The sequence below is a fragment of the Neobacillus niacini genome, assembly GCF_031456445.1.
Lineage (GTDB): Bacteria > Bacillota > Bacilli > Bacillales > Cytobacillaceae > Neobacillus > Neobacillus niacini_I.
In genome coordinates, this window is sequence record NZ_JAVDUQ010000012.1 from 1 (window position 1) to 57,671 (window position 57,671).

At 39.2% G+C, this 57,671-nt stretch carries 51 protein-coding genes, 4 tRNA genes, 1 rRNA gene and 1 riboswitch (1 of these 57 running past the window's edge); of the genes, 41 read left to right on the forward strand and 15 right to left on the reverse strand.

Features of this window, described 5'->3' with window-relative positions; genetic code table 11:
• From J2Y67_RS11940 to dnaA, 8 genes are all read right to left on the reverse strand, one after another.
• Positions 1-187: ribosomal RNA gene (locus J2Y67_RS11940) — 16S ribosomal RNA — on the reverse strand; the annotation flags it as partial.
• Between the two features lie 299 nt (positions 188-486).
• Positions 487-3,024 (reverse strand): DNA gyrase subunit A, encoded by a 2,538-nt coding sequence (gene gyrA, locus J2Y67_RS11945; protein ID WP_310174254.1) that lies wholly within the window; start codon positions 3,022-3,024, stop codon positions 487-489.
• Between the two features lie 136 nt (positions 3,025-3,160).
• Complete coding sequence (gene gyrB, locus J2Y67_RS11950) at positions 3,161-5,083, reverse strand: DNA topoisomerase (ATP-hydrolyzing) subunit B (RefSeq protein ID WP_310174256.1); 1,923 nt, start codon at positions 5,081-5,083, stop codon at positions 3,161-3,163.
• A gap of 73 nt (positions 5,084-5,156) precedes the next feature.
• On the reverse strand, positions 5,157-5,405 hold the full coding sequence (remB, locus tag J2Y67_RS11955) for an extracellular matrix regulator RemB (protein WP_310174258.1): 249 nt from the start codon (positions 5,403-5,405) through the stop codon (positions 5,157-5,159).
• A 35-nt stretch (positions 5,406-5,440) separates the two neighbouring features.
• Positions 5,441-6,556, reverse strand: coding sequence for a DNA replication/repair protein RecF (gene recF / locus J2Y67_RS11960; protein ID WP_310174260.1), 1,116 nt, complete (start codon positions 6,554-6,556; stop codon positions 5,441-5,443).
• A 14-nt stretch (positions 6,557-6,570) separates the two neighbouring features.
• Positions 6,571-6,789, reverse strand: coding sequence for a S4 domain-containing protein YaaA (gene yaaA, locus J2Y67_RS11965; protein ID WP_310174262.1), 219 nt, complete (start codon positions 6,787-6,789; stop codon positions 6,571-6,573).
• 115 nt (positions 6,790-6,904) lie between these two features.
• On the reverse strand, positions 6,905-8,041 hold the full coding sequence (gene dnaN / locus J2Y67_RS11970; protein WP_310174264.1) for a DNA polymerase III subunit beta: 1,137 nt from the start codon (positions 8,039-8,041) through the stop codon (positions 6,905-6,907).
• A gap of 195 nt (positions 8,042-8,236) precedes the next feature.
• Complete coding sequence (dnaA, locus tag J2Y67_RS11975; protein ID WP_310174266.1) at positions 8,237-9,583, reverse strand: chromosomal replication initiator protein DnaA; 1,347 nt, start codon at positions 9,581-9,583, stop codon at positions 8,237-8,239.
• A 649-nt stretch (positions 9,584-10,232) separates the two neighbouring features.
• Between dnaA and rpmH the strand changes: the two genes are divergently transcribed.
• The 11 genes from rpmH (at position 10,233) to J2Y67_RS12030 (ending at position 20,597) form a co-directional block, all read left to right on the forward strand.
• Entirely contained in the window at positions 10,233-10,367 is a 135-nt protein-coding gene (gene rpmH / locus J2Y67_RS11980) for a 50S ribosomal protein L34 (protein WP_007084526.1), read from the forward strand.
• An 81-nt stretch (positions 10,368-10,448) separates the two neighbouring features.
• Entirely contained in the window at positions 10,449-10,793 is a 345-nt protein-coding gene (gene rnpA, locus J2Y67_RS11985) for a ribonuclease P protein component (protein ID WP_310174272.1), read from the forward strand.
• Between the two features lie 148 nt (positions 10,794-10,941).
• Positions 10,942-11,718, forward strand: coding sequence for a YidC family membrane integrase SpoIIIJ (gene spoIIIJ, locus J2Y67_RS11990; RefSeq protein WP_396954071.1), 777 nt, complete (start codon positions 10,942-10,944; stop codon positions 11,716-11,718).
• Entirely contained in the window at positions 11,715-12,335 is a 621-nt protein-coding gene (gene jag, locus J2Y67_RS11995) for an RNA-binding cell elongation regulator Jag/EloR (protein WP_310174273.1), read from the forward strand. The genes spoIIIJ and jag overlap by 4 nt, the downstream gene beginning before the upstream one ends.
• A gap of 298 nt (positions 12,336-12,633) precedes the next feature.
• Positions 12,634-14,019, forward strand: a complete 1,386-nt coding sequence (mnmE, locus tag J2Y67_RS12000; RefSeq protein WP_310174446.1) for a tRNA uridine-5-carboxymethylaminomethyl(34) synthesis GTPase MnmE — start codon at positions 12,634-12,636, stop codon at positions 14,017-14,019.
• 55 nt (positions 14,020-14,074) lie between these two features.
• Positions 14,075-15,961, forward strand: a complete 1,887-nt coding sequence (gene mnmG / locus J2Y67_RS12005; RefSeq protein ID WP_310174275.1) for a tRNA uridine-5-carboxymethylaminomethyl(34) synthesis enzyme MnmG — start codon at positions 14,075-14,077, stop codon at positions 15,959-15,961.
• A 136-nt stretch (positions 15,962-16,097) separates the two neighbouring features.
• Positions 16,098-16,814, forward strand: coding sequence for a 16S rRNA (guanine(527)-N(7))-methyltransferase RsmG (gene rsmG, locus J2Y67_RS12010; protein WP_310174276.1), 717 nt, complete (start codon positions 16,098-16,100; stop codon positions 16,812-16,814).
• 107 nt (positions 16,815-16,921) lie between these two features.
• Positions 16,922-17,797 carry a nucleoid occlusion protein gene (noc, locus tag J2Y67_RS12015; RefSeq protein ID WP_310174278.1) on the forward strand — a complete coding sequence of 292 codons (876 nt, stop codon included), beginning with the start codon at positions 16,922-16,924 and terminating at the stop codon, positions 17,795-17,797.
• Between the two features lie 303 nt (positions 17,798-18,100).
• Entirely contained in the window at positions 18,101-18,862 is a 762-nt protein-coding gene (locus J2Y67_RS12020) for a ParA family protein (protein WP_310174280.1), read from the forward strand.
• On the forward strand, positions 18,855-19,709 hold the full coding sequence (locus J2Y67_RS12025; protein WP_310174282.1) for a ParB/RepB/Spo0J family partition protein: 855 nt from the start codon (positions 18,855-18,857) through the stop codon (positions 19,707-19,709). Before J2Y67_RS12020 ends, J2Y67_RS12025 begins: the two co-directional genes overlap by 8 nt.
• A gap of 174 nt (positions 19,710-19,883) precedes the next feature.
• A complete protein-coding gene (locus J2Y67_RS12030) occupies positions 19,884-20,597 on the forward strand; it encodes a DUF554 domain-containing protein (protein WP_310174285.1) in 714 nt (237 codons plus the stop codon).
• A 21-nt stretch (positions 20,598-20,618) separates the two neighbouring features.
• On the opposite strand, the gene yyaC is transcribed toward J2Y67_RS12030, so the two are convergent.
• Positions 20,619-21,248: a spore protease YyaC gene (gene yyaC, locus J2Y67_RS12035; protein ID WP_310174286.1), complete on the reverse strand. Its 630-nt coding sequence runs from the start codon at positions 21,246-21,248 to the stop codon at positions 20,619-20,621.
• Between the two features lie 168 nt (positions 21,249-21,416).
• On the opposite strand from yyaC, the gene J2Y67_RS12040 reads away from it, so the two are divergent.
• The 17 genes from J2Y67_RS12040 to J2Y67_RS12120 all read left to right on the forward strand — a co-directional run bounded on the left by J2Y67_RS12040 (position 21,417) and on the right by J2Y67_RS12120 (position 38,856).
• Entirely contained in the window at positions 21,417-22,289 is an 873-nt protein-coding gene (locus tag J2Y67_RS12040) for a mechanosensitive ion channel family protein (protein WP_310174288.1), read from the forward strand.
• Between the two features lie 18 nt (positions 22,290-22,307).
• Positions 22,308-22,505 carry a DUF951 domain-containing protein gene (locus J2Y67_RS12045; protein WP_310174290.1) on the forward strand — a complete coding sequence of 66 codons (198 nt, stop codon included), beginning with the start codon at positions 22,308-22,310 and terminating at the stop codon, positions 22,503-22,505.
• Between the two features lie 65 nt (positions 22,506-22,570).
• Complete coding sequence (locus tag J2Y67_RS12050) at positions 22,571-24,589, forward strand: molybdopterin-dependent oxidoreductase (protein WP_310174292.1); 2,019 nt, start codon at positions 22,571-22,573, stop codon at positions 24,587-24,589.
• 123 nt (positions 24,590-24,712) lie between these two features.
• Complete coding sequence (gene ychF / locus J2Y67_RS12055; protein WP_310174294.1) at positions 24,713-25,813, forward strand: redox-regulated ATPase YchF; 1,101 nt, start codon at positions 24,713-24,715, stop codon at positions 25,811-25,813.
• A gap of 165 nt (positions 25,814-25,978) precedes the next feature.
• A complete protein-coding gene (gene rpsF, locus J2Y67_RS12060) occupies positions 25,979-26,266 on the forward strand; it encodes a 30S ribosomal protein S6 (RefSeq protein WP_310174296.1) in 288 nt (95 codons plus the stop codon).
• A gap of 71 nt (positions 26,267-26,337) precedes the next feature.
• Positions 26,338-26,850, forward strand: a complete 513-nt coding sequence (gene ssb, locus J2Y67_RS12065) for a single-stranded DNA-binding protein (RefSeq protein ID WP_310174298.1) — start codon at positions 26,338-26,340, stop codon at positions 26,848-26,850.
• A gap of 50 nt (positions 26,851-26,900) precedes the next feature.
• Positions 26,901-27,140 carry a 30S ribosomal protein S18 gene (gene rpsR, locus J2Y67_RS12070; RefSeq protein ID WP_223595362.1) on the forward strand — a complete coding sequence of 80 codons (240 nt, stop codon included), beginning with the start codon at positions 26,901-26,903 and terminating at the stop codon, positions 27,138-27,140.
• 164 nt (positions 27,141-27,304) lie between these two features.
• A complete protein-coding gene (galU, locus tag J2Y67_RS12075) occupies positions 27,305-28,192 on the forward strand; it encodes a UTP--glucose-1-phosphate uridylyltransferase GalU (RefSeq protein WP_310174300.1) in 888 nt (295 codons plus the stop codon).
• A gap of 120 nt (positions 28,193-28,312) precedes the next feature.
• Positions 28,313-29,254, forward strand: coding sequence for a YybS family protein (locus J2Y67_RS12080; protein ID WP_310174302.1), 942 nt, complete (start codon positions 28,313-28,315; stop codon positions 29,252-29,254).
• 24 nt (positions 29,255-29,278) lie between these two features.
• Positions 29,279-31,252 (forward strand): DHH family phosphoesterase, encoded by a 1,974-nt coding sequence (locus J2Y67_RS12085; RefSeq protein ID WP_310174303.1) that lies wholly within the window; start codon positions 29,279-29,281, stop codon positions 31,250-31,252.
• The gene (rplI, locus tag J2Y67_RS12090) at positions 31,249-31,698 is read left to right on the forward strand and encodes a 50S ribosomal protein L9 (RefSeq protein ID WP_310174305.1); all 450 of its coding nucleotides are present in this window, start codon (positions 31,249-31,251) and stop codon (positions 31,696-31,698) included. Before J2Y67_RS12085 ends, rplI begins: the two co-directional genes overlap by 4 nt.
• A gap of 144 nt (positions 31,699-31,842) precedes the next feature.
• Positions 31,843-33,198 carry a replicative DNA helicase gene (dnaB, locus tag J2Y67_RS12095; protein ID WP_310174307.1) on the forward strand — a complete coding sequence of 452 codons (1,356 nt, stop codon included), beginning with the start codon at positions 31,843-31,845 and terminating at the stop codon, positions 33,196-33,198.
• A 201-nt stretch (positions 33,199-33,399) separates the two neighbouring features.
• Positions 33,400-34,548 (forward strand): iron-containing alcohol dehydrogenase, encoded by a 1,149-nt coding sequence (locus J2Y67_RS12100; RefSeq protein WP_310174308.1) that lies wholly within the window; start codon positions 33,400-33,402, stop codon positions 34,546-34,548.
• Between the two features lie 35 nt (positions 34,549-34,583).
• A complete protein-coding gene (locus tag J2Y67_RS12105; protein WP_310174448.1) occupies positions 34,584-36,203 on the forward strand; it encodes an ATP-binding protein in 1,620 nt (539 codons plus the stop codon).
• Positions 36,204-36,207: 4 nt separating this feature from the next.
• Complete coding sequence (locus J2Y67_RS12110) at positions 36,208-37,671, forward strand: sigma-54-dependent transcriptional regulator (RefSeq protein ID WP_310174310.1); 1,464 nt, start codon at positions 36,208-36,210, stop codon at positions 37,669-37,671.
• A gap of 281 nt (positions 37,672-37,952) precedes the next feature.
• The gene (locus tag J2Y67_RS12115; protein WP_310174312.1) at positions 37,953-38,471 is read left to right on the forward strand and encodes a hypothetical protein; all 519 of its coding nucleotides are present in this window, start codon (positions 37,953-37,955) and stop codon (positions 38,469-38,471) included.
• Between the two features lie 25 nt (positions 38,472-38,496).
• Complete coding sequence (locus tag J2Y67_RS12120; protein WP_310174314.1) at positions 38,497-38,856, forward strand: hypothetical protein; 360 nt, start codon at positions 38,497-38,499, stop codon at positions 38,854-38,856.
• A gap of 673 nt (positions 38,857-39,529) precedes the next feature.
• Here J2Y67_RS12120 and sda read toward each other — a convergent pair.
• The 3 genes from sda to adhP all read right to left on the reverse strand — a co-directional run bounded on the left by sda (position 39,530) and on the right by adhP (position 42,356).
• Positions 39,530-39,664: a sporulation histidine kinase inhibitor Sda gene (gene sda, locus J2Y67_RS27985; RefSeq protein ID WP_396954072.1), complete on the reverse strand. Its 135-nt coding sequence runs from the start codon at positions 39,662-39,664 to the stop codon at positions 39,530-39,532.
• Positions 39,665-39,722: 58 nt separating this feature from the next.
• The gene (locus tag J2Y67_RS12125) at positions 39,723-41,216 is read right to left on the reverse strand and encodes an aldehyde dehydrogenase family protein (protein WP_310174316.1); all 1,494 of its coding nucleotides are present in this window, start codon (positions 41,214-41,216) and stop codon (positions 39,723-39,725) included.
• A gap of 126 nt (positions 41,217-41,342) precedes the next feature.
• On the reverse strand, positions 41,343-42,356 hold the full coding sequence (gene adhP / locus J2Y67_RS12130) for an alcohol dehydrogenase AdhP (protein ID WP_310174450.1): 1,014 nt from the start codon (positions 42,354-42,356) through the stop codon (positions 41,343-41,345).
• A gap of 479 nt (positions 42,357-42,835) precedes the next feature.
• Here adhP and J2Y67_RS12135 point away from each other — a divergent pair, with 479 nt between their 5' ends.
• From J2Y67_RS12135 to rlmH, 13 genes are all read left to right on the forward strand, one after another.
• A complete protein-coding gene (locus J2Y67_RS12135) occupies positions 42,836-44,128 on the forward strand; it encodes an adenylosuccinate synthase (RefSeq protein WP_310174317.1) in 1,293 nt (430 codons plus the stop codon).
• A gap of 837 nt (positions 44,129-44,965) precedes the next feature.
• A tRNA-Lys gene (locus J2Y67_RS12140) sits at positions 44,966-45,041 on the forward strand.
• A 36-nt stretch (positions 45,042-45,077) separates the two neighbouring features.
• Positions 45,078-45,149, forward strand: a tRNA-Glu gene (locus J2Y67_RS12145).
• A 67-nt stretch (positions 45,150-45,216) separates the two neighbouring features.
• Positions 45,217-45,293 (forward strand) — tRNA-Asp (locus tag J2Y67_RS12150).
• 33 nt (positions 45,294-45,326) lie between these two features.
• Positions 45,327-45,399, forward strand: a tRNA-Phe gene (locus tag J2Y67_RS12155).
• Between the two features lie 211 nt (positions 45,400-45,610).
• The gene (gene yycF, locus J2Y67_RS12160; RefSeq protein ID WP_310174319.1) at positions 45,611-46,321 is read left to right on the forward strand and encodes a response regulator YycF; all 711 of its coding nucleotides are present in this window, start codon (positions 45,611-45,613) and stop codon (positions 46,319-46,321) included.
• 8 nt (positions 46,322-46,329) lie between these two features.
• Positions 46,330-48,156, forward strand: coding sequence for a cell wall metabolism sensor histidine kinase WalK (walK, locus tag J2Y67_RS12165; protein WP_310174322.1), 1,827 nt, complete (start codon positions 46,330-46,332; stop codon positions 48,154-48,156).
• Entirely contained in the window at positions 48,153-49,472 is a 1,320-nt protein-coding gene (locus J2Y67_RS12170) for a YycH family regulatory protein (RefSeq protein WP_310174324.1), read from the forward strand. The genes walK and J2Y67_RS12170 overlap by 4 nt, the downstream gene beginning before the upstream one ends.
• Positions 49,459-50,253: a two-component system regulatory protein YycI gene (locus J2Y67_RS12175; RefSeq protein WP_310174326.1), complete on the forward strand. Its 795-nt coding sequence runs from the start codon at positions 49,459-49,461 to the stop codon at positions 50,251-50,253. Before J2Y67_RS12170 ends, J2Y67_RS12175 begins: the two co-directional genes overlap by 14 nt.
• 6 nt (positions 50,254-50,259) lie before the next feature.
• The gene (locus tag J2Y67_RS12180; RefSeq protein ID WP_310174327.1) at positions 50,260-51,054 is read left to right on the forward strand and encodes an MBL fold metallo-hydrolase; all 795 of its coding nucleotides are present in this window, start codon (positions 50,260-50,262) and stop codon (positions 51,052-51,054) included.
• A gap of 195 nt (positions 51,055-51,249) precedes the next feature.
• Entirely contained in the window at positions 51,250-52,482 is a 1,233-nt protein-coding gene (locus tag J2Y67_RS12185) for a S1C family serine protease (protein WP_310174329.1), read from the forward strand.
• Between the two features lie 133 nt (positions 52,483-52,615).
• Positions 52,616-52,774: a CxxH/CxxC protein gene (locus J2Y67_RS12190; protein WP_310174331.1), complete on the forward strand. Its 159-nt coding sequence runs from the start codon at positions 52,616-52,618 to the stop codon at positions 52,772-52,774.
• Positions 52,775-52,875: 101 nt separating this feature from the next.
• The gene (rlmH, locus tag J2Y67_RS12195) at positions 52,876-53,355 is read left to right on the forward strand and encodes a 23S rRNA (pseudouridine(1915)-N(3))-methyltransferase RlmH (RefSeq protein WP_310174333.1); all 480 of its coding nucleotides are present in this window, start codon (positions 52,876-52,878) and stop codon (positions 53,353-53,355) included.
• A gap of 270 nt (positions 53,356-53,625) precedes the next feature.
• Here rlmH and nrdG read toward each other — a convergent pair whose 3' ends face one another.
• The 3 genes from nrdG to thiH all read right to left on the reverse strand — a co-directional run.
• Complete coding sequence (gene nrdG / locus J2Y67_RS12200; RefSeq protein ID WP_310174335.1) at positions 53,626-54,120, reverse strand: anaerobic ribonucleoside-triphosphate reductase activating protein; 495 nt, start codon at positions 54,118-54,120, stop codon at positions 53,626-53,628.
• Positions 54,117-55,964 carry an anaerobic ribonucleoside triphosphate reductase gene (locus J2Y67_RS12205; protein WP_310174337.1) on the reverse strand — a complete coding sequence of 616 codons (1,848 nt, stop codon included), beginning with the start codon at positions 55,962-55,964 and terminating at the stop codon, positions 54,117-54,119. Before J2Y67_RS12205 ends, nrdG begins: the two co-directional genes overlap by 4 nt.
• A gap of 224 nt (positions 55,965-56,188) precedes the next feature.
• A riboswitch (cobalamin riboswitch) is annotated at positions 56,189-56,366 on the reverse strand.
• Between the two features lie 314 nt (positions 56,367-56,680).
• Positions 56,681-57,671: the 3' portion of a 2-iminoacetate synthase ThiH gene (gene thiH, locus J2Y67_RS12210; RefSeq protein WP_310174338.1), read on the reverse strand. 92 nt of this gene lie beyond the right edge of the window; 991 of the gene's 1,083 nt are visible here — the last part of the coding sequence; its start codon lies off the right edge, out of view; its stop codon occupies positions 56,681-56,683.

Consider the following 57,671-nt stretch of genomic DNA (forward strand, 5'->3'; position numbering starts at 1 on the left):
GAAAAGGATTATCCGGTATTAGCTCCGGTTTCCCGAAGTTATCCCAGTCTTACAGGCAGGTTGCCCACGTGTTACTCACCCGTCCGCCGCTAACCAACAGGAGCAAGCTCCTATTGATTCGCTCGACTTGCATGTATTAGGCACGCCGCCAGCGTTCGTCCTGAGCCAGGATCAAACTCTCCAAGAAAGTTGATGTAGCTCGAATGTTACGTTGGCTTCATTTCGAAAGAAATGAATATTATTGTTTGTTGACGTTCTTGTTTGTTTAGTTTTCAAAGATCAAGTTCTCTTAATCGCCCAAAAGCGACTTTATTAATATACCACTTTATAGATATACCGTCAACATCTTTTTTTCTTTTTCTTTTTTAGAAAGATAAAGTATTTATGTCGACCTAAATGATTATATCAGGAGTTGCCCAAAGAATCAAGGTTAATTTTTAAAAAAATGAAGAGGAACAACTTAAGTGTCCCTCTTCACCTCTTTTATTATTCTTCATCATCTGTCATAGGTTGAACCTCTTTAGATGCATTCTCATTCATTTCATTGTTTTCTTCAGTTGCAAATTCATTTTCGTCTTCCTGAGATTCCTCTTCTTTTTCTACCTTCGCCACGGTTGCAACGAATTCATTTTCATTTTCTTTTATGCTGATTAGTTTTACACCAATTGTATTTCGCCCCATCGTAGAAATGCCGCCAACGTCAATACGGATTAAGACACCGCCAGTCGTAATGAGCATTAAATCTTCCTCACCCGTTACTGCTCTCATCGAGACAAGGTCTCCATTTTTATCGGTAATATGGCATGTCTTTATTCCTTTTCCGCCTCTGCCTTGAATACGATATTCAGCTGCTGGCGTACGTTTTCCATAACCATTTTTAGTTACAATAAGGATATCGTTATTTTCTTCTAATACTTCCATGCCTACAACTTCATCATCGCTGTCTAAGTTTATCCCTTTTACACCTGTGGCTGTTCGGCCCATTGACCTAACATCTGTTTCTGGGAAACGGATCAGCATTCCTTTTTGGGTTCCGATAATAATGTGCTTATTACCATCCGTTAAACGAGCTGAAATCAGCTCATCGCCCTCTCGTAAATTTAAGGCAATTAGGCCATTGTTCCGGATATGAGCAAAAGAGGTTAATGGTGATCGTTTTGAGATTCCTTCTTTTGTTGTAAAGAACAAGAACCAATCATCCACAAATTCCTCAACTGGGATGATCGCATTTACCCATTCACCTTTTTCTACACCAAGCAGATTAATAATCGGGATTCCTTTAGCCGTACGGCTATATTCTGGAATTTCATATCCCTTTGATCGATATACCTTCCCCTTATTTGTGAAGAAGAGAATGGTATCATGTGTGGATGTAGTAATGAGATGTTCAACAAAATCATCTTCATTTGTTCCCATTCCCTGAATTCCACGGCCGCCACGTTTTTGAGCACGATAAGTGGAGACAGGGAGGCGTTTGACATAACCATTATGTGTTAAGGTAATGACAATATTTTCACGCGGGATTAAATCCTCATCCTCAATATTTTCAATGCCGCCAGCGGCAATCTCCGTACGGCGTGTATCGTTGAAACGTTCTTTAATTTCTAATAGTTCCTCACGGATAATTTCTAGAACCTTTTCTTCATCTGCCAAAATTGCTTTTAACTCCGCAATGAGTTTAACTAGGCCTTGATATTCTTCCTCAATCTTTTCTCTTTCCAAACCTGTTAAACGTTGCAGACGCATATCGAGAATGGCTTGAGCCTGCTTTTCGGAAAGGTTAAATTGGGTCATTAAGCCTTCTCGGGCAATATCCGTTGTTTGTGAGCTGCGGATTAAGTTAATTACTGCATCTAAATTATCTAAGGCAATACGCAATCCCTCTAAAATATGGGCACGCGCTTCTGCCTTGCGTAATTCGAATTCAGTTCTGCGGCGAATAACTACCTTTTGGTGATCCAGGTAATAAACTAAACATTGTTTAAGATTCAATACCTTCGGATGGCCATCAACTAGTGCTAATGTATTGATACCAAAGCTAGTTTGCAGCGCCGTTTGTTTATATAAGTTATTTAAGAGGACGTTAGCATTCGCATCCTTACGAACCTCAATAACAATACGCATCCCTCTGCGGTCGGATTCATCCCTTAGGTCTGTTATCCCTTCAATTTTTTTATCACGGGCTAATTCAGCAATTTTTTCAATCAGCCTTGCCTTATTTACTTGGTATGGTAACTCATTTACAATGATTACTTCTTTACCATTTGATTTTTGTTCAATTTCTACTTTTGCACGAAGAGTGATAGAACCTCTGCCGGTTTCGTATGCTTTGCGGATTCCGCTTCGTCCAAGAATAATACCTCCGGTTGGAAAATCCGGACCAGGAATAATTTCCATTAATTCTTGGGTCGTTATTTCTGGATCATGACTAACAGCTAATACCCCATCAATAACTTCACCAAGCTGGTGAGGGGGGATATTGGTAGCCATCCCAACAGCAATCCCCGTTGTTCCATTCACTAATAAATTAGGAAATCTGGCCGGCAAAACGACTGGTTCTTTTTCTTCTCCATCATAGTTAGGCTGGAAATCAATAGTATCTTTGTTGATATCTCGTAACAATTCCATTGAGATTTTAGACATTCTCGATTCTGTATAACGCATCGCTGCGGCCGCATCGCCGTCTACTGAACCAAAGTTTCCGTGGCCGTCAACAAGCATATAGCGATAGTTAAAATTCTGCGCCATCCGAACCATTGTTTCATAAACAGCCGAGTCACCGTGGGGGTGATATTTACCAATTACATCCCCAACGATACGAGCGGATTTCTTATATGGTTTGTCCGCATGGATCCCAAGGTCATGCATCGCATAAAGAATACGGCGATGTACTGGTTTCAGCCCATCACGAACATCTGGAAGGGCACGGGAAACGATAACACTCATCGCATAGTCTAGGAAGGATGACCTCATCTCCTGACTGATATTAATTTCTTTAATTTGAGGATTTGATGTTTCAGACATTTTTTGTACCTCCTATTCGGGGTGAGTTTTGCCTTGAAGCGTTCACGCTGATAATCAGGTAAACGAAAAAAGGAGGATAGTGGTCACCCCTCTACCCTTGTAATCGAACTAGCATGTTGCTTTCGCTTTCTTTTCTTTAGATATCTAAATTCTTTACGTATTTTGCATTTTCTTCGATAAAGTTACGGCGTGGTTCAACTTTTTCACCCATTAACATTTCAAAGGTTTCATCTGCTTCTATCGCATCCTCAAGATTTACTTGAAGCATGCTTCGATTAGTAGGATCCATTGTGGTTTCCCATAATTGTTCCGGATTCATTTCTCCTAAACCTTTGTAACGTTGGACATTCGGCTTCGGTGCACTTGGAAGCTCCGCAAAAACCTTTTCCAATTCCTTATCATTATAAGCATACTCAACCCGTTTACCTTGTTGCACCTTATATAACGGCGGCTGGGCAATAAAGACATAACCTGCTTCTAAAATTTGTCTCATATACCGGTAAAAGAACGTTAAGATCAGTGTTCGAATATGCGCACCATCGACATCTGCATCAGTCATAATGACTACCTTATGGTAACGTGCTTTTGAAATGTCAAAGTCTTCACCAATTCCTGTCCCAATGGCGGTAATCATGGCTCGCACCTCATTGTTGGAAAGAATCTTATCAAGGCGCGCCTTCTCAACATTAAGGATTTTCCCTTTTAACGGTAAAATCGCTTGGAAATGGCGATCACGGCCTTGCTTCGCTGAACCACCCGCTGAGTCACCCTCAACGATATACAATTCACTTTCAGACGGGTCTTTTGAAGAGCAGTCAGCTAATTTCCCAGGTAAACTTGATACTTCTAATGCACTTTTTCGTCTTGTTAATTCCCGGGCTTTCTTTGCTGCAAGTCTTGCTCTGGCTGCCATTAAACCTTTTTCAACAATTTTCTTTGCTACTATTGGATTTTCCAAAAGAAACTTATCAAAAGTATTTGCAAATAACGCATCTGTAATGGTTCTCACTTCAGAGTTTCCAAGTTTGGTTTTGGTTTGTCCTTCAAATTGCGGATCAGGGTGCTTAATCGAAACGATAGCTGTTAGACCTTCACGAACATCTTCACCTGAAAGATTGGCATCCGCTTCTTTAATTAATCCATTTTTCCGTGCGTAATCATTGATAACTCTCGTTAAAGCTGTTTTAAAGCCAGACTCATGCGTTCCGCCTTCGTAAGTATGGATGTTGTTTGCAAAGGAGTAAATACTCTCTGTATATCCCTCGTTATATTGAAGAGCTACTTCTATACTAATCCCGTCGCGTTCACCCTCAATATAAATTGGATCTTCAAAAACGACTTCCTTTGTGCGGTTTAAATGTTCAACATACGATTTAATACCACCTTCATAATGGTATTCACTCTTTTTATTTTCAACACGTTTATCTTCAATGGTTATTCTTAAACCCCTGTTAAGGAAAGCAAGCTCACGAATCCGTGTTGCAAGGGTATCGTAATCGTATTCCAATGTTTCGGTGAAAATTTCTCCATCTGGTTTAAAACGTGTAATTGTACCGGTTTTATCAGTTTCCCCGATGATTTTTAAATCGGCAACCGGAACTCCGCGTTCGTATTTTTGATAGTGTATTTGACCATCCCGATGAACAAAAACCTCAAGCTCTGTCGACAGAGCATTTACAACGGAGGCACCTACACCATGAAGTCCTCCTGATACCTTGTACCCACCGCCGCCGAATTTCCCCCCAGCGTGAAGGACCGTCATAATAACCTCAACAGCAGGTCTTCCCATTTTTTCCTGGATTCCTACAGGGATTCCCCGGCCATTATCCTTTACGGTAATACTGTTATCTTTTTCAATGATGACATTAATTTCAGTGCAATATCCTGCCAAAGCCTCATCAATACTATTATCAACTATTTCCCAAACGAGATGATGAAGACCTTTTCCGCTTGTCGATCCAATATACATCCCCGGTCTTTTTCGAACGGCCTCAAGCCCTTCTAATACTTGTATCTGGTCGGCACCATATGCTGGTTCTTGAACTATTTTTTGTTCCATTGTCAAAGCTTTTCACCTGCACTTTCTTACAAAGTCAATCTATATTTCAAAGTAGAAAATTATTTACTCGTATTTATAAATCCGATAGATTCTTTTTACTTGAACGTTTCTTTAAGGTCCCGGAAGCAATAGGGGATAAATAAACTTTGTCGGAGGTAATCACGACCGACTTAAAGGGGTTTTTTGAAAGGTTAATGACTTTATCTTCATGTTGGTGTAAAAATTCCTCCACCATCACAGAAGATTTTGCACTCTCTTTGTCTAATATGGAAATAATATCCTTTACCCTGATATTTAAATCCTCCCCGATATGAATATACACACTCCCACCTCAATCCACTTTCTTTCTACGGACGCTTACGCTTTTCTCATTACACCGGATTCTACTTCATATGTTGAAGCATCTTTTAATGTTTGATGGTGAATTCCATCAACACTAGTCGTTGTTACAAATGTCTGAACCCTTCCTTGAATGGTATTGAGCAGATGTGACTGGCGATAGTCATCTAATTCTGATAACACATCATCCAGGAGTAAGATGGGAAACTCACCAATCTGTGAATGAATTAATTCAATTTCGGCAAGCTTAACAGAAAGGGCGGTTGTCCGCTGCTGCCCCTGTGATCCGAATGTTTGCACATCCCGATTATTGACGAAAAACACTAGATCGTCGCGATGGGGGCCAAACAGAGTTGTCCCTCGTTCGATCTCTCTTGATTTAACCTTGTTGAACTTTTCCTCAAAGGATGCTACCATTTTCGACAAATCTTGGCCTTCTAATACATCCACAGATGGTTTGTACTCAATTTTAAGTGATTCTAAGCCTCTAGAGATGCCACTATGGATGGGTTCTGCCCATTTTTGAAGCAGTTGAAGGAACTCAAATCGCTTATTAATAATCTTTACCGCTGTTTCGATAAACTGCTCCGTTAATATTTCCAGCATCGTTTGGTCAGACTGCTTTTTTATTTGCATCATTTTTAAAAAATGATTTCGTTGTTGAAGTATTTTTTGATATTGGCTCATATCATGTAAATAAACCGGCGATACCTGGCCAATTTCCATATCAATAAAGCGCCTTCTAACCTGTGGGCTGCCCTTTACCAAGTTTAGATCCTCCGGCGCAAACATAACGACATTAAGGTTCCCAACATATTGGCTTAACTTTTGTTGTTCAATGTGATTGCACTTTGCTTTTTTTCCCTTTTTAGAGATAACTAGCTGCAAAGGCAAAGAACTATATTGTTTTTGGATTCTACCTTCTATTTTAGCATACTCTTGGTCCCAACGAATAAGATCTTTGTCATTCGACGTCCGGTGGGATTTAGCCATGGCTAAAACATAGATGGACTCCATCACATTGGTTTTTCCCTGGGCATTTTCCCCTAGGATCACATTTACTTTATTTTCAAATTGGACAGATAATGTTTCGTAATTCCGATAATCTTTTAAGGCTAATTGTTCAATATACATGAACGTAACATCCTCTATTTTTCCATAATAAAGAAATCTCCGTAACCAGGTATCTTCACCTTGTCGCCTGCACGAAGCTTTCTTCCTCTTCTTTGATCTTGTTCACCATTGATAATAATTTGATGTTCACTTAAAAACCATTTTGCCATTCCACCTGTCTGAATCACATCAGCAAGTTTAAGAAATTGCCCTAATGTAATAAATTCTGTGTTTATTTCTATTTTGGCAGACATAATCAATCACTCATTTCAAAAAATGGTCTCAATACTTTATTTTACTAAAAAAATGGATTGGATACAAAGAAATCTAAAAAAAAGCTGCCATTTGTTTTGGCAGCTCTATTTTTTGTTAATAAGTTCTCACCGGTAAAATTAATTGCAAGGTTGTTTCGTCATGAAGCGGACGAATAAGGAATGGGCGCATCGCTCCGGTAAAGCTGATACGAATCTCCGTACCCTCCAATGCCTTTAATGCATCCATCATATATTTTGCACTAAAAGAAATTTTTAAATCTTCCCCTTCAATCGATTGGCTTTGAATTTCTTCGACAACTTTACCGACTTCCGGTGTATTAGAAGAAACCTCGATGATTCCTCCCTCATTCGTTGCAAATTTAACGACATTATTTCTTCCTTCACGTGCAAGAAGAGACGCACGATCAATCGCTTGCAGGAATGCTTTCGTATTGACGGTCACATCTGTTTTGCTTTCATTCGGAATCAAGCGAGATGTATCAGGATAATTTCCTTCTAGCAGTCTTGAGAAAAACAATAAATGTTTTGCTTTAAATAAAATTTGATTTTCCGTAATGACAATATCAATTAATTCATTGGAATCATCAATTATTTTACTTAACTCATTCAAGCTTTTCCCTGGAATCACCACATTATAATTTTCAGTCGTTTCATTTTCTATTCTTGCTTTCCTTAATGCCAAGCGATGGCTATCTGTTGCAATACAGGTTAACTCCCCGTTTTCGATCTTCCAGTTTACACCTGTCAAGATGGGGCGTGTTTCTGAGGTGGACACTGCGAAAACGGTTTGCCGAATCATTGCTTTTAAAAGGTCTGTAGCAATATGGAATTTATTATTTTCCTCAATTTGCGGGAGATGTGGATATTCCTCTGCATCCAGTCCATTTAGGTTAAATTCTGATTTGCCAGAGCGAATAACCGTTTGCAGGGATCCCAGAACTTCTATTTCAACTGTATCGGTTGGGAGCTTTTTTACTATCTCACTAAAGAATTTTGCTTGCAGGACAATAGCTCCGGTTTGTTTGATTTCAACGATTTCATCTCCTGATTCCTCTTTTGGAATAAAGGATTCAATTGATATATCAGAGTCACTTCCTGTTAGGGTAACTCCTACCTCTTCGGCAGTAATTTTAATTCCCGTTAAAATTGGAATGGTTGTCCTGGAAGTGACAGCTTTCATCACATCTTGAACACTTTGAACGAGGCGGTCCCGTTGAATGATAAATCTCATTTTAGAAATTCCTCCGATTAAGCATATTTTTAATGGCAATTACATATAATATTTTTTTAAAAAAATAGTAGAAGTACTAGTAGGGCCTGTTAGTATGTGGATAACTCTATTTTATCAAAGGAAATACAGCCTATCCACATGTGGACAGACTGTGCATGAATGAGTAAAAGTTATTCACATTATCAACCTAGTCAATTAAACCTTTAAAAGTTCATTTAATTCTTTTATTTGCTTTTGAAGCTGTGAATCGCTTTGCAGCATTTTAGATATTTTTTCATGGGCATGGATGACGGTAGTATGATCTCTGCCGCCAAACTCTTCTCCGATTTTTGGGAGAGAGTGATCCGTTAATTCCCGAGATAAATACATCGCAATTTGCCTTGGAAAAGCAACCGACTTTGTCCGTTTTTTTGCTTTAAAATCTTCCAGTTTTACACCAAACTGTTCCCCAACAATCCTTTGAATATCAAGAATCGTAACCACCTTTGGCTTAGAGCTTGGAATGATGTCTTTCAATGCTTCAGCTGCTAAATCCGCATTGATATCCTTATTAATTAAGGATGAATAAGCGACAACGCGAATAAGCGCGCCCTCAAGTTCACGTATGTTTGAATCAATTTGATTTGCAATATACAGCATGACTTCATTCGGAATATCCAGTCCTTCCGCTTTTGCTTTCTTGCGGAGAATGGCAATCCTTGTTTCTAAATCGGGTGGTGTAATATCCGTGATTAACCCCCACTCAAATCGCGAACGGAGCCGGTCCTCCAAAGTAGGAATTTCCCTTGGCGGGCGGTCACTTGAAATAATAATTTGTTTGCTTTCTTCGTGAAGAGCATTGAAAGTATGGAAAAATTCCTCCTGGGTTGATTCTTTTCCCGCTAAAAATTGAATATCATCAATTAGCAGGACATCTACATTTCGATATTTATTGCGAAAGCTTTCAGCTTTATTGTCACGAATCGAGTTAATAAATTCATTTGTAAATTTTTCTGATGATAAATAAACGACTTTTGCTGAAGGATTATGATCTAGCACATAATGGCCAATCGCATGCATTAAGTGGGTTTTCCCTAAACCTACTCCTCCATATATAAATAAAGGATTATAAGCCTTTGCCGGTGCCTCAGCTACGGCGAGCGATGCAGCATGGGCAAAACGGTTTCCTGAACCAATTACGAACGAATCAAAAAGGTACTTAGGATTTAAGATGTTTTGCGGAAAATCATTTTGATCTTCTTCCTTTTTTGCCTTTTTTGGAGGCGCAGGTACATCCATTTCTTCCTCATTTTGGTTATGCGGAATAATAAATTTCACAGATAGCTCTTCTCCCGTAATTTCATAGAGAATACCTGAGATTAACTGGGAATAACGTTCCTCCAGCCAATCACGCGCAAATTCATTCGGTGCTGTGATCACAAGGAGATTTCCTTGAAGGGAATGAGCCTTTGTCGACTTAAGCCAGGTATCAAAGCTTGGCTTGCTTATCTTTTTCTCTATATTGGCCAGCGCTGCATTCCAAAGATCCGCAATATTTTCCAACGAGTTTCCCCTCCTTTTCAAAATGATAAATAGTGTAACTTCACTTTAAATAAAAGCTGTAAAGCCCCGAAAGTTCCGTGAAAAAACAAGTTATACAAGCTGTACAATCTATTAATTTATAAATATACGAAACAGTGGTTGTGGAAAAATATATAATAAGGAAATAAAGTGGAGTTTCGACAATATCCACTTCTTGTGGACAAGTTTCTGCAGTACACTTGAATAACCTATCCACACGTTATCCACAATTTGTGGATAACAATAAATTAGCGCAAAGTTATTCAGAGTGAAAACACAAATATAATATCAAATAATAGCAAGAGGTGCAATGCTTTTTCGCAGTTTATCCACAACAAGGTCATGTTGTGGGTAAAAATTGTCCACAAGGATTGGCTTTGTGAAAAAACTGTCGATAACTTGTGAAATGTGCAAAAAAAATGTCGATTATTTATCCACAGGTGAGAAAGGGAACAGGATCTTCCCAAATTAGGATTTCAAAAAAGCGAAAAAATCATGTACGCTAAAAAATTTTGGAAATAGGGAACAATAGCAGAAGAGTAGTTGACAATCTTATATAGACCTCTTTATAATAATTAAGACTGTCAAAAGCATTAAACTTGATAGCTATTCCTCAGGGAGGTGTCATATAATGAAAAGAACATATCAACCAAATAAACGTAAGCACAGTAAAGTTCACGGTTTCCGCAGTCGAATGAGCTCAGCAAACGGACGTAAAGTTCTTGCTCGCCGTCGTCTAAAAGGAAGAAAAGTTTTATCAGCTTAGACCACTGAAACGTCTCAGTGGTCTTTTTTTCAATTAAGAGGGAAAAATATTACTGAGACTATTCAGACTGAAGGTGTTTTGATGAAGAAAGAATTAAGGGTTAAAAAGAATAAAGAGTTTCAAGAAGCCTTTCAAAAGGGATATTCCTTTGCAAATCGGCAATTTGTTGTCTACTCATTAAAAAAAGAGGGGCAGGAAAATTTTCGAATTGGATTGTCAGTTAGCAAAAAAATAGGGAATGCCGTTACCAGAAACCAAATAAAACGCAATATTCGACAAGCACTTTTTGAACTAAAGGATCAGCTGCAAGCAGGAAATGATTACATCATTATTGCGAGAAAGCCTGCGGCGGAAATGGACTTTTTCGAAGTGAAAAAGAGCTTAACGCATGTTTTAAAGGTAGGAAAGGTTTTAAAGAAACGTTAAAAGGACATAAAGGTGAGTATTTCCCTTGTTTACTTTGGAATAAAGACATTTTATACAAGAAAATGGTAAAATACTTTATAAGTAAAAACATACATATAAAAATTTTTAAACTTAAATATTTATATTTTGGACAAGGAGGAAAATTTGGTTGAAAAAAAGAATATTACTTTTGTCGGGGATGCTTTCTTTATTCCTGTTCTTAACGGGATGCAGTCAAATTAAGCAGCCAATTACATCAGAAAGTACAGGAGTTTGGAATCAATATATTGTATATCCTTTATCTTGGCTGATTAAAGAAGTAGCTCATTTGCTTGGCGGAAGCTTTGGATTATCGATTATTGTCGTTACCATCCTCGTTCGCCTGGTTATTTTGCCGCTTATGATTAAGCAAACTAGAAGCTCAAAGGCGATGCAGTCACTTCAACCACAGTTAGCGGAACTTAAAAAGAAATACAGCTCTAAGGACCAGAAAACTCAGCAAAAATTGCAGCAGGAAACAATGGCTCTTTTCCAAAAAAATGGTGTGAATCCAATGGCAGGATGTTTTCCGTTAATCATTCAAATGCCGATTTTAATTGGTTTTTACCATGCAATCTCTAGAACAAGGGAAATCGCTCAGGATAATTTCTTATGGTTTGACTTAGGAGATAAGGATCCTTATTATATTTTACCGATCATTGCAGGGGTTACGACGTTTATTCAGCAAAAAATGATGATGGCCGGCACGGAAAGCCAAAATCCGCAAATGGCGATGATGGTTTGGATGATGCCGATTATGATTGTCATTTTTGCATTTAATTTCCCAGCTGCACTTTCTTTGTATTGGGTAGTCGGAAATATTTTTATGATTGTTCAAACCTATTTTATTAAAGGGCCGGAACTGAAGGCACAAGCTACCGGCAATGCGGGGGGAGCAAAGAAGTGAAACAGGTAACTGCTACAGGACAAACTGTCGAAGAAGCAGTAGAATCAGCTTTAGCTCAATTACAAACAACGAAGAACCGCGCAGAAATTGACATCCTTGATGAAGGAAAAAGAGGAATTTTTGGAATTTTCGGTTCACGCCCGGCTGTGGTAAAGGTAACCTTAGTCATTGATCCAATTGAGGAAGCTAAAAATTTCCTAAAGAATGTCAGCGAACAAATGGGAGCACCGGTTGATATTGAAGTAAAACGCGAAGGAAAACAAGTTAATTTTGTTTTAACAGGGGAGAAAATTGCTCTATTGATTGGAAAAAGAGGACAAACCTTAAATTCCTTGCAATATTTGGCCCAGCTTGTCATTAATCGCTCGTCCAATCAATATTTAACCGTCATTTTGGATGCTGAAGATTACCGGAATCGCAGGAATGAGACCTTGATTCAATTAGCTCATCGTCTTGCTCAAAAGGCAGTTAAGACAGGGAAAGAAGTGACCTTGGAGCCGATGCCATCCTATGAGCGCAAAGTCATTCATACTGCATTATCTGAAAATAAACGGGTTAAAACATTTTCTGATGGTTCAGAACCACATCGCTATATTGTAATCACACCAGCGAAATAAAAATTAACAGACACTCTATCAATTGATAGGGTGTTTTTTTGTCTTTTTCTTGCGGAAAGTGAGTGGAAATCAAATAGGGCATTTTTTTTAAAAAGCATGTGAATAACTTTTTGTGGAGGTGAAAATGTATGTTTTATTGTTATTCACATGTGGATAAGTTAAAATAAAAGATAAATACTTTTTGTTGTGGATAATTTCGATTGCTTTTTTAACTGAAACTGATGTGATATTCTAGTAATTTGGAGCAAAATATCATTTCTACTATAGATTATTTTTACAGGTAAGAGTGGTGAAGATCATGGAGTTTGACACGATTGCGGCGATTTCGACGCCGATGGGCGAAGGTGCAATAGCGATTGTAAGATTAAGTGGTGATGATGCCTTTAAAATTGCTGATAAAGTTTTTAAAAGTATCAGCGGAAAAAGGCTGATTGATATGGCATCCCATACGATTCATTACGGCCATCTAATGGATCCAAAAAACGGACAAGTGGTGGAGGAAGTAATGGTTTCGCTGATGAAGGGACCAAAAACCTTTACAAAAGAGGATGTAGTTGAAATTAATTGCCACGGTGGAATTGTTTCCGTTAACCGTGTGTTGCAGTTAATATTAAATAATGGGGCACGGCTTGCTGAACCGGGTGAATTTACGAAACGGGCTTTTTTAAATGGGCGGATCGATTTATCGCAGGCAGAGGCAGTTATGGATTTAATCCGGGCAAAAACGGACCGGGCGATGAATGTTGCATTGGGGCAAATGGAAGGACGATTATCGCGATTGATTCGCGGTTTGCGTCAGGAAATTTTAGAAATCCTTGCCCATGTGGAAGTGAATATTGATTATCCTGAATACGATGATGTCGAGGAAATGACTCATAAAATGCTGAAGGAAAAAGCGGCTTATGTACGAGAAGAAATTAAGAAGCTTTTGCAAACCTCGCAGCAGGGGAAAATTTTACGTGAAGGATTGTCGACAGTTATTGTTGGTCGCCCGAATGTAGGAAAATCTTCGTTATTAAATAGTTTAGTTCATGAAAATAAGGCAATTGTCACCGACATTCCCGGGACAACCCGTGATGTCATTGAAGAATATGTTAATGTTCGTGGTGTGCCGCTAAGACTTTTGGATACAGCGGGAATACGGGAAACAGAAGATATTGTGGAACGGATTGGCGTTGAACGTTCCCGCCAGGTTTTACGTGAGGCAGATTTAATTCTGCTCGTTTTAAATTATTCCGATGAGTTAACAATGGAAGATGAAAATCTTTTTAAGGCTGTTGAAGGAATGGATGTCATTGTGATTGTCAACAAAACCGACCTTCCGCAGAAAATTGATTTAAATCGGGTGAAGGATCTGGCTGCCGGACATAAGCTGGTGACGACGTCGCTTCTTGAGGACCGTGGGGTTGATGAATTGGAGGAGGCCATTTCTTCGTTATTTTTTGCCGGAACGATAGAGGCCGGGGATATGACCTATGTTTCAAACAGCCGCCATATTGCATTATTGAATCAAGCGGTAAATTCAATTGAAGAAGCCATTACCGGAGTCGAAATGGGGACTCCGATCGATATCGTTCAGATTGATTTAACGCGGGTCTGGGAACTGTTGGGGGAAGTCATTGGCGACAGTGTCCATGAAAGCTTAATCGACCAGCTGTTTTCCCAGTTCTGTTTAGGGAAATAAGTATTAGAAATTAATTTTTTACATTCCGAGATATTCGGAAATTGGAGGAACAACCATGCAATACGAAGCAGGAAATTACGACGTCATTGTCGTAGGTGCGGGTCATGCGGGCTGTGAAGCCGGCCTTGCAGCCGCACGGCTTGGCGCAAAAACATTAATGATTACCATTAACCTTGATATGGTGGCATTCATGCCGTGTAATCCTTCTGTTGGCGGGCCGGCAAAAGGAATCGTTGTGCGTGAAATCGATGCACTTGGCGGGGAAATGGGCAAAAATATTGATAAAACCTATATTCAAATGAGGATGTTGAATACAGGGAAAGGTCCTGCCGTAAGGGCACTGCGGGCACAGGCCGATAAATTTGCCTATCAGCATGAGATGAAAAACACACTGGAAAATGAACCGAATTTGACCCTATTGCAGGGAATGGTTGAGCAGTTAGTTGTCGAAGACGGTGTAGTTGTTGGGGCTGTTACCAAAACAGGTGCAACGTATCGTGCCAAAACAGTGGTTATTACGACTGGTACCTACCTGCGTGGCGAAATCATTCTTGGTGAATTAAAATATTCAAGCGGTCCAAATAACCAGCAGCCGGCTGTTAAGTTATCGGAGCATCTTGAAGAGCTAGGCTTCGACCTCGTTCGTTTTAAAACAGGGACACCACCAAGGGTTAACAGCCATACCATCGATTACAGCAAAACAGAAATTCAGCCGGGTGACGAACAGCCGCGGGCTTTTTCATATGAAACAACGAAATACATTACCGATCAGCTTCCATGCTGGCTAACCTATACGAATGAACAAACCCATCTGTTAATCGATCAGAACCTCCATCGTTCACCGATGTATTCAGGGATGATTAAAGGAACGGGACCACGTTATTGCCCATCCATTGAGGATAAGGTCGTGCGCTTTAATGACAAACCGCGCCATCAGATTTTTCTTGAGCCTGAAGGAAGAAATACACAGGAAGTATATGTCCAAGGCTTATCAACCAGCCTGCCGGAAGATGTCCAGCAGCAAATCCTAAAAAGCATACCGGGTCTTGAAAATGTTCAAATGATGCGCTCTGGTTATGCCATCGAATACGATGCCATCGTGCCAACACAGCTTTGGCCGACACTTGAAACAAAGATTGTCAAAAATCTCTACACTGCCGGCCAAATTAATGGAACTTCCGGATATGAGGAAGCAGCTGGTCAAGGTCTAATGGCGGGAATTAATGCCGGCCTCAATGCCTTAGGCCGGGAGCAATTAGTGTTAAGCCGTTCAGATGCGTATATTGGTGTTTTGATTGATGACCTCATTACTAAGGGGACAAATGAACCTTATCGCCTGCTAACATCGCGGGCAGAATATCGTCTTCTTTTACGTCATGATAATGCTGACTTAAGGCTAACGGAAATAGGTCAAGAAATTGGGTTGATCCGTGAGGAACGCTATACGCAATTTTTAGCCAAAAAAGAAGCGATTGAGGTTGAAAAGAAACGGTTATGGTCGACGATCATCAAACCATCAAAAGAGGTTCAGGATTTAATTAAAAGTCTTGGCGGCAGTGAATTAAAAGACGGAATACGCGCATCCGACCTGTTAAAGAGACCGGAAATGTCCTATGAACATATTGAGCAACTTGTCCCAAGTGATGTTTCTTTGGATACTGAAATTAAAGAACAAGTTGAAATCCAAATTAAGTATGAAGGATATATTGAAAAATCACTTCAGCAGGTTGACCGCTTAAAGAAAATGGAGAATAAGAAAATCCCTGAAAACATTGATTATGATGCCATAAACGGATTAGCAACAGAGGCAAGACAGAAGTTGAAAAAAATTAAACCGTTATCGATTGCCCAGGCATCCAGAATTTCCGGGGTAAACCCAGCCGATATTTCCATTCTGCTTGTTTATTTAGAACAGGGCAGAATTGCCAGGGTTTCAAATTAGAAAGGCGGAAGTGCCTTGGTCAGGGGTGACAAGTACAAGACGAGCCGCTGAGAAGGTTGCTCTTTAACCTTCTTGGCGGATTGGCTTGTGACCTCGAGCCCCTAGGCACTGGAGCTAGACAGTGAGGAATATCTACATGAATTTTGAACAATTTGAAGCCATGCTGCGGGAAAAGGGAATTACCCTTTCCTCAAGGCAGTTGGAGCAATTTGAAATATATTACGAAACCCTTGTGGAATGGAACGAAAAAATGAATCTGACGGCAATCACAGATAAAGCCGATGTATATTTAAAGCATTTTTATGACTCCATAACCGCGGGCTTTTATTACGACTTTACAAAACCCTTTCATCTTTGTGATGTCGGGGCAGGTGCCGGATTTCCGAGCATTCCTTTAAAAATTGCTTTTCCACAAATAGAGGTGACCATTGTTGACTCGCTCAACAAACGAATCTCATTTTTAAACCATTTGGCAAGTGTACTAAAGCTCGAAAATGTCCAATTTATCCATGACCGTGCCGAAACATTTGGAGTAAATCCAAATTACCGGGAATCGTTTGATGTTGTAACAGCAAGAGCAGTGGCCAGAATGTCCGTTTTAAGTGAGCTATGTTTGCCACTTGTAAAAGTGGGCGGGCATTTTATCGCCATGAAGGCTGCTCATGCCAAGGATGAGTTAGATTCAGGCCAAAAGGCGATTTCGACTCTTGGCGGGAAATTGGAAAATGTGTTCACTTTTACATTACCAATTGAAGAAAGTGAACGAAATATTTTGGTCATTAAGAAAGAGAAACAAACACCAAAGAAATATCCGCGAAAGCCAGGCACGCCTGGGAAAATGCCGATTGAGTAATTTGGAATGGAAACAGATCAATTTTTGAAAAATACCCTTGACTGGCAGGAAGAAATTATTTGAATAGAGAATAAGTAATAGGGAGTTTCGTAAAGGTGGTGTTGGGGATGAGGCATTCGTTTACACGCTTTTTTGGTCTTGGCGAAAAGGGAGAACAAGACCTAGAACTTGAGAAAGAACTTGAGAAAGAACTCGAAATTGAAAGAAATGAAGAAATTAAGAAGATTCCAATTGACAATATCTTTCCAAATCGTTTCCAGCCCCGGACGGTTTTTGATGATGAAAAAATTGAGGAATTGTCACGAACCATTCATATTCATGGAATTATCCAGCCGATTGTTGTAAGACAATTTGACACAGATCGGTACGAAATCATCGCCGGTGAGCGGCGATGGCGAGCCATGAAAAAGCTGGGATGGGATGAGGCACCGGCGATTGTAAAGAATATGTCGGATACTGAAACCGCTTCTGTTGCCTTAATCGAGAATCTGCAGCGGGAAGAATTGTCACCAATTGAAGAAGCAATTGCATATGGAAAGCTGCTTGAGCTTCATAATTTAACCCAGGAGGCACTAGCCCAGCGTCTTGGAAAAGGACAATCGACAGTAGCGAACAAGCTTCGTCTGCTTAAATTGCCGCAGGAGATTCAGGAGGCCTTATTAAATAAGGTTATAACGGAGCGCCATGCCCGTGCACTGATTCCTTTGAAGGATCCTGAGAAACAGATAATGCTTTTACAGGAAATAATGGAGAAGAATTTAAATGTAAAGCAGACCGAGGACCGGGTTGTCAAACTGCTTGAAGAAAAAAATCCAAAACCTAAGCCAAAAAGGAAAGCTTTCAGTAAGGATATGCGAATTGCTGTGAATACAATCAGGCAGTCCTTATCGATGGTTTCAGATAGTGGAATTGACCTTAATGCGGAAGAAGAAGAGTTTGATGAATTTTACCAATTCACGATTCGAATTCCGAAAAAGAAATAACAATCATTGCGAACCAAACAACAAACTGTTTGGTTCTTTTTTATGGCTTCCCTTTATTGTTCAAACAAGAATGACCTCATCCTTTTGGATTATATTGGTTATTATTGAAATAATCCCTTGCTTGAATATTTTTTGAAAAAAAACAAAAACGAATCTATTTCGTGATAAAATAGTTACCAAGGTCATTTTGCTTTTAAAATGACAAATGGTCATTTTGTTTTTGTAAATGACAAATTTGCAGTTTCGTAATTAATATTTTGATAGAATATAAGTAAGAATTTAGGAAAAAGGGTAGGTGACATTGTGGGCAAAGTTATTGCAATCGCGAATCAAAAAGGCGGAGTCGGCAAAACGACTACCTCTGTCAACCTAGGAGCCTGCTTAGCATACATAGGGAAAAGGGTATTGTTAGTAGATATTGACCCGCAAGGAAATGCAACAAGCGGTATCGGAATTGAAAAGGCAGAAGTAGAGCAGTGTATATATGATGTTTTAGTCGATGACGTGGAAGTAAAAAACGTCATAAAAGCATCATCTGTTGAAAATTTATATGCTGTACCAGCGACCATTCAGCTTGCAGGGGCGGAAATTGAGCTGGTGCCGACCATTTCACGGGAAGTACGGCTAAATCGTGCGCTTGGTGAAGTAAAGGATCAATTTGATTATATTATTATTGACTGCCCGCCATCCCTTGGATTATTGACTATAAATGCATTGACAGCATCTGACGCGGTGTTAATTCCTGTGCAGTGTGAGTATTATGCATTGGAAGGGCTAAGCCAACTTTTGAATACAGTTAGGCTGGTTCAAAAGCACTTAAATCAGGATTTAAAAATTGAAGGTGTTTTGTTAACGATGTTGGATGCCCGCACGAATCTGGGAATTCAAGTGATAGAAGAAGTCAAAAAGTATTTTCAGGACAAGGTATATAAAACGATTATTCCAAGAAATGTACGTCTAAGTGAAGCTCCAAGCCACGGAGAACCCATCATCACTTATGATGCTAAATCCCGTGGTGCCGAAGTATATTTAGATTTGGCAAAGGAAGTGGTCTCACATGGCTAAAGGATTAGGAAAAGGACTTGATGCATTTTTTCCTAATATGGAGGTTAATAAAGGCGAAACGGTTCAAGAGATAAAATTGAAGGAATTGCGTCCCAATCCGTATCAACCAAGGAAAATCTTCCAACAAGAGGCCATAGATGAATTAAAGGCATCCATTTTAGAGCATGGCATCCTCCAGCCTCTTGTCGTCAGGAAAAGCATTAAAGGCTATGAAATTGTTGTGGGCGAAAGACGGTTCCGGGCTGCAAAGGAAGCAAAGCTTCAAGTGGTTCCTGCCGTTGTCCGCGAATTTTCGGAACAGCAAATGATGGAACTGGCTGTAATTGAAAACCTTCAAAGGGAGGATTTAAGTCCCATTGAAGAGGCAATCGCCTATCAAACCTTAATGGGAAAATTAAAGCTGACACAGGAAGAAGTAGCCAAACGATTAGGAAAAAGCCGTCCGCATGTGGCGAACCATGTCCGCCTCCTCTCCCTCCCGGCTAAAATTCAAGAGTTAATTTCAAATGGGAAAATCTCCATGGGGCATGGCCGTGCCTTACTTGGTCTACGTCAAAAGGAGAAGCTTCCGATTTTAGTTGAAAAGGTCATCAACGAAGGCTTAAACGTTCGTCAGCTTGAAAAGCTTATTCAGCAGTTGAATGAAAATGTTTCACGTGAAACAAAGAAAACTGAAAATAAAAAGGATGTTTTTTTACAGGAACGCGAGCATGTTCTCCGTGAGCGGTTTGGTACCACGGTTAATATTAAGCATTCGAAAAATAAAGGAAAAATTGAAATTGAATTCTTCTCTCAAGAGGATTTGGAACGAATCCTTGAAATTCTTGACGAAGAATCTTCTATCTAAACCATCAATGGATGGTTTATTTTTTTATCCACACAATATATCGTGTGCCATTCGTTATTAGATTCAATATATTGTATTCAGCAATTATTTTAAAAATCTTTCATTTCAAAATTAAATATGATAGGTTAATACTATTAAATACTTCGAGAAACGAATAATAATAGGGGAGTCAGTATGTTTTTATTAGGAACACTTGTAAATGGAGCATTAATTATTGTCGGAAGTCTTCTTGGAAAATTATTGAACCGGATTCCGGAGAGTATGAAGACTACCGTTATGTATGCGATTGGATTGTCTGTCATGGTGCTGGGGCTGCAGATGGGATTAAAAAGTGATAACTTCTTAATTGTGATATTAAGTCTGGTGATCGGTGCCGTAATTGGAGAGCTTTTAAAATTAGAAGAGAAGCTGAATGATTTGGGGCACTGGTTAGAAAGTAAGGTGGGCCCTAATGGAAAAGGAAGTATTTCTGAAGGGTTTGTAACGGCGACATTAATCTTTGTGATTGGGGCAATGGCGATTATCGGTGCACTTGACAGCGGAATCCGCTGCGATCACGATGTGCTGTACACCAAATCGATTATCGATGGTTTTACGGCTTTGATTTTAACAACTACACTTGGAATTGGTGTTTTATTTTCGGCGGTTCCGGTCCTGCTTTATGAAGGGCTTATTGCCTTATTTGCCACTCAAATTGACCGCTTTGTGCCACATGCCTTAATGAATCAATTTATTGTTGAAATGACCGCAACCGGAGGGGTAATGATTTTTGCCATTGGCTTAAATCTTACAGGTATGATAAAAATCAAAGTTGCAAACCTCCTCCCTGGTATTGTCGTAACAGGGATTATCGTCACGGTACTATACAATTACCACCATTTTTATTAATATTAAAAAAGCAATCGGCGGCTAGTCTCCGATTGCTTTTGTTTGTTCTTCTTCCCAATTCCAATTGATCTCTGTCCAGCTTTCCTTTGGATTAGGCAAACTGGCTTGATAGATTCCTCCCGCAATCGTCTTTGCCATTTTCATAACAAGATTTAAGCGTGTATTTTGCAATACAAAAAACTCCATAAATCCACTGACATTGACAATGCCAGTAATATGCAAATCTCCTACTTCCGGAAGCTCTTTGTTCACACCTGCCCCCGGTTTCACAGGTCCATCTCCGAGTTGGATAACACCCACATTTTTAACGCGGCCAAGGCAGGCATCAATTCCAATAATAAAGGGATTTTCATGCTTATTTTGAATTTCAGTTAATTTTTCTTTAAGATTGACCGCATGAATCGGTTCATCTAATGTTCCGTAAACGTAAAAGGATTGAAGGTTCTTCTCCTCTAACAGACTTCCAACAAGCGGTCCTAATGAATCTCCAGTGGAACGGTCCGTCCCAATGCAAACAAATACAATCGGACGATCAGATGGCTCGGGGATTTTTGAACGTAATTCCTCAGCAAGGTTTTCCACTGCTTGGAAATCATCATAGCTTATACGTGTTTTAGCTTTTCGATCAAAAAAGCCTGCTTTGAGATTCATTCGTTCCCCTCCAAAATTAAAAACACAATATTTTTATTAGTATACGGATTTTTTGGAAATTCTATACATGGAAGAATACAAATCTCTTTTAAAGCAGGAAAAAACTCAGTACTATAATAAAAAATGAAAACTTGTTAAAATAGGTTTTGGATAAAGGAAGGTGTGTATATGAGTTTTACCGAAAAGGGTATGCAAAAAATTGTAGATAAATTTCAAAATGAAGATACGTGGCTTACGCTTGGTGAAGGGGTACTAAAAATTATTTTGATTATCATCATATCAAATGTTTTAATCCGAATTGGTAAAGTGATGATTCATAATATCTTTAAAATTCGTAACCGCTCTCCATTCCGTACTGTTGAACGAAGAGAAGAAACGCTCTCAAAATTGCTGGATAGTGTTCTGACTTATGTTGTTTATTTTATTTCCTTTTTAATGATTCTTTCTGTATTTAATATTGATGTAAAAGCGCTGCTTGCTGGAGCGGGGATTGTTGGCTTAGCGGTTGGTTTTGGAGCACAAAGTCTTGTTAAAGATATACTTTCGGGCTTTTTTATCATTTTTGAAGACCAATTTGCCGTTGGTGACCATATCCGGGTAGGAGAATTCGAAGGGAATGTCGAAACGATAGGATTAAGAACGACGAAAATTAAAAGCTGGACAGGTGAAATCCATATACTTCCAAACGGCAGTATTACCCAGGTAACGAATTTTTCCATTAATAATAGTGTGGCTGTTGTCGATGTGGCGATTGCTTATGGAGAAGATGTTGAAAAAGCGGAGAAGGTTATTGGTGACCTATTGGAGACATTACCGGACCATTATGAAGATTTAATTAAATCACCAGAGTTGCTCGGAATTCAAAATATGAGTTCAACTGAGGTGATTTTAAGGATTGTGGCGGAAACCCTGCCAATGAAGCAAGTCTATATATCCAGAATGATTCGTAAAGAAATCAAACTTCTCTTGGATCAGCATGGAATCGAAATTCCTCTTCCGAAGCTTGTTGCGTATTCAAATAGTACTGATCCTAAAAAATAAGGAAAGGAGTAATGGACCATGGAACAAAAGGAATTTACCCTCAATGATGTGGTGGAGATGAAAAAGCAGCATCCATGCGGAACCAATCGCTGGAAAATTATCCGAATGGGCATGGATGTAAGAATTAAATGTGAGGGCTGCGGCCACAGCGTTTTAATCCCAAGAAAAGAGTTTTCCCGGAAAATGAAGAAAATATTGGTGAAGCATGAAGAATAGTTCGTGCTTCTTTTTTTGTTATATTAAACTATAAGAAGATAGAGATAGACTCGGGGGTGGATGGTTTGGCAAAGGTTTATCAATCGGCTTGTCCGTTAAATTGCTGGGATAGCTGCGGCTTCCATGTGACAATCGAAGAAAATAAAGTAATCAAGGTGGATGGGGATCCGGCTCATCCGATTACAAAGGGGAAAATTTGCGGGCGCGGAAGAATGCTGGAAACAAGGACAAACTCCCCGCAGCGTTTATTATATCCGTTGAAAAAAGTAAATGGTGAGTTCCAACAGATTTCATGGGAGCAGGCTCTTGATGAAATCTCAAATAGGTTAAAGGATATTAAAGATACACACGGCTCTACGGCTGTATTACACAGCCATGATTACGCCAATAACGGGATTCTCAAGAACCTGGATCAACGCTTTTTTAATTGCTATGGCGGAGTTACGGAAGTCGTAGGTTCTCTCTGCTGGGGGGCAGGAATTGAAGCCCAGAGCTGGGATTTTGGAGAAGCCTGGAGCCATGGACCAAATGATGTATTAAACAGTAAAAATATTTTTATTTGGGGAAGAAACGTTACACGGACGAACATGCATTTTTTTGAAAAATTGCAGGAAGTAAAAAAACACGGTGCAAATCTCTTTGTGATTGATCCGATTTTTAATGCAACTGCCAAAATTGCGGATGAGTATATTACGATAAAGCCTGGAATGGATGGTCTCCTCGCTGCTGGTATTATGAAGGAAATGCTTCGGTTAGGGTTAGAGGATCGTCATTTTATTGAAAACTTCACACATGGATTTCAAGATTTGCTCGTGCTTCTTAATAGCATCACTTTAGAAAAACTAAGCGAAATGACCGAGGTACCCGTCCGGGTGATGACCAGGTTAGCAAAAGTATTTGCGGAAAAACCAACAGCCGTGTTTATGGGGCTTGGAATGCAAAGGTATGAAAATGGCGGTAATACGATTCGCTTAATTGATGCACTTGTCGCGATTAGCGGGAATATTGGGATTCCCGGAGGCGGTGCCAACTATGCTAATCGTCAAGTGGGTCAAAGCTTTGCATTCAATGAATTGACCCTTATTGAGCGAAAACAACAGCACCGACAGTTTCCAATTATGAAACAGGCGGAGGAAATTCTAACGGCAAAAGACCCCGAAGTTCAAATGATTGTAGTTACCTGCGGAAATCCACTGACACAGGTTCCGGATTCCAATATCGTTGCCCAAGCCTTCACTTCTGTCCCAACGCTTGTCGTGATTGAACAGTTTATGACAGATACGGCTAAACTGGCGGATTATGTGTTACCGACAACGACCGTTTTTGAGGAGGAGGATTTTTACTACTCCTCTATGTACCATCATTATGTGAACTATGGTCCCAAGCTTGTCGATGCCCCTGGGGAAGCAAAATCAGATTTGTGGATTTGGACCCAATTAGCTCAAAGACTTGGCTTCGGTGAGGCGTTCAACTATACAAGGGATCAATTTTTTTCCATGGCGCTAAACCTTTTAAAGGAAAATGGAATTTCTCTAGAAAAACTTAAGGAGCAACATGCAGTAGAACTGCCGGTAAAGAGGATTCCTTGGCAGGATCGAAAATTTAAAACGCCATCGGGTAAATTTGAATTTACCTCAACCTTAGAGAGGTTAAAGGACAAGGAAGGGATATTAAAATTGTCTTTACCGGATGAGTCTAAATGGAACAATCCAGATTTAGCTGAGCGGTACCCCTATCAATTATTGACTATTCACCCACTGCGATCAAATCATTCGCAAAACTATCAGGTGTGGAAGCAAACACCAAAAGTGAAAGTAGAAGTGGCTAAAAATATTGCGGAGAGCTTGCAGCTTGAGGACGGCGATTATGTCCGGGTTTGGAATGACCGTGGTGAAGTGAAAGGATATGTATCGATATTACAAATATCCCATCATAATCTGATTAATATTGATGAAGGAATTTGGAAAGAATTTGGCGGTTCGGTTAATAATCTGACTTCCAGCAGACCATCAGATAATGGACTTGGAAGTACGCTTTATGATTGCCTTGTTACTATTGAAAAAATAAAGGAGCTGCCGCGATGAGTTGCGGCAGTTTTTCTGTCCTTGTATTTTTAACGGTTGTTGCCTATAATTGTTAGAGGCTTTTTAATTAATTTTCAACTAATTTTTTATCATAGATAACTATCTATTTGAGGAGTGACATGAATGGCTTTAACAGCTGGTATTGTTGGGTTGCCGAACGTTGGTAAATCCACTTTATTTAATGCAATAACACAGGCAGGAGCGGAATCCGCAAACTACCCGTTTTGTACGATTGACCCCAATGTAGGAATTGTAGAGGTTCCGGACGATCGTTTAACAAAATTAACAGAACTCGTTCTGCCCAAAAAGACCGTTCCAACGGCATTTGAATTTACTGATATTGCTGGAATTGTAAAAGGCGCGAGCAAAGGTGAAGGCTTAGGTAACAAATTCCTATCTCACATCCGTGAAGTGGATGCCATCTGCCAGGTTGTACGCTGCTTTGCTGATGAGAATATTACCCACGTATCTGGAAAAGTTGACCCAATTTCCGATATTGAAACCATTAATTTAGAGTTAATTTTAGCTGATATGGAATCTGTTGAAAAACGAATTAGCCGGGTAGAAAAATTGGCTAAGCAAAAGGACAAGGATGCGGCAGCTGAATTTGAAGCTCTTTCTTTACTGCGAGAGGCTTTCGAAGCGGAGAAGCCTGCACGTACGGTGGAATTTACTGAAGAACAAATGAAATATGTTAAGCAATTGCACCTTTTAACGATTAAGCCTGTTTTATATGTGGCAAACGTTGGTGAAGAGGATGTTGCTGATCCATCTGGTAATGAATATGTTCAAAAGGTCCGCGAATTTGCTTCTGCGGATAACGCAGAAGTCATTGTAATTTGCGCGAAAATTGAAGAAGAAATTGCTGAACTTGAAGGGGAAGAAAAGCAAATGTTCCTTGAAGAGCTTGGGATTGAAGAATCTGGATTAGATCAGTTAATTCGTGCAGCCTATAGCTTACTTGGTTTAGCCACTTATTTCACTGCAGGTGTGCAAGAGGTTCGCGCCTGGACATTTAGAAACGGTATGAAGGCGCCGCAATGTGCTGGAATTATCCACTCCGATTTTGAACGCGGCTTTATCCGTGCTGAAATAGTTGCTTACGAGGATCTTTTAGCAGCTGGCAGCCATACCGCAGCGAAAGAAGCAGGAAAAGTCCGTTTAGAGGGAAAAGATTATGTAGTAAAAGATGGAGATGTTATTCACTTCCGTTTTAATGTTTAAAATAAAACCCCGCAGTGGCTGCGGGGTTTTATTATTCCTAAAATTGTACAAACTGTGAAGGTCGTTGCTTTTAATGGACACCTATGCTATAATCTTAACTTGTGAGTAATGAATAATTGCTCCTTGCCCAGTATGGGCCGTTTAGACCAAAAGGAGGTGACTGTGATGAATAAGTACGAAGTTATGTACATCATCCGCCCAAATATCGAAGATGAGGCTAAAAAAGCTCTTGTTGAGCGTTTTAACACAATTCTTCTTGAAAATGGCGCGGAAACTGCTGAAACAAAAGATTGGGGTAAGCGTCGTCTTGCCTACGAAGTTAATGATTTCCGCGATGGATACTACGAAATCGTTAAAACAACATCTTCAGCTGCTGCAGTTCAAGAATTTTCTCGTCTTGCAAAAATCAGCGAAGATATCATTCGCCATATCGTAATTAAAGAAGAAGCTTAAGATTTATATATATATTTCTGGTAAAAAATGTTTCACATGAAACATTACCGGGAGAAAAGGAGTTGATTCTGATGATGAATCGTGTCGTTCTTGTGGGCCGTTTAACAAAGGATCCTGAATTGCGTTATACGCCAAGTGGAGTTGCTGTTGCTACATTTACCTTAGCTGTAAATCGTCAATTTTCAAATCAGCAAGGTGAACGTGAAGCGGACTTTATTAATTGTGTGGTTTGGCGTAAACCTGCTGAAAATGTGGCGAACTTTTTGAAAAAGGGCAGCCTCGCAGGTGTGGATGGTCGAGTTCAAACTCGCAACTATGAAGGACAAGACGGAAAACGTGTTTACGTTACTGAAGTTGTAGCTGAAAGTGTTCAATTCCTTGAGCCTAGAAATGCATCAGGCGGCGGCAGCAGAAACGACAACGATTTATATGGAGCTCCTCCACGGGAACCGCAAGGCAACCCTTATGGCGGCGGCAATCAGAATCAACGTCAGAACAATAACCAAGGCTTTACACGTGTGGACGATGATCCATTCGCAGGTAATGGGCAGATTGACATTTCTGATGACGATCTTCCATTCTAGGTAAGCCTTAATAAACGTTACTATAAAAAAACATGAAGGAGGGAATTTTCATGGCAGGAGGACGCAAAGGCGGTCGTGCAAAACGCCGTAAAGTGTGTTATTTCACTTCTAATGCTATCACAAAGATTGATTATAAAGATGTAGATTTACTTAAAAAATTTATCTCTGAGCGTGGAAAAATTTTACCACGTCGTGTAACTGGTACTAGCGCTAAATATCAACGTAAACTAACAGTTGCAATCAAACGTGCACGTCAAATGGCATTACTACCATTCGTGGCTGGAGAATAAAGAGAAAAGCGGAAGTGCCTTGGCACTGAAGCTGGACAATAGTTGAAGGCAGCAGGATTTGTTCCTGCTGCTTTTTTATGTTTAATTTTTGTTAAGAAAATATTAATGAAACAATGCTATGGTAGAATATAATCAGGTAAAGAACAGCTAAGGAGGAGAAAAGGTTGAAAGTACGTAAAGCGATTATTCCAGCGGCCGGTTTAGGGACAAGATTTCTGCCGGCAACAAAAGCGCAGCCAAAGGAAATGCTGCCCATTGTCGATAAGCCGACGCTTCAATATATTATTGAGGAAGCTGTAGAATCCGGAATTGAAGAGATTTTAATTATTACCGGAAGAAATAAAAAATCGATTGAGGATCATTTCGATAAATCTGTCGAACTCGAGCTAGAACTCGAAGCAAGAGGTAAACGTGAGTTGCTAGCAGAGGTTCGCCAAATCTCTGAAATGGTTAATATTCATTATATTCGTCAAAAAGAACCTAAAGGGCTTGGACATGCGATTCATTGCGCAAAAAGTTTTATTGGCAACGAGCCTTTTGCTGTCCTCCTCGGGGATGATATTGTCTACTCTGAAAAACCGTGTTTAAAGCAAATGATTGAAAAATACGAGGAATATAAAACGACCATTCTTGGTGTCCAAGAAGTAGCCAATGAAGATACTGATAAATATGGAATCATTGAAGGAAAAGAAATTGAAGACCGAATTTACAAGGTTAAGGGTTTAGTAGAAAAACCTGCTTCAGGTTCTGCTCCCTCCAATATTGCTATTTTAGGTAGATATATAATTAATCCGGCAATATTTGATCTTTTAGAAAAGACAAAACCGGGAAAAGGTGGAGAAATCCAGTTAACCGATGCCCTAAAGGAACTTGCGCAAAAAGAAGCGATGTATGCCTATATTTTTGAAGGAAAAAGGTATGATGTGGGTGACAAGCAGGGATTCCTTCAGGCTACGGTTGAGTTCGCCTTACGAAGAGAAGACCTTAGGGAAGAGTTTCTGAATTACTTACTTAAGGAGCTAAAGTACAATGAGCTGCTAACCATCAAATAATGTTCGATGCCGAAAAGCCGAGAGATCCGGCTTTTCTTTTATTTAGCTGTTTTATTGAATTGAACCGATGAACTAGCTACAATAAAAAGTACAGGTTTGAGAAATATTAGGGGTGAAGAAGTGAAAAATGCTCGAATTTTAACAGAGGGTGCAATCCTTTTAGCAGCCTTTACTGTTCTTTTGTTATTAACGATTTATGTTCCACTCTTGGCGGTCATCATCAATTTTGTTTTACCGCTGCCTTTTATCATGTTTACTTCAAAGAATCATATTAAGTATACGGTAGCATTCTTTGTTGCGGCCCTTTTTATTTCCTTAATTGCTGGTTCTTTAATGGGCCTCTCGATTATGATGATTTATGGGACAACAGGCGCTGTTATGGGCTATTTGATTCAAAAAAATAAAGGACGGACAAGTATCTTAATTTCAGGTACCCTTACCTTTATGATTGGTTCTGTCATCCTTTATGTAATCAGCGTTGCCTTTTTCCAGTTTGATCTGTTTCATGAGCTTTTGAAAGCATATGAGCAGTATACCCTGCAATCGCAGGAATTGTTGAAATCGAGGATGACCGGGGAGCAATATGAAAAAATCGTAACCCAAAATGCGAACATGATGGACATGCTCCAAGTTTCAGCTCCCAGTGTGTTAGTTATGGGTTCAATTTTTTCTGTGTTTGCCATTCAATTGATTTGCTTTCCGATCGCGAAAAGGTTTGGGATATCGACGCCGACATGGGGGAAATTCAGAGAGCTTTCCATGCCAAGAAGTCTCCTCTGGTACTATTTAATTGTGCTGGCGGCAAATTTACTGTCTCATCCTCAGAAGGGTACTTATTATTATGCAGCCTTAATAAATTTAACCTATATATTAGAATTATTTATGGTGTTGCAGGGATTTGCCTTTCTTTATTTTCTTTTTCATCAAAGGAACATTTCAAAGGGGATCCGGGTGGTTATTACCCTACTGGCGTTTATACCAATTTTTCTTTCTATTATAAGAATTTTAGGTATAATTGACTTAGGTTTGGATTTAAGAAAGCGATTTGAGAAAAAAGAGTGATGACTACTGTTAGGAGCTGAAAAAATGCCTGCATTTTTGGAAAAACGTTCCATCCGTTATCCCTTTTACGGGTTAATAGCCGTTACAGTGGTGCTGCTCATAATCCTGTTTTTATATAATTGGATTCTAAGTTTGGCCGGGCTGTTATTAATGCTTTTTCCGTTGTACTATATGTTTGTCATTGATCATCGTCAAAGAAAGGAAATGGAAGAGTATATTTCTACACTATCCTATCGAGTGAAAAAAGTCGGCGAAGAGGCTTTAATGGAAATGCCGATTGGAATTATGCTCATTAATGAAGACTATTATATTGAGTGGGCCAATCCCTTCCTATCATCTTGTTTTGATGAAGATACACTAAATGGACGCTCCCTGTACGATATTGCCGATGCACTGGTTCCATTGGTGAAGCAGGAAGTAGAAACAGAAATTATAACCCTTCATGACCGGAAATTCAGAGTCATCCATCGGCATGAAGAACGTCTTCTCTATTTCTTTGATGTGACAGAGCAAACAGAAATTGAAAAAAAATACCATGATGAGCGAACCGTGATTGCTGTTATCTTTTTAGATAATTATGATGATCTTACCCAAGGAATGGATGATCAGACACGTGGAAGTATCAATAATCTGGTTACTTCCATCCTAAATAAATGGGCCCAAGATAATGGCATTTTCCTGAAAAGGATTTCTTCCGAACGGTTTATGGCTGTTTTTAATGAAAGTATTTTACATATCCTTGAAAAAGGAAAGTTTTCCATTCTCGATGAAGTAAGAGAAATGACCTCGAAGCATAATGTATCCTTTACTTTAAGTATTGGCGTTGGCGCCGGAGTCTCCTCCCTTCCAGAACTGGGGACATTGGCGCAATCCAGCCTTGACCTGGCACTTGGAAGAGGCGGTGACCAAACGGCGATCAAGCAGCCAAATGGAAAGGTAAAATTCTTTGGAGGAAAGACGAATCCGATTGAAAAACGAACGAGGGTTAGGGCTCGGGTGATTTCTCATGCGCTGAAGGATTTGATTTTAGCCAGTGATAAAGTCATTATTATGGGGCATAAAAATCCTGATATGGACTCAATTGGTGCTTCGATTGGAATTTATAAAGTGGCACAAATGAATCAGAAAGATGCTTATATTGTCATTAACTCGAATTCGTTAGAAACAGGTGTAGGGCGCCTGATGGAGGAAATTCGCAACCACGAACAACTTTATTCCCGTTTTATCGGACCTGAGGAGTCGTTGGAAATTGCGACGGATAAAACGCTTCTTGTGGTGGTTGATACCCATAAGCCTTCTCTTGTGATGGAAGAACGGCTGTTAAATAGAATCGATAATGTGGTGGTCATTGATCACCATCGCCGCGGAGAAGATTTTGTCCATAATCCAATTCTTGTCTATATGGAGCCTTATGCCTCTTCTACTTCCGAGCTTGTGACAGAGTTTCTTGAATACCAGCCGAAGCAGGTTAAAATTGAGATGCTCGAAGCTACCGCATTGTTGGCGGGAATCATTGTCGACACGAAGAGTTTTACTTTGAGAACAGGATCCCGAACCTTTGATGCTGCCTCCTACCTGCGGGCACATGGAGCAGACACTGTGCTCGTCCAAAAGTTTTTAAAGGAAAGCGTCGATACGTATGTTAGAAGATCCAAGCTGATTGAGTCAGTTTCCTTTTACAGGGAGGGAATCGCCATTGCCGCTGGGGATGAAGATGAAATCAATGATCAGGTTCTTATCGCCCAAGCGGCCGACACGTTATTAACGATGGAAGGCGTCATTGCTTCCTTTGTGATTTCTAAACGGGGCGAAGGAACAATTGGGATTAGTGCCAGATCGTTAGGCAACGTCAATGTTCAGATAATCATGGAAATCATGCAGGGCGGCGGCCATTTAACAAATGCAGCAACACAGCTGAATGGTGTTACAATAGAGGAAGCTGAAAAACAATTGAAACTGGCAATTGATGAATACTTTGAAGGGAGTAAAAAAGAATGAAAGTAATCTTTTTGAAAGACGTAAAAGGAAAAGGGAAAAAAGGGGAAATTAAAAATGTAGCAGACGGCTACGCACATAACTTTCTAATCAAGCAGGGGCTGGCGATTGAAGCAACACAGGGCAATATGAGTACATTAGAGGGCCAAAAGAAAAAAGAAGAGAAAGAGGCCGCCGAAGAGCTTGCTGAAGCGAAAAGATTAAAAGAACAACTGGAGAAAGTAACCGTTGAATTAACCGCAAAAGCCGGCGAGGGCGGCCGACTGTTCGGCTCCATTACCTCAAAGCAAATTGCCGAAGAATTACAGAAAAAGCATGGAATTAAAATTGATAAACGCAAAATGGAATTGGGCGACGCGATTCGCACACTTGGCCATACAAAAGTACCTGTGAAGCTTTATCATGAAGTTTTAGCAACATTGGATGTTCATGTAAAAGAAGTACACTAATTTTTTACAGTGTGAAGTCATCACTAAACATGATAGAATAGAAAACGTGAAGAAATGATGTGATCGGTTTTTTACTGGTCACTTTTTTCTTTGGAAGATAAAATATTGTAAAAACATCCTTCTCTAAATAGGAGGTTTTAATAGATGAGTGATTTATTTGCAGATCGTCTCCCACCACAAAATATGGAAGCTGAACAGGCTGTTCTTGGAGCGATCTTTTTAGAGCCTAGTTCATTAACCTTAGCTTCAGAAATCTTAATTCCAGAAGACTTCTACCGTGCCTCCCACCAAAAAATCTTTAATGTCATGTTAAAACTTAACGACCTTGGAAAAGCTGTTGACTTAGTCACCGTTTCAGAGGACTTGGCGGCTTCGAAGCTTTTAGAGGATATTGGCGGGGTTAGTTATTTAAGTGAATTAGCTGGTTCGGTTCCAACCGCAGCTAATATCGAATATTATGCGAGAATAGTAGAAGAAAAATCGTTGCTGCGCCGGTTAATTCGCACAGCTACGACCATTGCATCTGACGGGTATTCACGTGAGGATGAAGTGGAAACCCTATTAAGTGAAGCGGAAAAAAGCATCCTTGAGGTAGCACAAAGGAAAAATGCCGGTGCTTTTCATAATATTAAGGATGTTCTTGTTCGGACGTATGACAATATTGAAACGATGCATAACCGTGTTGGTGATATTACCGGGATTGCAACAGGGTTTACCGAGCTAGATAAAATGACTGCTGGATTCCAGCGTAATGACTTAATTATTGTCGGAGCACGTCCTTCAGTTGGTAAAACAGCCTTTGCCTTAAATATTTCCCAAAACGTTGCCACCAAGACGGGAGAAAATGTCGCGATTTTCAGCCTTGAGATGGGTGCAGAACAGCTCGTCATGCGTATGCTTTGTGCCGAAGGAAATATCGATGCCCAACGCCTTCGTACCGGCTCACTTACGGATGAGGACTGGGGCAAGCTGACAATGGCGATGGGAAGTCTTGCAGCTTCAGGGATTTTTATCGACGATACCCCTGGTGTCCGCATTAGTGATATTCGTTCCAAATGCCGCCGCTTAAAGCAGGAGCACGGCTTAGGAATGATTTTGATTGATTATTTACAGTTAATCTTAGGAAGCGGCCGGTCCGGCGAAAACCGTCAGCAAGAGGTTTCGGAAATTTCCCGTTCCCTCAAGCAATTGGCGCGTGAGCTTCAAGTGCCTGTTATCGCTCTTTCCCAGCTTTCCCGTGGTGTCGAACAGCGTCAGGATAAACGCCCAATGATGTCCGATATTCGTGAATCCGGTAGTATTGAGCAGGACGCGGATATTGTTGCCTTCTTGTATCGTGATGATTACTATGATAAAGAATCAGAGAATAAGAATATCATCGAAATCATTATTGCCAAGCAGCGTAACGGTCCGACTGGAACCGTTCAGTTAGCCTTTGTAAAAGAATACAATAAGTTCGTAAACCTGGAGACACGGTATAATGATCCTCCAGGTGCGTAATTTAGGTCAGCCATGATTTATGGCTGACTTTTTTTCTTTTCCAAGAAATTATAAAACGATTATCCAGCAAATGTTATTTAAAAAGATTTGGAAAATTGATAATATTATTTCTATAATATAGTTGTAGAATCTCAATGGTAAAACAGGCATTTACGTAGTTTATATAAAAGATTGAAAGTAAATGATAATAGGTGGTTAACCATGCACATTAATAAATTTGTAACTCCAGAAATTATTTTTGGCAAAAATGCAATAAGACAAGCAGGTGACGCCTGTTTGAGGCTTGGAGCGAAGAGAGTATTGATCGTTAGTGATTCTGGTGTTGCCAGGGCTGGATGGCTGGAAAAAGTAATGGATATTTGTAAAGAATCTCAATTACCTTTTGCCACATTCATTGATGTCACAACGGATCCAAAAGATACAGAAGTTGTTAAGGGTTGCCGCACTTTTATCGATCATGAGTGCGATGCTATTATTGGCGTTGGAGGAGGAAGCGCATTAGATGTGGCTAAGGCCATTGCTATACTTGCTTCTAACGGCGGAAAAATCAGTGATTATGAGGGCATAGATAAAATTGAAAAGCCCCTTCCTCCAATGATTATGATTATGACCACTGCCGGATCTGGCTCTGAAGTATCTCAATTTTCCGTTATTGTTGACTCGAATCGAAAAAAGAAAATGACGATTGTCTCAAAGACACTAGTCCCTGATATCGCGATTATCGATCCGTACACACTTGTGACAAAAGATAGTAGTTTAACTGCAGCAACTGGTATGGACGTTCTCACACATGCAATTGAAGCTTATGTGAGCATAGCCGCAACACCACTTACAGATGTCCAAGCTAAAAATGCAATTACCCTAGTTTCAACTTATTTGCGTCCATCTGTAGCATCTAAAACAAATGAAGAAGCAAAAGAAGCAATGGCAATGGCCAGTTTACAGGCCGGACTTGCCTTTTCAAATGCCATCTTAGGTGCTGCTCATGCAATTTCACATTCAATAGGGGGGAAATTCTCCATATCACACGGTGAAATCAATGCCATTCTACTTCCTTATGTAATGGACTTTAACTTTATTGCGGCTCCTAGGCGGTTTACAGAAATGGCGGAATTGATGGGAATTGATACAAGAGGCTTGACACAACGGGAAGCTGGGAATGCAGCCATTCAATTTGTGAAAGAGTTATCGCTTGATATCGGGATACCTAAACGGTTTAGGGAAGTAGGCATTACGGAAGACATGATGGATGTAATAAGCCAAACAGCGCTAGAGGATGCTTGTATGATTACCAACCCCCGTGATATGAATCTTGAACAAGTTAAAAGCATACTAAAAAACGTATTATAAGGTGGTGAATAATTGTGCTCGAGGATAAACATGAAATGATTGCATTGTTAACCGGCGTGAAATCTTCTAAAAAAAATTATTACATAGAATTAAAGCAGACAGTCGAACAATTGAAAAGGAAAAATATGCAGCTGGAAATCATGAATGAAGTGATGAAGAGCATTAAAGTTGATATGTCATTGGAAGATATTTTGAAAAATATGATGAATAAATTAAGCTTGCTGGTCCGTTTTGATCGTTGGAGTTTGTTGTTGTTACGTAATGATAACCTTACGCTAACAAATGTTTATCCAGAAGGCAGCCACTGTTTGGAGATAGGATCTGTTATTCCAAATAAGGAATCCCTCTATTGGTCTACATTAATAAATAGACAAATTATCTTTCAACGATTAAATGACCCTTGTGCCAGTTTTTATGAAAAGGAATTTCTTACTGCTCTTTGCCTAAAAACCACTTTAGCATTGCCTATTTATAGTAAAAATAAAAAAATTGGGGTTTTAAGTATCGGCCGCCATCATGAATCTGACTGGAGTATGGATGATCTTGCTTTTTTAGAGCAACTTACAGATCACCTTGCAGTTAGTATTGAAAATACCGAATTGTACAACGAAGTATCGCGTGCAAAACAGGAGTGGGAGGATACGTTTAAAGCCGTCGATGATATGATTATGGTTTTTAACAAAGAGTTAAATGTACTTCAGTGTAATGATTCCGTAAAAAAATTTTTTAATGTAAGCAAAAAAGCTGATATTTCCTTGTTAGAGGAGCATTGTAAGACACTTGTTGGAGAAACTTTTGATTCCCAAAAAGCAGGTTATAAAGAAATTTATCTCAATAATCATTCGACATGTGAACTATACACCTATCCGGTACACAATAATGACGGGCAGATTTATGGGGTCATTGCCTATATCAAGGATGTAACAGAAAAGCGAAAAATGGAAGTGCAGTTGCTTCATTCGGGGAAATTAGCCGCTATAGGAGAAATGGCAGCCGGTGTAGCCCATGAATTAAATAGTCCCTTAACCGCTATTTTAGGAAATTCTCAACTTTTACTACGGAATGCAACAAAGAATGACTCATCATTTCCCCTGTTAAATGATATAAAGAATTGTGGGGATCGCTGTAAACGGATTATTAAAAGTCTACTCACCTTTTCCCGACAGGATGAGTACATATTTGACTCTTGTTCATTAAACACAGCAGTAGAACAAGTGCTTAATCTTTTAAAATATCAATTAGAAAAAAAACAAGTCATAATAAAGCTCTTTCTTCAAGAGGATTTGCCCTTGATTGAAGGAAGTCAGCCACAGATTGAACAAATTATTATTAACTTACTCCTAAATGCAAAGGATGCACTTGAGTATTCCTCTATTAAAAATAAGGAAATCATCATAAAAACGTCCCTTCATTTGAACGAAGTTACCTTATCCGTTATAGATAATGGAATTGGTATTGAAGAAAACAGATTATCTGAAATTTTCCACCCTTTTCATACCACAAAAGAGTCAGAAAAAGGAACCGGATTAGGATTATCCGTGAGTATTGGTATTGCAAAAGCACATGGGGGGATTATCGAGGTTACAAGCAAACTCAACAAAGGGAGTACATTCACATTGAAATTGCCTCTTCAACCATCAAAATTAGTAAGGTGATATCATGACAAAGTTATTAATCATAGATGATGAAAAAGAGGTCGGAAACTTTCTATCCCGCCTTTTTACATCGAAAGGATACCATGTCAAGGTGGTTAACAGTGGTAAGGATTTTTCAGCCATAGACTTTTCTGGGCAAATTTTTCATGTTGCGATGATTGATTTAAAGCTGCCTGATGCCAATGGTCTATCTTTATTGCAGCAGTTAAAGCAATTACAGCCAGGATGCAAGATCATCATTATGACGGGGTACAGTACAATTAAAACAGCCGTCGACGCTATCAAGCTGGGAGCAAGTGACTATATTGAAAAACCGTTTGATGATATTGATTTATTGGAAAAACAAATTGATAATCTGTTAGTTTCTAATATTACCTCCACTGATGAACATATTAAAGAAATAGCTGGTGAAGTGGGGCTTATTCTAGGAAAAAATGAAACAATGAATCAGTTAATCCAAACCGCCTATAAGGTAGCTAGTAAAAATGTAAATGTCTTAATTGAAGGTGAAACCGGAACAGGAAAGGAAGTACTATCCCGCTTTATTCATCAAGCAAGCCAACGAAGTCATGAAGCGTTTATCGGAGTAAATTGCGGAGCAATCTCTGAATCTATTTTAGAAAGTGAACTGTTTGGCCATGAAAAAGGGGCATTTACAGGAGCAACACAGAAGCGAAAAGGTCTATTTGAAATCGCCAGTAAAGGGACTCTATTCCTTGATGAAATTGCCGAAGCCTCTCCTTCCATCCAAGTGAAGTTACTTCGCGTGCTAGAAACACGCGAATTCATGCGTGTCGGGAGCGAAAGCATAATTCGTACTCATGCCCGTTTAGTTGCCGCAACAAACGAAAACCTTCAAGAAGCAGTTCAACAAAGGAAGTTTAGGGAAGATTTATTTTATCGCTTAAATGTCGTTCATTTAAAAATTCCGCCACTTCGGGATCGAAAAGAAGATATTCCTTTATTGATTGATTCCTTCTTACAACGGTATCCAAACATGGAAATTACCTTTTCAGAGAGTGCAATTGAAGCGTTAAAAAATTATGACTGGGCAGGTAATATCCGAGAGTTATCCAACTTTATTACAAGAATCATTACTTTAACTGATTCAAGTCGTGCTGTCATTAATGCCGATGATTTACCATTACCCAAAAATATTTCTGAATCGTCTATTCCTGTAAAAATAACGAAACACCTAAATACAGAAAGGCAGGAGCGGAATCTTGAAAGCAATTTGCAAAAATGGACAAATGAAATTCTTACCGTCTTCGAACAAACAGAGGGGATTGGTTTAGAAGAGGTTCTCTCACTGGTTAAACAACTTGAGCTACAAGCGGGGAAAGCTTTTATTTTACGAGCATTAGAAGAAACATATGGAAATCGAAAAGAAGCTGCAAAAAGATTACAAATTACGATGAGAAAACTTCGTTATCTCTTAAATGAGAAAGGTGATGTAGATTTAAAATAAAGTTTGATAATTTGTAAAAAAGCTCGATAATTTATAAAAAAGATTGATAATTTAAAATAAAGTTTGATCAAAAGTCCTGTATCAATGCAGGATTTTTTTGTTCCGTAATCGGGCCAGATTGTGGAGGACATCATACAGAAATAGATAATTAATTAAGGTTGTGTATGAAGTACTTTAACTTTGTTTTCATAGAAAAAAAGATTGACAGAATAGGTTGTTTAATTGATAATGATTATCAGCATATAGATAATGATAATCATTATCGGTTAATGGAGGAAATTATGGACATTAATAGCAGAGAATTTTGGATGATTGTTCATCTTGTGTTGGGTGCAGTCTTTATTCACTCATTTGTAGGAGGCATTAACGGACTGATTTCTAAAAAAGAAAAAAAAACATGGTTTAACTTCTTATCAGGTACTTGGTTAATGGCTATTACTTCTTGGTTAACATGTATTATCGGTACTTTTGTTGTGTACATCTGGTACCGTGCACAGCCACCCGAAGGAGTATCCAATTTAGAAGCTTACCCAAGAACTTATTTATTAGAAACAAAAGGATTGGAATATTGGCATGAATTCGGAATGGAGTGGAAAGAGCATATCGGTTGGTTATCCCCTATTCTCGCCACAGCTGTAGCCTTTATCGTAATTAAATACGGTTCAAGACTTATTCAGGAAAGAAAATTGAAAAAAATTCTATCAGTCATTTATATCATTGCCTTTTCGACGGCATTAATTGCTGGGGCATTGGGAGCATTAATCAACAAGGTTGCTCCAAATACATTTTTAGATTTGTAAAAAGAGGAAAGCGGGAGAATGGATAATGAAACATAAAACAGAAACTTCGACTGATTCGCTATTACAAGATGGCGTTGTTCTTTCTACCATATTAGCAAGCGGGATTGGATGTGCCATTTTTGGATTATTTGTTACCTTGTCTGAGTCAAATGCCAGTGTGAAACAAGCTTTAACCATCATGAACTCTGTAGGTCCACTTAGTGGAAAAGTCGTTTTTTCATTTTCACTTTGGATTGTTGTTTGGGTCATATTACATATCAACATGAAAAACAAACAATTGAATCATCAGAAGATATATAAACTCAGTTTTTTCTTTATACTATTAGGATTGCTAGGAACTTTTCCTCCTTTTTATCAAGCGGTTGCTGAACTCTTCACTCAATAGAATACGGGGTGTGTGTAGCAACGGAGAAATATTACGCAATAAGCATTAGCGGACATCATTTTTGAGGGTTATCATGAATATTAGTGGACATTAAAGGTGTATTTTCATTGAATTTATGTCCGCTAATAACACTTAGTGGACATCGAGAATTAAAAATCTGCACGATTTAACTTATCAGTTTGTTTCTAATTGCTGTAAAAAGCAGATTTTTAGGGTCAAAAAACACATTTTAGGATGTTTTTCATGTCCGCTAATTCTTATTGCGACATTTGGTTCTATTACCACACAGACCCCTACCATACTTATGCAAATATGTAGAAAAAGAAATATGCTTTTCTTATTCCGCAATCGGGCGCGATTGTGGAGCAACACAGGTAGAAAATGATCAAACTTTTTTATAAAACCGAAACTTAAATCTGCTAGATAAGAATCCATTTTGATCAATCTTTTTTCAAAATGGATTCTTCTTATTTACCATAAAATAAGGGTTTGTGAGGTGTTTTTGATCAAACTTTATTTCAAAGCAACAGGTGACTGTTCCGAAAACCGCAATTTTTCTTGAACTAGTTAAATGTAGAAGGCTGGCTCCGTGATTATTAAATCTTGGAGCCAGCCTCATAGGTACGGAGGTTTATAAAAGACCTAGAATCATTTTACTAAAAGGAAGAAGCACTTATTTTCTAGAACTTGTTATCAATCTTCTCGATATCTCTTCTTGTAATAAATCAATAAAGTTTGAGTCTACCTCCGATATTAATGATTTAGCATAAGTCTCAAGTAAAAATTCGTCACTTATCTTTTGAATCATAATAATTCCACCTTATTCTTTTGATACAATATTTCGGAATATTGGAAAAATAAATAACTTAATCCATATTCACCCAGACACTCTTCACTTCTGTATAGTTTTCTAATGCATAGCTTCCCATTTCACGACCGATACCTGATTGCTTATATCCTCCGAATGGACTTGCTGCATCAAATGCATTGTAGCAATTCACCCAAACGGTACCTGCTTTAATACGGTGTGCGATATAATGGGCTTTCTTAATATCCTGAGTCCAAACACCAGCTGCTAAACCGTAATCAGAGTCGTTTGCTTTTTCAACAAGATCATTTAAATCATCAAATGGCATTGCTGCAACCACTGGACCAAAAATTTCTTCTTTGGCAATTGTCATCGAATGATTTACATCAGCAAAAATCGTTGGGGAAACGAAATAACCTTGGTCGTATGGAATATTACCTCCTGCTAGCACTTCCGCACCTTCTTCAATTCCTTTATCAATATATCCTTTTACACGTTTTTGTTGTTCAGCTGAGATAAGTGGTCCCATTGTTGTCTCTTCTAATAAACCATTGCCCTGGTTAATACCTTTTGTTAGTGACACTAAATCACTAACCACATTATCGTAAAGTTTCTTTTGAACATATAGACGGCTTCCCGCACAGCACACTTGTCCCTGATTAAACATAATGCCCATTAATGCACCAGGTACAGCTTTTGAAAGATCGGCATCAGGTAAAATGATGTTCGGCGATTTTCCGCCAAGTTCCAGTGTTACACGTTTTAAAGATTCACTTGCTTGTCTCATAATCGCTTTTCCGACAGGTGTTGAACCTGTAAAGGCAATCTTATCAACTAATGGATGATGAACAAGTGGTGAGCCCGCTGTTTGTCCATAGCCAGGTACAACGTTGACAACTCCTTTTGGGAATCCCGCTTCATCCAATAACTTGGCTAAATATAAAGCGGAAAGTGGAGTTTGTTCCGCTGGTTTTAATACAATGGTACAACCAGAAGCAAGTGCGGCACCCAGTTTCCATGCAGCCATTAATAATGGGAAGTTCCAAGGGATAATTTGCCCGACGACTCCTAATGCTTCATGACGTGTATAGTTAAAATAATTGCCTTGGACAGGAATGGTTTGCCCCACGATTTTTGTTGCCCAGCCCGCAAAATAACGAAAATGTTCAATCGCTAATGGAACATCAGCATTCATCGTTTCACGGAGGGGTTTTCCATTATCCAATGTCTCAAGCTGTGCCAACTCTCGTTTATGCTCCTCCATTAAATCCGCCAACTTATAGATAAGACGACTTTTTTCAGCTGTACCCATTTTTGACCATGGTCCATGATCAAATGCTTCTCTTGCAGCTTTTACAGCTAAATCAATATCTTCCGGACCGGCCTCCGCCACTTCTGCAAGCTTTTCACCAGTAGCCGGGTTAACCGATTCAAATGTTTTACCAGAAAGGGAGTCGACCCATTCTCCATTTATATAAAGTTTTTTTATACCATTTAAAAACTTTTCTAATCGCGGGCTTACTTCAATTCCTTTTGTACTTACGCTTTCCATATCATTCACTCCAATTCTATTATAAAAATTACTCGCAAACATAGGAGGTATCTAAGCCTTTCCCCCCTATGTCTTGAAATAAAGGACAAATGAATGTTTAGATCAGTTGCAGTACTTTATCTGCCTTTATGACATTGTCAAAACAACACGTCCATTAATTTTTCCGCTTTCCATTCGGTCAAATACATCGTTAATTCGATCAAGCGATTGAACTTCTATATTTGTACGTACCTTTCCTTGTGCTGCAAATTCAATGGATTCCTGTAAATCTTTTCTTGTCCCAACAATAGAGCCCTTTACCGTTACCCCATTTAACACCGTATCAAAAATAGGAATAGGCAATTCAGCATTCGGAAGACCCACAACTACTAATGTACCGCCTCTTTTTACTGAACCATATGCCTGTTCAAACGCTTTTTTCGTTACGGCAACACTTACAGCGGATTGCACACCGCCTACTTTTTCTTTAATTTCCTGTACAGGATCTACTTCTAAACCGTTTATCGTGAGGTCCGCTCCTAATTCTTTTGCTAATTCAAGTTTGTCATCTTGAATATCTACAGCAATAACATTGAATCCCATTGCTTTGGCATACTGAAGCGCAACATGTCCTAGACCACCGATTCCATAAATGGCTACCCAATCTCCAGGCTTGGCATCTGATACTTTTAATGCTTTATAGGTAGTCACTCCTGCACAAAAAATGGGAGATACTTCAGCAAAATCGAGATTTTCCGGAATTTTTACCACGTAATTAGCAGGAGCTTTACAATATTCTGCATATCCCCCATCCACTGAGTAGCCTGCATTCAATTGGTCTGGACACAACGTTTCGCGGCCTGTTAAACAGTATTCGCATTCGCCGCAAGCTGAATAAAGCCATGGGACCCCAACGCGGTCTCCTACTTTTATGGAAGTAACCCCTTCTCCGATTTCTTCAACAATTCCAACCCCTTCATGACCTGGAATAAGTGGAAGTTTAGGCTTTACCGGCCAGTCCCCATGAGCGGCATGCAAGTCAGTATGACAAACACCGCAAGCTTTTATTTTGACAAGTATTTCACCATACTCCAACTCAGGAACTGGGACGTCCTTAATTTCTAGTTGTTGTTTAAACTCATTCACCACTGCTGCTTTCATCATTCTCTTTTTATTATTTTGTGTACACATGTAAAATCTCTCCTATTCCCTTCAATTTTTGATATTCACTATTATTTAAATGCAATAACCGTGCCAACATATAAAGCGCTTACATTTCAAGTGTTCTGTTTCTAAAATCTCTCTTAGTGCCGAAGAATCGGCCCAATTAAACCGTAAATACGGCAAAAATATGACGATTTATCGTTATTTTTAATTGAAATAGATGATTATGGACATTAACGGATACTCATGCTCTAAAAAAGGGAATAATAAGCTTGAAAACTAAGATTTATTAATTGATTCGTAGTTTTTTGAGTAGTTTACAGTTGTTTTTGCTAGTTTACTATTATTACGAACATATTTTATTAAGTTTATATAAAATGTTCGTGTTTTGTTTGATTTTTCCTCGGTAAATTGATAAACTGTGTGATGGGATAAATAAAATAATAACTAGTAGTAAATATTCGGAGGTGCCTTACATGTCATCAGTAGTAGTTGTTGGTACACAATGGGGAGACGAAGGAAAAGGGAAAATTACCGATTTCCTTTCTGAAAATGCAGAAGTAATTGCTCGTTATCAAGGAGGCAACAATGCCGGGCACACAATCCAGTTTAATGGGGAAACTTATAAATTACACTTAATTCCATCCGGGATTTTTTCCAAGGAAAAAGTCAGCGTAATTGGTAACGGGATGGTTGTCGATCCGAAAGCCCTTGTGACTGAACTTGCTTACCTGCATGAAAGAGGGATTGCAACCGATAATCTTCGCATCAGTAACCGTGCGCATGTGATTCTTCCTTACCATATTAAATTGGATGAAGTGGAAGAGGCCAGCAAAGGCGCTAATAAAATTGGGACAACAAAAAAAGGAATTGGCCCTGCTTATATGGATAAAGCAGCACGTGTGGGAATTCGGATTGCCGATTTGCTCGACCGTGAAGTTTTTGAAGAAAAGCTTGAAAGAAACCTTGCGGAAAAGAACCGCTTATTTGAAAAAATTTATGAAACAGAAGGATTCACAAAAGAAGAAATTCTTGATGAATATTATGAATATGGTCAACAGTTTAAACAATATGTTTGCGATACGTCTGTTGTGTTAAATGATGCATTGGATGAAGGCCGCCGTGTTCTTTTTGAAGGGGCACAAGGTGTTATGCTTGATATCGACCAAGGAACATATCCATTTGTTACCTCTTCGAACCCTGTTGCAGGAGGAGTAACGATTGGTTCCGGCGTGGGTCCGTCTAAAATTACTCATGTTGTTGGAGTATGTAAGGCATATACTTCTCGTGTTGGGGATGGTCCATTCCCAACTGAATTATTTGATGAAATTGGTAACCAAATCCGTGAAGTCGGTCGTGAATATGGTACGACAACAGGCCGTCCACGCCGCGTGGGCTGGTTTGATAGTGTTGTTGTCCGCCACGCTCGCCGTGTCAGCGGTTTAACTGACTTGTCTCTTAACTCTATCGACGTGTTAACCGGCATTGAAACATTAAAAATTTGTACGGCTTATCGTTATAAAGATGAATTAATTACAGAATATCCTGCAAGCTTAAAGGTGTTAGCACAATGTGAACCTGTATATGAAGAATTACCAGGCTGGACAGAGGATATCACAGGCTGCAAATCATTAGATGAGCTGCCTGCCAATGCCCGCCACTATGTTGAACGTGTAACACAGCTGACTGGAATTCCTTTATCTACTTTCTCTGTGGGTCCGGATCGTAATCAAACAAATATTGTCCGCAGCCCTTGGAGACAAATTTAAATTGATTGTGAAAAGTCCTCCTTTTTGGGGGGCTTTTCAATTTTGTGGGGTTGAAATTGTCGCCAATGGGGTTAATAGGAGACAATTTTCTTTGAGTTTGGAGTGAAATTGTCGCCAATGGTGCTTATAGGAGACAATTTTCTCTGGTTAGGGTTGAAATTGTCGCCAATGGTGCTTATAGGAGACAATTTTCTCTGGTTTAGGGTTGAAATTGTCGCCAATGAGGCTTATAGGAGACACTTTTCTCTGGTTTAGGGTTGAAATTGTCGCTAATGGTGCTTATAGGAGACACTTTTCTCTGGTTTAGGGTTGAAATTGTCGCCAATGGTGCTTATAGGAGACACTTTTCTCTGGTTTAGGGTTGAAATTGTCGTCAATGGTGCTTATAGGAGACACTTTTCTCTGGTTTAGGGTTGAAATTGTCGCCAATGGTGCTTATAGGAGACACTTTTCTCTGGTTAAGGGTTGAAATTGTCGCCAATGGTGCTTATAGGAGACACTATTCTTTGATTTTGGAATGAAATTGTCGCCAATCAAACTTTAAAGGGAATTTTCTAGTTCAGAACTGTGTGCTTAAAAGGTTATTTATCAGAGCAAGATTTAAGAAAAGTTTTTTTGAAAAAAAGTATTGCATCTTTTATACTATCCATGATATTATAAAAAGCGTCGTCACGAAAGATAACTATGACGATCTAAGTTTTGAGCCATTAGCTCAGTTGGTAGAGCAGGTTGCTTACATCATTGAATAGGCTTCTGCGGCAATCTGCGAGAAAGAACGAAAGTTCTTTTGAGCATCTGACTTAAACTAGTATTTGTTTAGGGGACAAGCCCTAATACGAGCCATTAGCTCAGTTGGTAGAGCATCTGACTTTTAATCAGAGGGTCGAAGGTTCGAGTCCTTCATGGCTCACCAAAGTTTTTTACGTAGTAAAATAACTTTCCATATGTTGGCCCCTTGGTCAAGCGGTTAAGACACCGCCCTTTCACGGCGGTAACACGGGTTCGAATCCCGTAGGGGTCATGGCGTTTAGCGGTCAGTAAGTAACTGGCAAGGACGGTTTCCTTGCTGACTGCTATATTTAATATTTGGTCCGGTAGTTCAGTTGGTTAGAATGCCTGCCTGTCACGCAGGAGGTCGCGGGTTCGAGTCCCGTCCGGACCGCCACTATACATAAGTTAGGACACAATTTCAAATTATGGCTCAGTAGCTCAGTCGGTAGAGCAAAGGACTGAAAATCCTTGTGTCGGCGGTTCGATTCCGTCCTGAGCCATCCTAAGAAGAAGCTTACATCGGTTAGCTTCTTTCTTATTTAAGAGATAAATGTAAAAAGCCTCTAGGACACTAGAGGCTTTTTCCTTTTTGGCAATATTCAGTAGCATGTAGCAAATACTACTAATAGATGATTTAAAACGGATTTAATGATAAAGTAAAATAGAGTATATATGACTTTAATTTAGATTTAATATAAAGGAGCAATGGGTATGGAGAAAAAAATTCTAGTCGTGGATGATGAAAAGCCGATTGCGGATATTCTACAATTCAACTTAAAAAAGGAAGGCTACAATGTTTATTGTGCCTATGATGGTAATGAAGCAATTAAAATGGTCGAGGAAATCCAGCCGGATTTAATTCTTCTTGATATTATGATCCCTTTAATGGACGGAATGGAAGTCTGCCGGGAGGTCCGCAAAAAATATGAAATGCCAATTATCATGCTGACAGCTAAGGACTCAGAGATTGATAAGGTACTCGGGCTAGAGCTTGGTGCTGATGACTATGTGACAAAACCTTTTAGCACAAGAGAACTAATTGCCCGCGTAAAGGCCAATTTACGCCGTCATCAGCAGTTTAACGCACCGACGGAAGAAGAATCGGAAACAAATGAAATTGAAATTGGTTCGCTAGTGATTCACCCTGATGCCTATGTTGTTTCGAAGCGCGGGGAAACCATTGAACTGACGCATCGTGAATTTGAACTGCTCTATTATTTGGCCCAACATATTGGTCAGGTAATGACAAGAGAACATTTATTACAAACCGTTTGGGGCTACGATTATTATGGTGATGTCCGTACTGTAGATGTAACCGTCCGGCGCCTGCGGGAAAAAATTGAGGATAGCCCAAGCCATCCAACTTGGATTGTGACGCGAAGAGGAGTTGGATATTATTTGCGCAATCCTGAACAGGAGTAATCGCCTTCATGAGAAAGGTTAGTTTCTTTCGATCGATAAATGTTAAGTTTGTTATCATCTATGTCCTGTTGATTTTAGTTGCGATGCAAATTATCGGGGTTTATTTTGTAAAACAATTAGAAGAAACACTTAGGACCAACTTCCAAACTTCTTTAACAGAGCGTGTCAATTTACTTGCTTATAATATTGTTGAAGAAATGGAAAAGGAACGGACACCTGAAGATCTAACACTTGAAGAAGATATAAAAAAAATCCTTGGGGACTTCTCAGCGGGGGATATATCAGAGGTGCGTGTCATTGATGGACGGTCGATGAAAATCCTAGGGACCTCTAATTCCAATAATCAAGGGATTGTTGGCCAGCGTTCGACAGACTTGCAAGTAAAACGGGCGCTTACTTTAGAAGAGGACCAAAGCAGTATTTTTATTGATCGAAAATCAGGACACAGGATTTGGGTTCTTTCAAAGCCGATTAAATCGGGGAAAAAAGTTATTGGAGCTATTTATCTTGTAGCAAAAATTGAGAATGTCTTTAAGCAAATGAAGACAATCAATGGCATTTTTGCAACGGGGACTGGTATTGCCTTAGCGATTACCGCTGTTTTAGGCATTTTACTCGCTCAGACCATCACACGGCCAATTACAGATTTGAAAAAGCAGGCAATAGCCATGACAAAAGGGAATTTCTCACGAAAGGTTAAAGTGTACGGAAATGATGAAATCGGTACATTAGCTATGACCTTTAATAATTTAACAAAAAAACTCCAGGAAGCACAGGCAATGACGGAAGGTGAACGGCGGAAGCTTTCCACCGTTTTATCGTATATGACGGATGGAGTAATCGCGACAGACCGAAAAGGTCGGGTGATTTTAATCAATGATCCTGCAGCTGAAATGCTGGATGTTTCACGTGAAACAGTCCTTTCTCAGCCGATTGTATCTCTTTTAGGCTTAAGCGACACGAATACATTTGAAGACCTGCTTGAGGAAAAGGATTCATTAATCCTGGATTACAGTACGAAAACAAAACCTTATATTCTTCGGGCAAACTTTTCGGTGATTCAAAAAGAGACAGGCTTTGTAAATGGTTTAATTGCGGTGCTGCATGATATCACGGAACAAGAAAAAATTGATACTGAACGAAGAGAATTTGTGGCGAACGTGTCTCATGAATTAAGAACTCCGCTCACAACGATGCGAAGCTATCTGGAGGCTTTGGCAGATGGGGCATGGAGAGATGAGGAAATTGCCCCAAATTTCTTAGAGGTTACACGAACAGAAACAGAAAGAATGATTCGGCTCGTCAATGATCTTCTCACGTTATCGAAAATGGATAGTACGGATTATAAGATTTCCCCTGAGTGGGTGAATTTTGTGAATTTCTTCCACGGTATCATTGATCGTTTTGAAATGGCGAAGGAACAAAATGTCACCTTTAAAAGAAAGCTGCCGTCCAATCCAATCTTCGTTGAAATTGATGAGGATAAATTAACACAAGTACTCTATAACATTATTTCCAATGCTTTAAAATATTCGCCTGAAGGCGGACAAGTCACGTTTTCCATCCAGGAAGCGGAAGATAGAATTATTATCAGTATATCTGACCAAGGGATGGGAATTCCGAAAGAAAATATCGGGAGGATTTTTGACCGTTTTTATCGTGTTGATAAAGCAAGAACCCGAAAGTTGGGCGGTACAGGACTGGGCCTTGCCATTGCGAAGGAAATTATTGGTGCACATGGCGGTGCGATTTGGGCAACCAGTCAGGAGGGTAAAGGGACGGTTATTTCTTTTTCCCTGCCATACGAGGGGTCTGAAGAGGATGAATGGTCATGAGATACGAAAATATAAAGTCTGTTATTTTAACAATCTTAGTCATAGTTAGTATTGTGTTAACTTGGAATTTATGGACCTATCAGCCGGATTATGAAACGATGAAAAACGGTAATACCGTTGCTGAAGTATCGTTAAGTGAGAAGCAGGAAGTTCAAAAAATCCTAAGACCTGATCAAATTTTATATCATATCAGCAGTCATCATTATGGAACTTCTAATACAGATGAACTTGAGAAAATCATGAAGCAGTTAAGTCAGTGGACCTTTTTAGATGTTGAAAATTACACCGAAAAAGCAGGAAATTTAAATAATCTAGTCCATGGAAATGGTAAGGCGGAAATTATTTTTCCTGGGGAGATTCCGATTGCGATGTACCGAAGTGTTCTTAATTTTGAAGAGCGTAAAATCCCCTCCTTTAACTTTGACAGAATCGTAATGAATGTAGAAAATTCCAGCAAGGATTTCGGAACGGTTTACTTTGTTTCTTCGGAACATCAACAAGTGTTTATCAGCCATATTTCAGCTGCGCTATTAAAGGGGTTTGAGAAGGACTTTTATAAAAAAGCGGTGAATTTACCCAGGTATTTTGCCTATAAGCCTACATCCAAACGGACGATTTTTCTGCCTGAAGGTGAAACAGAAATGATGGAGTATCGATATTTACCGAAAACTCTTGATTCCAATGAATTTAAAGAGGCATTATTTACCGACCCAAGCTTTGTGCAAAAAAGCATGCTTCCACACGGTGAAGAATACACGAATGATTCAAGTAAAATGAATGTCTATTATGACAGCAATATGCTTGTTTATGTAAATCCGACGGTAGAAAGTGAGTATACGTCCAATTCCTATGATTTAGTAAAAAAGAGTATTGATTTTGTGAATGAACATGGCGGCTGGACCGACCCCTATCGTTATGTTTCGAAGGATGATTATAACCAAGCGGTTGTTTTTCGGTTATACAGCATGGACGGCTATCCTGTTCATAATGACCAAGGGGCTTCAGAAATAAAGGAAGTTTGGGGAAAAAATGAACTTATGAAATACATTAGACCCAATATCTCCCTGGATTTGCCGCTTCGTTCTGAAACTAAAAAAATGATTCTTCCCTCAGGACGGAAAGCAATAAAATTTTTAGAAGACCGAAAGAATTTTAATCCGGATTTATTGAAAAAGATTGAACTAGGATACCGGATGGAACGAGATTCACAGGAAAACAAAATAATCCTCTTAGAACCTGCCTGGTTTTATCAATATGATGATACTTGGGTGCAGATAACGATGGACCAGGGAGGATTTAAGCATGGATTGGAGTAAAATTAAAACCATTTTTATTGTAACGTTCCTAATCTTGGATGTGTATCTGCTCTTTCAATTCTTGAAAATCCGCGATGCAAACAAGTATGAATTAATTTCAGAAGCATCCTTTGAGGAAAAACTGAAAGCGGATGAAATCAAATATGGAGATCTCCCGAAAGCACCCATTAAGGCACAATATTACAGTGCGAAGCCAAAGAAATTCAAGAAGAGTGACTTAAACCGCTTAGAAGGGGAAGCCGCAGTCCTAAAGGATGAGACAACCATACAGGCGAAACTGGAAAATCCATTACAGTTAAGCACAAAATTTGAACCAGCTCAACTGGCTGATTTTTTAAAAAGCGATGTTCTTTACGGGGACCAGTATCAATTTTGGGAAGAGAATGATAAACAAAAAACAATCACGTATTTCCAACAATATGATAGTTACCTTTTATATCATAATATTAATGGAATGATTACGTTTCATTTCAATAAAGCCAATCAAATTGTCTCCTACGAGCAGACCTATTTGGAGGGAATTGAAAAACTTACGGCAAAAGAGGAAATCCTCCCTCCTTTAAAGGCAATTGAAACCCTGCATCAAAAAGGGGTCCTTAAACCAAAGAGTACGATTACAAAGGTTGAACTGGGATATTCCACCTTAATACAGCTTGCAGCCTCTCAAGTGCTGGCACCGACATGGCGTTTTGTTGTCGATGATAAAGAGAGCCTGTTTGTAAATGCATTTGAAGGACAGATTATTCAATTTAACAGCGACGAAAAAAGTGTAGTGGAGTGAAATAGAATGTCATTGCGTTATAGCATATTAGCGAGCGGAAGTACGGGGAATGCACTTTATGTTGAGTCCGATGAACATTCCTTTTTGGTAGATGCCGGGTTTAGCGGAAAACAGATGGAAAGCCTATTTGGGCAAATTGACCGGGACATAAGTAAGCTATCGGGGATTTTTGTTACCCATGAGCACAGCGACCATATCAAGGGTGTCGGTGTACTCGCACGTAAATATAAGCTCCCTGTTTACGCAAATGAAAAAACCTGGCGGGCAATGGACGGTTTAGTGGGAGAGATTCCGACTGAGCAAAAATTTATTTTTAACATGGAAATGGTAAAAAGTTTTGGGGGCGTTGAAATCGAATCCTTTGGCGTTTCCCATGATGCGGCAGAACCGATGTTTTATGTTTTTCACCATTCCGATAAAAAGCTTGTTTTGATCACCGATACCGGCTATGTCAGTGATCGGATGAAGGGAATTATCACGAATGCTGATGCTTATATTTTTGAATCAAACCATGATGTGCAAATGCTGCGGATGGGGCGATATCCTTGGAATATTAAGCGGAGAATATTAAGTGATGTCGGCCATGTTTCCAATGAGGATGCGGCGGTGGCAATGAGCGAAGTGATTGGTGATAAAACGCGCAGGGTCTATCTCGCCCATTTAAGCCTCGATAATAATATGAAAGATTTAGCGCGGATGTCCGTGTCGCAAACATTGCAAAGCTGCGGTTTGGTTGTCGGGGAGCAATTTGATCTCTATGATACCGACCCGAAAACCCCCACCGTTTTGACAGCTGTATAATATATTTTTTATAAAAAGAGCGAGAATCAAGCATCTCGCTCTTTTTGTGTAAAAATAAAGTCTGAATGGTGTCTAACTAGGGAAGAATCCTGTAAAAAATTGCATTTTTTTATAAATTATCCTTTAGGTGAGTATAATTGTACATATAAGCCAAAATAAACGATAGCAGCTTTTCGAAAGAGAGGGAATCGGTAAATGGGTTATTATGATGATGATTCAAATGGACGTTATCGAGAAAAAAGAAGGAGAGGCGGTTTTTTCTTTTCCAGTTTGGTTGGAGCTATTATTGGGGCTGTATTGGTGGTTATGTTCATTCCTAGTTTAGCAAACTCAGGCGTTCTCCCCTATGATATTCAACCTAAAAATCGGGTTTCAACAGAAACTGGCACGAACAACCAACAAGGTTTTGTACAGCAAAATGTGTCCTATAATGTGACGACCAATACGACCAAAGCTGTTGATATAGCTGGCCCGGCAGTTGTGGGAATTACCAATATCCAATCGACCCAATTTTGGTCTGACAACGGGAAAAGATCAGAAGAAGCAGCTGGAACGGGTTCCGGTGTCATTTATAAAAAAGTTGGCGATAGGGCTTTTGTCGTCACGAATCACCACGTGGTGGAAGGGGCTACAAAACTCGAGGTGAGTCTCACCGATGGGACAAAAATCCCTGCAGACCTTCTGGGCAGTGATATTTGGACAGATTTAGCCGTTCTTGAAATTGATGCCAGCCATATTAAAAAAATTGCACAATTCGGGAATTCAGATGAATTAAAAATGGGCGAACCGGTCATTGCCATTGGGAATCCGCTTGGGCCTACCTTCTCCGGTTCTGTGACACAGGGAATTGTTTCAGGATTAAAACGGACAATCCCAGTCGATATCAATCAGGATGGGGTGATTGATTGGCAGGCGGAGGTTTTACAAACAGATGCCGCCATCAACCCTGGGAATAGCGGCGGTGCCTTAGTGAATATTGGCGGCCAGGTGGTTGGAATCAATTCGATGAAAATCTCCCAAGAGGCGGTTGAAGGAATTGGGTTATCGATTCCGATTAACTCCGCAATACCCATTATTAATGACTTGGAGCAATACGGAAGTGTAAAGCGGCCATATATGGGGGTTGATTTAAAATCGGTTGCTGAAATTCCTGCTTACTATCAAGAAGAAGCTCTTAAATTGCCGCGCGATGTAAACTATGGTGTGGCATTACGTGAGATCGTACCAAATTCACCAGCGGATCAAGCAGGCTTAAAGGAACTGGATGTTATTGTAGAAATGGACGGTAAAAAAATAAATGATGTCCTTGACTTAAGGAAGCACCTGTATCAAAATAAGAAAATCGGCGAGCAAATGAAGATTAAGTTTTACCGTAACGGGAAATTAAAAGAAACAACGTTAAAATTGACGAGTGATAAAATACATTAAATTAATGAGGCAGGAGGTGAATGACCACCCTCCTGCTTTGTTTTGTGGTAACATGTATGAGGTTCAGTATGACTGATTAGTTTAAAGTAAAAAATAAGGGAAGAGAAAATATTTTTGAAGGGTGAAGGTAAGGATGATTTATTGCTGCGAGGAACATGTGGATATTGCATTGGATACGGTTGTATATGAGCATGAGACATTTCCGTTATTAACAAAAATAGATGTGGATAATTTATCAACAAGCTGTGAATATTGTCAAAACAGCGCTGTATATATTGTGGCGAACAAGTGATTCCATACAAGATGTGGATAAAAAATGTGTATATGTGGATAACTCCTGTGGATATCTTGTTTGTAAGCTGTTTGTAATCAATTTGAAAAGGGCTGTGGATTGTGAATATCTCGATTGTGACGGTTGGCAAATTAAAAGAGAAATATTTAAAACAAGGAATTGATGAGTATTTAAAGCGATTGTCCGCTTATGCGAAGGTGGAAGTGATTGAGGTTGCTGATGAAAAGGCACCGGAGGAATTAAGTGAATCGGAAATGCTTCAGGTCAAGCAAAAAGAAGGCGAACGGATTTTGGCCAAAATCAGTCAGGATGCCCATATGATTGCCTTGGCAATCAACGGAAAAATGCAATCATCGGAGGAACTGGCGGATACTTTAGATAAGTTAGCTACATACGGAAAAAGCAAAATTGCTTTTGTGATCGGTGGTTCGTTAGGGCTAAGCGACGAGGTATTACGGAGGTCGAATGAACAATTGTCCTTTTCGAGGATGACTTTTCCGCATCAGTTGATGAGGTTGATTTTGGTGGAGCAGATTTACCGGGCTTATCGGATTAATCGAGGTGAACCGTATCATAAGTAAATGAGGTTTTTGCGAAAAAGTAACAGCACCCTCTAACTTAATGGAGAGGTGCTGTTTGGTTATTTTAATGCTTAGATGAACACTTGTTGCATGAATAGTTGTTTTTGCTCTTGCGATGAATTTAATTTTTTTGTTCAATCAGAATTTCCTTCGAAAACTATAGTATAGTAAACGCGGTGAATTCTATCTTAGAAGAGTAACATCATGAAGGATTCCATTACTTCCTAGTTTAAATCAAGGTTCCCTTGCCAGAAGATATTTTAATGACCTTTAAAAATAATGGCCATCTTTCCAAATAATGATGTTGTCTTCTTTTATACTACGCTGTACATCGATAATTCGTTGATTTGCTGATCCGCGAAACAAGAGGTTTAAATCTTTTTTTGAAAGATCAAATCGGCCATCAATGATCACATCAATATACGATAGTATACCTTTCTTTTCTTCAAGCACCTCTTCAAACCGATAGCCGGTATAAACCCATATGTTTTTATTTGTCCGTTGCTTAATCGCTTTAACGAGTTTTAATGTATCTTCATACTGACATGTAAGGCTGTCTCCCCCGCTAATCGTCACATCCGCAAGAGAATTCTCTTCTATGATTTCTATCAGCTTTTCGATATCATAATCCTGCCCGTTACTAGCATTCCAAGAGGATGGATTTTGACATCCGGTGCAATAGTGAGTGCAACCTGATACATAAATAGTTGTCCGTATGCCAGCACCATTATCTGTACAGTCGGTATCAATGTTCATGACCTTCATGATTGTTTCCCATGTTTAACGCGATTTTGTTCTTCAGAAGCCTTCGAGCTATTCCATTTATCAAGGCTCCCTACTAAGTATCCCGTGATCCTTCTGATTCGTTCAATCGTATGTTCGACGTCATTTCTACACTTTGGACATTCGTTGTAAATGACACCTGAGTACCCACATGCAGTACATCTGTCCACAGGAACATTAAAGCTACCGTAACCAATGCCACTCTCTTTCATGGCAGTAACATAAGTCTCTAATGCATCAATATTTTTCGAAGCATCCTCTGCTAACTCTATATAGGTAATGTGGCCAGCATTAGTTAAAGCATGATACGGAGATTCCTTCTTAATCTTATTAATAGCATTAATATTGAATTCAACAGGAATATGATTACTGTTTGTGAACCAGTCTTTATCGGTTACCCCTTTAATGACACCATGTTTTTTACGAGCAATTTGAAGAGCTTTTCCTGCATAGGATTCAGCAGGAGTCGCTAACAAAGTATAGTTTAAGCCTGCCTTTTCAGTTAAAGCGTCCATTTTATTTCTCATGAATGTAACAATCTTTAGACCAAGCTCTTGTGCTTCATCGGTTTCACCATGATGCTTGCCGACTAGAGCAATTAAGGTTTCGGCTAATCCAACATAACCCACAGATAATGTGCCTTGTTTAAGGATCTCTCCCAACTTGTCATTTCTTCCAAGTTGTTCACCACTCCACCAAGTACCTTGACTGTATAAAAATTTAAAATTTGTAGCATTTTTTTCAGATTGATAGACATATCTTTCATATAATTGCTTGCTTGCTAGATCCATATATGTATCTAACTTCTCAAAGAAATCTTCGACACTTGATGATTCAATCGCCAGTAAAGGCAGATTGATCGATGTAAAAGAAAGATTTCCTCTCCCAACAGGAGTTTCTTTTCCATTCACATTTCCGAAAACTCTTGTACGACAGCCCATTGTAGCGATATGTGTTTCAATATCGTCTTTTTTATAGTATTGAAGATTAAATGGGGCATCCACAAAAACATAGTTAGGGAACAATCTTTTGGCGGTTGTCTCTAATGACAATCTGAACAAGTCGTAGTTTACGTCACCTCTCTTCATGTTAATTCCATCTTTCACTTTGAAGATTTGAATAGGGAAAATCGGTGTTTCTCCATTTCCTAACCCTTTTTGAGTGGCTAATAGCATGTTTTTAACAACCATTCTTCCCTCTCTTGAAGTGTCTAAACCAAAATTCAATGAGATAAAAGGAACTTGTCCACCGCCTCTACTATGCATGGAATTTGCATTATGTATAAATGCTTCACAGGCTTGATAAACTTCTCTTTCTGTCATCTCCCATGCCTTTGCTTCAATGTCACAATGAGCATTTACGTTTTCGAGTAAAGCTACCATTTTTTGATAAGTTTTCTTTACATAGATAGCTAAATCAAAATCAAAATTAGCAAATGCTTGTCCGCCATGTTGTTGATTTTGATTAGATTGCAAGATGATAGAGGCTAACGCCATAGCACTCATGATACTGTTTGGTTCTCTCATATGGCCATGACCTGTATCAAAACCATCTTTTAATAATTTGCCTAGGGGTATTTGGCAGCAAGTTGTTGTTCCGCTGGCATAAAAATCTAAATCATGGATATGAATATAGCCGTCTAAATAAGCCTGTCTCACATCATCTGAAAGTAAGTTTTCTACACAAAAAAACTTTGCACTTGTTGAAGCAAATAAACCCATCATTCCTAATGGACTTTTTCCATCAACGTTCGCATTTTCTTGAATTAAATCCTGATTACTGCTTCCTACGATTTCTTTAAAACTATTCATTAGTTTCATATTCATAGTGCGTCTCCTCTTTAAATAATATGCGGCTAACAGCCACTAGCTGTGATACGCTTCGAATTCAAATCTTCGAGAGTGTGTTAAATTTTAATGAAGTATATTTCAAACACAAAAAAACCCAAAGAAGTAGATGGGTTTAATAACATGGAATAATCTATAAGAACGGTACTAGTTCTCTGTATCGTGAGAATTCCTTGTTATACCTTCCCAACTCCCGAAGAAGATAATACGAAATAAAAATGGCAGGTCTCCTGACTTATGCTTCTTCCTACTTTAATTCCTTCCCGTCTTATGACAGTGGATATTCATATTTCGTCAGCATATACAGTTGCGGGTACAGTTCTGGATTTTAACCAGATTCCCTATTAAGTCTTATCAGACACCATTATTATTGATTTTTATCGATATATAGTATATTGGGTTCATGTAAAACACTACATATTGTATGTTTTGATTATAATATACAATATTTACTATGGCAACCCTAATATAAGTAATCCGTTACAAATTAATTTAGTATCTCAAATAAATATAATGGAAGGCTTGAGATAAAAGGGGCAACAGGGGTATAGGTTCTTAAAATTACAAATGTATTTTATGGAAGTAACTCAGGCGTTACCAAAGAATTAATGATAAAAAGGCTGCCAGATTAAAAGCTGACGGCCTTTTAAAAGTATGAGTTACACTGGATAGTAAGATAAAATTCTTAATTGCCTTCATCGGGTTTGATAGTCGTTACAATGCAACATATCTTTTATTTCATCAACACTTCGTGTATCGGAAATTTCAAACTGACTGTGGCTGGTCTCTTTGTTAACATAACCACCAACAGCAGTTGAGGAAGCTGCAGACATTTTAGTAACGCCCATACTAATAAGATGGTCACGAAGTTCCGACTGCTCTCTTGTAGAAAGGATAATATCTGCTTCTGGCAAAAACAAACGCATTGCCAGCATGGCTTGAAGTAAATTTTTGTCTGTAACATTTGTTTTTGGCTGAAAATCCCCCAAATGAGGGCGCATTCTTGGAAATCCAATTCCGATTTCCGTTTCTGAATAGTTATTTTTCAAGTAAGCAGCATGAATACCGGTAAAGAACACTTCTTTCCGCCAGTCATCCATTCCTAAGAGCGCACCGATAGTAACCTTGCTCATTCCTGCTTCGCAACCCCGTTCCGGCGTATCCAACCGATATAAATAGTTTCGTTTTGGACCTTTCACATGAATTTGCTTATATATATCTTCGTTGTATACCTCCTGATGAACAGTGAGTCCGGTTATGCCACATTGAATCAATTCCCGGTATTCTTCTGTTTCCAGAGGGTGTATCTCAATTGAAAGGGAGGAAAAATATTTCTTTAAAATCGTGATACTTTCTTTAAGATATTCAATAGAGGCATGTAACCTTGATTCCCCAGTTAAAATAAGCAAGTGTTCAATTCCTGTTTTAGCTAGTGCCTGTGCCTCTGCTTCAATTTCAGACAAGGTAAGTTTTTTTCGAGAAAAATCATTGTTTATGCTGTAACTGCAATACAAGCACTGATTGACGCAGAAATCGGATATGTAGAGAGGGGCAAACAACTGCATTACTTTCCCAAAATGTTGGACAGTTACTTGTTGAGCCTTTTGCCCTATTTCTTCTAAAAATGGCTCTGCTGCAGGCGACAATAACGTTAAAAAATCCAACTCGTTTAACGTTGTTTTATTT

What these genes read in the sequence shown, in the direction of transcription:
- dnaN (WP_310174264.1), bottom strand. Translation starts at nt 8,041, where the DNA reads ATGAGATTTATCATTCAACGGGACCGCCTCGTTCAAAGTGTTCAAGAT.
- adhP (WP_310174450.1), bottom strand. Translation starts at nt 42,356, where the DNA reads ATGAAAGCAGCAGTGGTGAATGAGTTTAAACAACAACTAGAAATTAAG.
- J2Y67_RS12105 (WP_310174448.1), top strand. Translation starts at nt 34,584, where the DNA reads ATGATTGCATTGTTAACCGGCGTGAAATCTTCTAAAAAAAATTATTAC.
- gyrA (WP_310174254.1), bottom strand. Translation starts at nt 3,024, where the DNA reads ATGTCTGAAACATCAAATCCTCAAATTAAAGAAATTAATATCAGTCAG.
- J2Y67_RS12185 (WP_310174329.1), top strand. Translation starts at nt 51,250, where the DNA reads ATGGGTTATTATGATGATGATTCAAATGGACGTTATCGAGAAAAAAGA.
- ssb (WP_310174298.1), top strand. Translation starts at nt 26,338, where the DNA reads ATGATGAATCGTGTCGTTCTTGTGGGCCGTTTAACAAAGGATCCTGAA.
- J2Y67_RS12125 (WP_310174316.1), bottom strand. Translation starts at nt 41,216, where the DNA reads ATGGAAAGCGTAAGTACAAAAGGAATTGAAGTAAGCCCGCGATTAGAA.
- J2Y67_RS12180 (WP_310174327.1), top strand. Translation starts at nt 50,260, where the DNA reads ATGTCATTGCGTTATAGCATATTAGCGAGCGGAAGTACGGGGAATGCA.
- yaaA (WP_310174262.1), bottom strand. Translation starts at nt 6,789, where the DNA reads ATGTCTGCCAAAATAGAAATAAACACAGAATTTATTACATTAGGGCAA.
- nrdG (WP_310174335.1), bottom strand. Translation starts at nt 54,120, where the DNA reads ATGAAGGTCATGAACATTGATACCGACTGTACAGATAATGGTGCTGGC.
- J2Y67_RS12025 (WP_310174282.1), top strand. Translation starts at nt 18,855, where the DNA reads ATGGCTAAAGGATTAGGAAAAGGACTTGATGCATTTTTTCCTAATATG.
- J2Y67_RS12205 (WP_310174337.1), bottom strand. Translation starts at nt 55,964, where the DNA reads ATGAATATGAAACTAATGAATAGTTTTAAAGAAATCGTAGGAAGCAGT.
- mnmG (WP_310174275.1), top strand. Translation starts at nt 14,075, where the DNA reads ATGCAATACGAAGCAGGAAATTACGACGTCATTGTCGTAGGTGCGGGT.
- yyaC (WP_310174286.1), bottom strand. Translation starts at nt 21,248, where the DNA reads ATGAATCTCAAAGCAGGCTTTTTTGATCGAAAAGCTAAAACACGTATA.
- J2Y67_RS12190 (WP_310174331.1), top strand. Translation starts at nt 52,616, where the DNA reads ATGATTTATTGCTGCGAGGAACATGTGGATATTGCATTGGATACGGTT.
- J2Y67_RS12045 (WP_310174290.1), top strand. Translation starts at nt 22,308, where the DNA reads ATGGAACAAAAGGAATTTACCCTCAATGATGTGGTGGAGATGAAAAAG.
- gyrB (WP_310174256.1), bottom strand. Translation starts at nt 5,083, where the DNA reads ATGGAACAAAAAATAGTTCAAGAACCAGCATATGGTGCCGACCAGATA.
- J2Y67_RS12170 (WP_310174324.1), top strand. Translation starts at nt 48,153, where the DNA reads ATGAGATACGAAAATATAAAGTCTGTTATTTTAACAATCTTAGTCATA.
- ychF (WP_310174294.1), top strand. Translation starts at nt 24,713, where the DNA reads ATGGCTTTAACAGCTGGTATTGTTGGGTTGCCGAACGTTGGTAAATCC.
- rpsF (WP_310174296.1), top strand. Translation starts at nt 25,979, where the DNA reads ATGAATAAGTACGAAGTTATGTACATCATCCGCCCAAATATCGAAGAT.
- noc (WP_310174278.1), top strand. Translation starts at nt 16,922, where the DNA reads ATGAGGCATTCGTTTACACGCTTTTTTGGTCTTGGCGAAAAGGGAGAA.
- rplI (WP_310174305.1), top strand. Translation starts at nt 31,249, where the DNA reads ATGAAAGTAATCTTTTTGAAAGACGTAAAAGGAAAAGGGAAAAAAGGG.
- J2Y67_RS12030 (WP_310174285.1), top strand. Translation starts at nt 19,884, where the DNA reads ATGTTTTTATTAGGAACACTTGTAAATGGAGCATTAATTATTGTCGGA.
- J2Y67_RS12175 (WP_310174326.1), top strand. Translation starts at nt 49,459, where the DNA reads ATGGATTGGAGTAAAATTAAAACCATTTTTATTGTAACGTTCCTAATC.
- J2Y67_RS12115 (WP_310174312.1), top strand. Translation starts at nt 37,953, where the DNA reads ATGGACATTAATAGCAGAGAATTTTGGATGATTGTTCATCTTGTGTTG.
- sda (WP_396954072.1), bottom strand. Translation starts at nt 39,664, where the DNA reads ATGATTCAAAAGATAAGTGACGAATTTTTACTTGAGACTTATGCTAAA.
- J2Y67_RS12110 (WP_310174310.1), top strand. Translation starts at nt 36,208, where the DNA reads ATGACAAAGTTATTAATCATAGATGATGAAAAAGAGGTCGGAAACTTT.
- recF (WP_310174260.1), bottom strand. Translation starts at nt 6,556, where the DNA reads ATGTATATTGAACAATTAGCCTTAAAAGATTATCGGAATTACGAAACA.
- mnmE (WP_310174446.1), top strand. Translation starts at nt 12,634, where the DNA reads ATGGAGTTTGACACGATTGCGGCGATTTCGACGCCGATGGGCGAAGGT.
- dnaB (WP_310174307.1), top strand. Translation starts at nt 31,843, where the DNA reads ATGAGTGATTTATTTGCAGATCGTCTCCCACCACAAAATATGGAAGCT.
- walK (WP_310174322.1), top strand. Translation starts at nt 46,330, where the DNA reads ATGAGAAAGGTTAGTTTCTTTCGATCGATAAATGTTAAGTTTGTTATC.
- rsmG (WP_310174276.1), top strand. Translation starts at nt 16,098, where the DNA reads ATGAATTTTGAACAATTTGAAGCCATGCTGCGGGAAAAGGGAATTACC.
- J2Y67_RS12135 (WP_310174317.1), top strand. Translation starts at nt 42,836, where the DNA reads ATGTCATCAGTAGTAGTTGTTGGTACACAATGGGGAGACGAAGGAAAA.
- rpmH (WP_007084526.1), top strand. Translation starts at nt 10,233, where the DNA reads ATGAAAAGAACATATCAACCAAATAAACGTAAGCACAGTAAAGTTCAC.
- J2Y67_RS12100 (WP_310174308.1), top strand. Translation starts at nt 33,400, where the DNA reads ATGCACATTAATAAATTTGTAACTCCAGAAATTATTTTTGGCAAAAAT.
- J2Y67_RS12085 (WP_310174303.1), top strand. Translation starts at nt 29,279, where the DNA reads ATGCCTGCATTTTTGGAAAAACGTTCCATCCGTTATCCCTTTTACGGG.
- J2Y67_RS12040 (WP_310174288.1), top strand. Translation starts at nt 21,417, where the DNA reads ATGAGTTTTACCGAAAAGGGTATGCAAAAAATTGTAGATAAATTTCAA.
- J2Y67_RS12120 (WP_310174314.1), top strand. Translation starts at nt 38,497, where the DNA reads ATGAAACATAAAACAGAAACTTCGACTGATTCGCTATTACAAGATGGC.
- rnpA (WP_310174272.1), top strand. Translation starts at nt 10,449, where the DNA reads ATGAAGAAAGAATTAAGGGTTAAAAAGAATAAAGAGTTTCAAGAAGCC.
- yycF (WP_310174319.1), top strand. Translation starts at nt 45,611, where the DNA reads ATGGAGAAAAAAATTCTAGTCGTGGATGATGAAAAGCCGATTGCGGAT.
- rpsR (WP_223595362.1), top strand. Translation starts at nt 26,901, where the DNA reads ATGGCAGGAGGACGCAAAGGCGGTCGTGCAAAACGCCGTAAAGTGTGT.